We start from the raw sequence: 56937 nt of genomic DNA, 5'->3' as shown, positions 1-56937 counted from the left end.
AAGGGCAGATGTCCGAACGCACGCATATCTCGGCGCATTCGAACATTGGCGAACTGGCCAGGGTGTTCGACACCATGGCAAGCGACCTTGAACGCCATGTCAATCAGCAGCGCGAGTTGCTCAATGCCGTGTCCCACGAGCTGCGCACGCCTCTGACACGCTTGGATTTCGGTTTGGTGCTGCTATTTGACGAAGTGCCGCCGGCCAGCCGCAAGCGTTTGCTGGAGCTGGTCGGGCATGTGCGAGAGCTGGACGAACTGGTGTTGGAGTTGCTGTCTTACAGCCGTTTGTACAATGCCGACCAGGCGCGCGAGCGGGTGGAGGTGTCGTTGCTCGAGCTGGTGGACAGCGTGCTAGGCAGCTTTGCCGAGGAGTTGGACGGGCGTGGCATCCAGTGGGAGGTGCATGCCGACGCCGAGTTGCCACGCTTCGTGCTCGATCCGCGCCTGACGGCCCGAGCAGTGCAGAACCTGGTGCGCAATGCCATGCGCTACTGCGAGCAGCGCCTGGTGCTGCGCTTGCGCCTGGAGCCCGACGGGGCATGCCTGCTGACGGTAGAAGATGACGGCATCGGCATCCCCGTCGAGGAGCGTGAGCGAATCTTCCAGCCGTTCTATCGCCTGGACCGCAGCCGTGACCGCAGCACGGGTGGATTCGGCTTGGGGTTGGCGATCAGCAGGCGGGCCATTGAGGGGCAGGGCGGGACCTTGACGGTTGCCCAGTCCCCATTGGGCGGAGCGCAGTTCCGTATTCGCTTGCCCGCCGGGACGGTGGCCTGATGCCTGATAGTAAGCCTCTTCATTTAACCGGCGGGATCTTGTAGCGTGTCGGGTCGTCATTCAGGGAGCTGAACATGCAAGGCAAGGCCCGCAAGATCGTCCAGGCTATTCTCTACGAGGCCATCGCCGTGGCGTGCGTCGCCCCCGCCCTGGAGCTGGCGTTCGGGGCGGGGATGGCGCAGTCCACCGTGCTGTCGGTACTGATGTCAGGCGTTGCGATGAGCTGGAACATGCTCTACAACTGGGTGTTCGAGCGCTGGGAGGCGCGCCAGCCTCAGCGCAAGCGCACACTAATGCGCCGCTTGCTGCATGCGCTTGGCTTCGAAGGTGGCCTGGTGGTAATCCTGCTGCCGTTGGTGGCTTATTGGCTGCAAGTCAGCCTGCTGGCAGCGCTTTTGACCAACCTGGCCCTGTTCGTCTTCTTCTTCGTCTACGCCTTCGTGTTCCAGTGGGGCTTCGACAAGGTTTTTGACGTGCCGTTGTCGGCGCAGCAGGCCAAGTGTTGACGTGCGGCCAGCCCTCGGGCTAACGTTCGGCGCATGAACCGCTATCAGCCTGCCTTCGCCAGCATTATTACCGCCATCATTGGATTGGCGGGCTAGCGCGAGCATGCACCGAACCCGCCCTGGAGGCGGGTTTTTTTCATCTGACTCCTGGGCACCGTTAACCGGCCAAGGAGTCGACGATGTCCAACCTGTGTTCCGCCCCGCGAGCAATCACCCCTCAGCAACTGCTGTCCGAGCAGGTTCGGCGTATCTTGGCCGCGCCCGTCTATGACCTGGCCATCGAAACGCCGCTGCAAGAGGCCGCAGGGTTGTCCGACAGGCTGGGTAATCGGGTACTGCTCAAACGCGAAGACCTGCAACCCACATTCTCGTTCAAGATCCGTGGGGCTTATACGCGACTATCGAGGTTGACGACCCGCCAGCGTCAGGCCGGCGTAGTGACCGCTTCGGCGGGCAATCACGCTCAGGGCGTGGCCATGGCCGCCGCGCACCTGGGCATGACGGCCACGATCGTCATGCCGTCCACGACGCCTTCGCTCAAAGTACAGGGCGTGCGCGCCCGCGGGGGACGGGTGGTGCTGCACGGTGACAGCTTCCCCCATGCCCTGGCCCATGCCTTGAAGCTGGCCGACCTGGAAGGAGCCACATTCGTGCCACCTTTCGATGACCCGGATGTGATCGCGGGTCAAGGCACGGTCGGCATGGAGATTCTTCGGCAGTGCCCTGGGCCGCTGCATGCCGTTTTCGTGCCGGTTGGCGGGGGTGGCTTGATTGCCGGAATCGCAGCCTATATCAAATACCTGCGCCCCGAAGTCAAGGTGATCGGGGTAGAACCGGAAGATGCCAACTGCCTGCAGGCCGCCCTGCAAGCTGGCGAGCGGGTGGTGCTCCCGCATGTGGGCACCTTCGCCGATGGGGTGGCCGTGGCCCAGGTGGGCGCCCACTGCTTCGAGCTATGCCAGCATTCTGTGGACGAGGTACTAACGGTCAGCAGCGACGCGCTGTGTGCCGCGATCAAGGACATCTACGATGACACCCGCTCGATCACCGAGCCGTCGGGCGCTCTGGCAGTTGCCGGCATGAAGCAGTACGTGGACCGTGAGGGTATTGGCGGGCAGACACTGGTGGCTATCGATTCCGGGGCCAACATCAACTTCGATCGGTTGAGGCATGTGGCAGAGCGCGCCGAACTGGGTGAACAGCGCGAAGCGGTGATTGCGGTGACCATCCCTGATCAGCCCGGTAGCTTCCGGGCGTTCTGCCAAGCATTGGGCAAGCGCCAAGTCACGGAATTCAACTACCGCTGCCAGCCGGGCAAACCTGCGCGTCTGTTTGTTGGAGTGCAAACGCACCCCGTGCAGGACCCGCGCGATCAGCTGTTGAGCGGGTTAAAAGCACAAGGCTATGACGTTGTGGACCTGACTGACAATGAACTGGCCAAGCTGCACGTGCGCCACACCGTGGGTGGGCCCATGGCGCCTGGCAGTCACGAGCAGGTGCTGCGTTTCGAGTTTCCAGAGCGCCCCGGGGCACTGCTGGCGTTTCTGGAGCGCCTGGGCCAGCGCTGGAACATCAGCCTGTTCCATTACCGCAACCACGGTGCAGCCCATGCGCGGGTGTTCGCTGCGCTGCAAGTGCCTGCCGATGAGCGTGCCGGGTTATTCGTGGCGCTCGATCAGATGGATTATCGCTACTGGGACGAAACGGATAACCCGGCTTATCGGCTGTTCCTCGGCTGAGGCGGCGGTTCATCGCTCGCGCATGAAGAAACCGGCCACGAACTTGCGGAAGGTTTCAGGGCTCTTGAAGTCGGCATACCGTTTGAAGTTCTCGGTATCCGGCTCGGGCCCGATGGGTTGTTCAAGCAGCGATATGGACAGAACACGGTCTTGGTCGGACGTCATCACCAGTTCATCCATGAGCTGCCCGCCAACCACCGGACGGCGCATCTGCACCTTGACGCCCTTGCTGGCCATCCAGTCCACCAGCGATACCAATGCCTTGAGCGGTTCGCGTTCTTCATCGCGATAGACCGGAAACAGATGGCCCCGCGATAGCACCGGTACGCTGGCCACGTGGATCAGCTCAAAGAAGTGACTGCCGGGAGTCGTAGGTGAATAGAGTGCCAGCGTCAGCAGCGGGCCGCAGGTGCGCTGACCACCCCAGTACAGATGGTGGCCCTGGAAATCGAAACCGTCTTCGCTTCGGTAGTGAAAGACCTTGCGGCCCTTGATCTGGTCGATGCAGTCGAGCAGTAGCCCATGACGCCGGTGATTGCCAAAGATCGTGGCCTCACGCAGACGCGCCTTGAGCATCATCATGTGCTTCATGTCCAGGCGCGTTTCCAGGTAGTTGCTGGCCGGTACCCGTTCCACCAGCGGATAGCGACTGGCCACAGCACGCAGTTGAGCGAATTGCCCGGTCAGGTCCTGCTTCAAATGCGTGGCGTAAAGGTTCAGGCCGCTGGTCTCGATCCACGTCAGCAACAAGGCCAGCAACCGCTGTTGTTCGCGGCGCTCACCTGGCCCGTTAGTGCTTGTGCTTGCGCCCGTGCGAAAATCGCCGATCAGCCGCAGCGGCGTATCGGGGGGCAGCCAGGCCACCGGCTGGACAGGTGCCTGTGCACGCTCGGCCGCTTCCTGTTCATCTTTGGTAAAGGGGCAGCCTGGGGCATGTTCGGCCGTGCCAGGGTTGTTCTTGAGAAACAACGTACCGGTGTTGCCATTGAGGGTGACATTGAGCACAGGCAGGGCATCGGTGCGGCAATCGCAGGCCAGCCACTGGTTAGCGTTGCGCACCTTCATCAGCATCTGGTTGGCCTGCAGCAGGCGGGGCCCGGCCAAGCCGCCGGTGGCAAAGTCCACCAGCAGCGCGTCTTCGGCGGGCGTCAGGCTGCGCACCTGGGCGGCGGTCTTGTCGATGATACGCATTGAGCGGCTCCGTGCTATGAGCTTCAAGCTTCCAGCAAAGCGGTGCCGCTTTCAACCGTCAGAAGATGTAGTCGGTGGTCAGGAAACTCGACCGCCGATTGCGGATGATGTCACTGAACAAGGCCTTGTTGTCGTCCTCAAAGCGCGTTGCCACCAGGGTGCGTATGGAAAAGACCCTCAAGGCATCGTGCACCGAAAGAGTACCCTCGGCGCTGTTCTTGCGGCCATTGAACGGATAGGTGTCCGGGCCTCGCTGGCATTGGGTATTGATGTTGATGCGACCGACCTGGTTGGCGAAGATGTCGATCAGGCTGCCGACGGTGGCAGGATCGTTGCCGAACAGGCTCAGCTGCTGGCCATAGTCCGAGTCCAGAACGTAGTCGATGACCGTCTGCAGATCGCGGTAAGGGACGATCGGCACAACCGGCCCGAACTGTTCTTCCTGGTACACGCGCATCTGCGCCGACACCGGATACAGCAGGGCTGGATAGAAGAACGAACCCCGGCTGCGCCCCCCGTGTTCGTTGACCACCCGTGCTCCCTTGTCAGTCGCATCGTGCACCAGGCCGTCCAGGTAATCGATCTTGCCGGGTTCAGGCAGCGGTGTCAGGGCGACGCCAGGCTCCCAAGGCATGCCCGGCTTGAGTGTGGCGAGCTTGCGCGTGAACTTGTCGAGAAATGCCTCGACCACATCTTCATGGACGAACAGAATCTTGAGCGCCGTGCAACGCTGGCCGTTGAACGACAACGCGCCGGTCAGGGCCTGCTCGACGGCGTTGTCCAGATCGACCTGGGGCAGCACGATGCCGGGGTTCTTAGCGTCCAGGCCTAGTGCCGCGCGCAGCCGATGGGGCCGTGGGTGCAGCTTCTTGAGATCGCTGGCAGCCTTGTGGGTGCCGATGAAGGCGAAGACGTCTACCTTGCCGCTGGCCATCACTGCGCTGACGGTCTCGCGGCCCTTGCCGTAGATGACATTGATGACACCAGGCGGGAAGCTGTCGCGGAAGGCTTCGAGCAGCGGGCGGATCAGCAGCACACCAAACTTGGCGGGCTTGAACACCACGGTGTTGCCCATGATCAAGGCCGGAATCAGGGTGGTGAAGGTTTCGTTGAGTGGGTAGTTGTACGGACCCATGCACAGCGCCACGCCCAAAGGCGCGCGGCGTATCTGACCCAGGGTGCCCTGCACGAGCTCGAAGCGGCTGGAGCGTCTGTCCAAGTCCTTGAGGGCATTGATGGTTTCATTGATGTAGTCGCAGGTGCGGTCGAATTCCTTTTCCGAATCCGCAAGGTTCTTGCCGATTTCCCACATCAGTAGCTTGACCACGGCCTGACGCTGCTCGCGCATGCGCGCCAGGAACGCTTCCACATGGCCAATGCGCTCTGCTACCCGCATGTTCGGCCATGCTCCGCGCCCCTTGTCATAGGCTTGAACTGCAGCGTCCAGTGCGGTCATGGCCGTGTCGGCGTCGAGCAGCGGAGCGTGGCCCAGCACCACTTGTTGCTCCTGGCCGTTGTCCTTGAGCCAAACGGGGCTACGGACTGTGGCCAACGGTCCGTCCCAATGGCGCAGTTCACCGCCCACAAGGTAGTCACGTTGTTCAAGCGGAGCACCCAGTTGCCACGCTTGAGGAACGTCGGCGGCGTTGGGATAAAGATTGTCGAGCAAGGATTCCATGAAACTGCACCTCACAGTGGCCGAGAAGGGTCTAGCACAGTGAAACGGTTCAGCGACGAGCATGCGCCTGACCCGGTCAGAATACCAGCGCACAGCAAGCGCTTTAGCAGTGCGCCGGTCCCCCGGCGCGTGATCACGGTGTCACAGGTCGAGCTCGAATAGACCCTCTGCAGGTTGTTCCAATAGGGATTGCCGGTCCGGCCCTGCATTATCGATCACGGCCAACCGGCGCCAGAACTCCCGGCGCGCTCGTTCGGGGTGGGTGAGGAACGGCCCAGCCTCCAGCAGCGCCCTGAGGTCGCGCCGGTATTGCAGTGGCAAGCGGCGCCACAGCGCAAATTCAGGTGGGCCGGCCTGTTCAAAGAAGTCGGTGTAGTCGGCCTCATTCACCAACAGGTCCACGTCGTGGATTTCGTTGTACGCTTCGATCTGGCTCAGTATCGGCCCTGCCAGCCATCTGCTTTCCATAGACAGCGGGTCGGCTACCTGAACGGGCAGGGCGAAGCCGTCGGGTAGCTGCACGAACTGGTTATCGGTCAGGTCGACGGTGAGCGGCTCCGTTAATTGCGCTAACCCCTGTGGCAACTCGGTCAGCGAGCATCCTGACAGGAACAGCGACCTGATACCTGGATTCAGGCGCAGGTCAGGCGCGGCCAGCAGCGGATTCTCACTAAGATCAAGTACGGCCAGGCCGGAGTAACTTTGCAGGGTAGTCTGGTCCGTGGCGTCCCAGGTGATGCGGTTGCGTTCCACATCCAACCAGCGCAGTTGCTGGCCGAAGGCCAGGCGAGGCAGGTGGTCGAAGCGGCAATCGCCAAGTAGTAGCCGCCTGAGATTCGGAAACCGCTGGTGGAAGGCCGCAGGTAGCTGGCTGAGTGCGGAGTTCCCGCGCAGAGACAGGTGCTCGATGTGATTGAAATCATCGGTTAGCGGCAAGCTAGCCAAGTCTTCATGCGTCAGATCCAGCTCGGAGAGTTCGAGGCTGTATAGACGACCGCCGCCATCGAGCACCGTGCGCGACACCCGTTGCCAGGCGTTGATGACAGGGCGCACGGCAAGGTGGCGCTGATGTGGGTGCTGGGGATTAGGGGCGGCCCACTGAGCCAGATCACGACGCAAGTTCTCAAGACGGGCTTGCAGGTCGCGCAAGCGCTGGGTCGGCGAGCGCATGTCATGTAGGTTGTCTTCGTCCTCCTCTTCATTGAGCCAGTCGGCAAACTCTGCGTCGGTCGCAGTGGGAAAAAGACGTCGATAGGCTGCGCTCAACGAGCTGGTCTGACGTGGCGCTGCCGGCAGTGGCTCAAGCGGCTGCCCGCCACGCAACCAGCCTCGTGTGGCCAGGCGCTGGCTGCGCTGCCCATAAAGCCTGGGTGCGAGGGTGGCACGGTTTGCCTTGGCCCATGTCATCACTCGGTGGCGAAGAGAGGCGCCATCCGTATGTTCGATACCCAGCAGGTCGCGACGGGCGCGAGGCAGTGCCTGTTCGATGGCCTGGCAAATATCGATACTCACCATGCCGGGCGCAGGGCGCTCTCCAAGGAATCCTTCATAGCCTTGGCTTGATTTGATCACACGAACGAGCGGACCTACGCCGGTATGAGCCAGGATCGGGCCGTCAGGGTTACCGGCGCGCAATTCCAGACGTATATCGGCGGGCCAGTCCGGCATGGCATCAAGCGCGCTGAATAGCAGACGCTGGGTGTCGGCATTGGCCAGCGCTGGCTGTACGAGCCCCTCCAGCGCCCGCACCAGAGGTAGCTCGCTGTGCACCTGTTCTACCGATTGGCGGATGCTGGCAGGCAGTGTCCCTTCCTGTTCCCAGGCCAGAACTTGGCCAGCCTCCAACCGGCCCAGCAGTTGCCTGGCCAACGGCGGCGTGAGGCGCGGGTAGGTCGATAGCAAGCGGTCCACGCCAGGGGCGTGCGACATGCTTGGGCTGTAGCGCTGCTCGAACCACTGCGACGCGTCTTGTGCGTTCATCGAAGGGCATTCGGCGCTAATGCGCAGCCGTTGCAGAACATCCAGTAGCAACGGCGGCGCCGGTTGCCCGCGAAGGTGCAGGTCTCGCAGGCTGTGGGCGTCAATGCCAGTCACATCGCACGCTTGCTGGATGTGCTCTGCTGTAAATGCCTCGAACGGCTCACCCAGGCGCTTTACCAGCGTTGCCAGCGGCCAATCGCCTGGCTGCTCGTGCTGGGCGCGCCAGGCGCCTTGACCATTGTGCTCAAGGGGTGGCTGCCAGGCATCTGCCCGCTCGGGGTGGACGATCTGCCAACGCGACAGTGAAGGCTCCAGCCGCTGCTCATAGAGGTGTCCGTCCATCTTGATGAAGTACCGGCCGTCATGCAGGTACTGGCCCAGCGCGTTGGGCCGCAACTGCGTTGGCAGCGCTTCATTGGAACGGTAGGGGGCCAAGTCCTGGTTCCAGAGCCTGAATGTGCCATCGCTGCCACGTACCTCTTGCAGCGCCGTACCGCGCAGTTTGCCGAACAGTCGCGGCAACGCGTGTCCTGCTGCGGCGAAACCGCCTAGCAACGCAAGGTTGATCCCAACCGATTCGATGTGCTCTAGCGCCAGATGACGATCGCCGGCTTCCCAGGCTTCATAACCTTCGAACGCTTCGTCCAGGAGCTGGCAAGCAGTGACGGCCAACATGAAGGTGCCCACCGCTGGTACGAAAAAGCTGGCGATGTTGAGCAGGTCCCAGCCGCGACTTTCCCACGTCGCCAGACGTTGGGCCCTGGCATTGGCGTCAAACTGTGCGGTGGGAACGGCGAGCAGACTGGCTTCGTGCTGCAGACGTGCCCAGTGCCGGACATAGCAGTCGCTAAATGGATCCCCCTCAATGGGTTGACGGGCCGGGCGCAGGTCAGCGCCCACGGCGCGTTCCCAGGGGCTATCGAGTGGGGTATTGCCATTCGCGTCCAGGTTTTGCTGCAACATATCGAAGAAGTGGCCGCGTTGGTCTTGGGCTACATACCCTGCGAACGCTTCACGCGCTGCTGGCTCGAGCAGCAAGATGGCCAGCGCTTCATGCACGGCTGCCAGGTCCTTGCAGCTACGCAATGCAGGTTCGTGGCTGGGCAGGTACACACCTAGGCCGGCCTGGCCCAGGTCGATCAGCATGACTTCGTACAGGACGGTGCCGAACAGGCTCAGCCGCCAGCATGGCAAAGGCTCGCCCTGTAACAGGCGGTCAAGGTCATCGCGGGCGCTGCCGCTGATCAAGTGCCTAAGCACAGCCAGATCCGCCGCCATCTGCAGGCGAGCTTTGAACACCTGCAACATGTGCGTTTTTACCGCCGGGCTGTCGAAATACCTTTGCAGATGAGCCTGGTAGGCACTTCCCAAATCCAGCGCTCGCATCATGACGGCGAAAGCGGCTGGCGTGAGGGGCAACGCAGTTACATGGTAGCGTTCCGAGTCGATGGAAAATTGTGCATTCGGCACTTGCATGCCAATCGGCGCGGTGCCTGTCACCCTGACGGGCGTGATGTGAATATCCTTGCTCAGGGCGATTGCACTCTGGGAAGAGAAAACTTCATCCTCGGCAAAGTTCTGCAGTGCTGCCCTTACGATGTTTTCCCGTTGGTGGCTATAAACATAGCGCAGGCCGACCCATCGCCAGGTTTGCTCGACGCGCAGCAACTCGCAGGCTTTCAAGTCCACATTCAAACCTTGCGCCTGCAAGCCCTGCTGCACGGCACGCTCTGCGAATTCTGCAACTTGTTCCAGGCCGCGCATCGCTCGACCCAGCGCTGCCTGCGCGTTGATCAATCGCCGATGACTGGCGGCAACACTTTCCCTCAGATCCGGTGGGGCATTGCAGAACCAGTCTTGGGTTTCCCAAGGGGGTTGTTGCGTGTGCTTGAGGGCCTGCCATTGACGCGCGGTGGCCCGTGCAGCCCAATGTGGCAAAGTTGTCGGTGACAGTGAGTTGCTTTCAGACATGTGGCGCGAGCTCCTTTTGTTGAGGCGCTATCACACGTCATGGGTATTTGATGCGGTGGTACTGGGTTATTACCAGGCGCTATAACTCATAGCTTGACCCAATCGCGACCGGGCTGCGCCGTGGATTATTGGCGCCATAAAACATATGGCTTTTATAGAGGCTCGCTACTTGCCAAACACTTTAATAGCACCTTAAATTGTTACTGAATGTGAAACCTCAAGTAATGCAATGCCCTATTAATCAATAGGTTAGTCGTGCTTCGGCTTTTTATATGTCTGCAAGAACGCAGAACCTACAATGGACGTCGAATCTGATGAAACAGACGCTCTGGGCAGTGACTCGTCGCTCACTGTCACCCTCCCAGCGATATCGGTTACGGCACTTGGCAACCCAGGCCCGTGAGATTGCCGCCCGTGCCTGTGTCTGGCGTTGGGAAATCAGTCGGTTTCGCCTACAACACGAAAGTGCCCATGACATCCTTTATGTGGGCCGCAAACAGCAACGCGACATGGCAAAGTTGCTGATGAGCGGACTGTCCAGCCCCCTCTCTTCAGTGATCAGCCCTGTACCAAACGCCCGACGTCCCGTGGTGATGGTGAGCGAAATTCCTACCGCGGGTGCTCTGACGGTGCCTCACTACGTGAGTGCCGTCGTGCCGTTGGGGCGCCCCCTAGACGACATAACCGCGCGCTATGACAGCGAGTTGCGCCGCAGCATTCGCAAACACCGGCCCCTTTACCACATGCGCCAGGCGGTGTCTGACGAGGACATCGAGATGGCGGACCGGGAGTTCTTGCGCCCTTATGCCACAGCCCGCAAGGGCCTTCTTGCGTCGCAAATACCGACCGATGAAGTCTTCAGGATCGCCAGGCAGGTCGGCAGGCTCGACCTCATCGTCCAGGGTGATCACGTGATCGGTTGTCACCTGGGTTGTGAAGTGGTTCGCGACGGCAAGCGCTACTGGAGCACTTTGCGTTTCGGCTACTGCGAGGCGGTGTTCTCCAATGCCAAGCGTCTGCGTGAAGTCAACTCTATTACGACTTACATGGCGCTGGAGTGGGCGCTTGGGCAGGGCTTCGATTACTACGACATTGGCCTGTGTCTGGCGCGGCCCGACGACGGGCTGTTGAGGTGGAAGCGTCGAAGAGGCGGCGACATCGACTCGCTTGGCAACCATGCCCACCTCTTCGTGCGCCTGCCCAAATCCGGCATCGCCCATTTTCTGTGGGAGACGCCATTGTTCGCAGTCGAAAGTGACAAGCTTACGCTGCACCTTGGCGTGCCAGACGGCGCGAGCGTGCAGGCGCTGGCCAGCCGTTATCACGAAATGGTCTTTGGCGGGCTCAGCAAGATCTACTTGTATGGTGCCGCGGAGGCGGGCGATCAGCTGGTCACGGCGCTCAAGCAGCGTTATGCAGGCCTGCCATCAGCGCCGGCAATGGAGATCATCACCTGTACCTGATTGCGGTACAGGCAACGCACGGGCCAAGCGGCCACCTTAATCGACAATTTCGCGTGGAGACGTTCAATGGCAGGTGATAGCTTGCAGCCCAGCACTTTGCCCGCGGCCCCGTCGTCGCGCTTATGGACCCTGGCTGCTTATCAGTACATGTTGCGAAAGCGTCTGCTCAGGCAGGCCTCGCCAGATATCAGGAGCATTGCCGAGCGTTCGTGGGACATTGCGCCGGGTGAAATGTCCATTACCCCGCCCGCGATATTTTTGCCAGGCCAGCTCGAGCGCGTCACGGGCTGGGAAGGCAAGCGGTTCTATCCCTTCGTGCATCCGCGCTCGACCATGGAAGGCGGCATCCGGACCGCGCATGGGCCGACCCGCGGCTATTTGTGCAGGGACGTGTGGCTGATCGACGGCGCGTTGTACAAGGGCAAGGCTGCCCAGTGGCTGTCGCACCGGCATAGCGCGTTTGCGCCCCTGAGCGTTGAGCATGAGATCGATCGCGGGGCCATCTACTGCACGCATAACGGCAATGCGTGGTTCGGCACCTGGTTGATGGAGGATTGCCCGACCTACGCGCTGGCCTGCAACGAGGGCATGCCCGTCACCACCGCGCCCTCCGTGAAATACCCGATCTTCACCCAGGCCCCTGCCTATGAAGCATGGCTTGGCATGCAGCCGCATCGCCTGCGCACGGCGTTCTTCCGCGAACTGGTGCTGTTCGATGACCAGAGCAATAACCGTGACCGTCATGCCCGGTATCGGGCAATGGGCGACAAGCTTCGTGCGCATGTGGCCCACGCCTCGCACCCAGGCGTATTTCTGCTGCGCGGCGGCGATGGCGACCTGCGCTTGCTGCGCAACGAACTGGCACTGGCTGAACACTTGCGCGTCACCCGGGGGTTTCGCGTCGTCGATCCGTTGAAAAGCGACGTGCCTTCGATCGTCGCAGCCTGCGCCGGGGCGCATGTGGTCATCGGGGTGGAGGGGAGCCAATTGGTTCACGGCGTGAACGTGCTGGAGGCGGGCGGGTGCCTGCTGACCCTGCAGCCGCCGAACCGCTTCGTCAGCTACTACAAGTACCTCACCGACCGCGACCATCAGCACTTCGGTTTCGTGGTTGGCTTGCCCGACGGGGAGGGCTTTCGTATCGACATCCAGGAAGTGGAGCGAACGCTGGACCTGTTCCCGTCTCCGGCGGTGTAGTATAGGCCGATTCCAAGGGATGGGGGCAAAGCGACGATGCTTGAGGTATCTCGGTTCTGGCGTGATCCGGCACTGCCCTTCGTCGAGGCGCGTGTGGTGGGAGACGGGCGCCAGGTGTGCCACGCATCCCACTCCCACGAGAGCTTTTCGCTCGGGGTGATCACCGGCGGGCGCAGTACTTACGTCAGCGGTAACCAACAGTTCGAGGTTGCGGCCGGCAGCACCGTGTTAATCAATCCGGGCGTGATTCACGCGTGCAATCCTGTGTCGGGTCTGCCGTGGTCATACATCATGCTGTTCATCGACACGCCGTGGCTGGCATCGGTAGGTTTTACCTGGCCGAGCCAACGATACAGCGCAGCCCCAGGCCTGTATCAGCAGGTGCTATCGGTATGCGCCACGCTGTTTGACCCCGATGCGGCCGAGCGTGAGCAAGGCCTGATATCGATGCTGTGCGACCTGCCCAGCTTCCTCGACCATGAACCGGCGCCTGAGGCTGCGCTCAACCCGCGCCTTGAGGCGGCCGCAGCGTTCATCCGCGCCCACCGAAGCGATCCGCTAACGCTACAAGACATTGCCACGGCATGCGGCTTGTCGCGTGCCTACCTGATCCGTGCCTTTGGCAAGCGCTTCGGCCTGACGCCGCACGGTTACCTGCTCGATCAGCGTGTGCAACTGGCCCGGTCGCACTTGCGCCACGGGCAATCGATCGCCGAGGCAGCCCAGCACGCGGGCTTTGCCGATCAGTCGCACTTGCAGCGGGCATTCAAGCGGCATCTGGCGGCCACCCCCGGGCATTATCGGTAAGCCGCAGAGTCTATATGACCAGCCCTACTGCGCTGGCGATCAACAACGCAGCAAGCGTACGATTCAATAGGCGCAGCGGGCGCGGGCTCTGCAGGTGCCGCCCTGCAACGCTGCCCGCCCAAGCCCAGCAGGCCACGGACACGAAGCATATCGGTGCGTATATCCCTGTAAAGATCCACAACGCCTGTTGCTCGCCTGCTGCATAGGCGCCCACCCCGGCCACTGCGGCAAGCCACGCCTTGGGGTTCAACCACTGCATGGTTGCCCCGCACCAGGCTGAAGGGGGCGCGCAGGTATGAGCGGCGCCCAGTGCGCCGTCGTCGCTGGCGAGTCGCAAGGCCATGTAAAGCAGAAACAGCACGCCCCCGGCCTGGAGCACACCCTGTAGCGGCGCCCAATGTGCCAGTAGCTGATGCAGGCCGTTGCCCACCAGCAGCAGGAGCGCGCAAAAACCCAGTGTCGCGCCTGCTGCGTGGCCCAGGCTGGCGGGAAGGCCGTGCCGAACGCCGCTGGCCAGGGCCACTACATTAACCGGGCCTGGCGAAATGGAGGCCGCCAGTGCGAAGGCGGCCATGGACAATGCTAGATTCATGGCAAAGTACTCACGGGTGATGTGCCGGGCATCATCCAGCCACAACGTCAGTCCGGTATTGAACAAAAGTGCCCACCCGGCGCCGGTGAACGCACCGGCTGCACACGGGCATAGGTTGCTAACGGTTTGTAATAGTTTTGCGCTTACCGGAAAACCTGCTGTGCTTGTAGGATCATCTTCCCTAATTGTTATTCAGGTCACTATGAGCACCTTCGCGGAGCCTCCCAGTCCCCGGCCTTGCTGGCCACATCGTTCAATCCCCTCAATCTCTACGAGTATTCGCTAATGGAATGGCTGGCTGATCCGACGGCCTGGCTAGGCCTGCTCACGCTTATCGTCCTGGAATTGGTATTGGGTATCGACAACCTGGTATTCATCGCCATTCTGGCTGACAAGCTTCCCCCTCATCAGCGCGACCGCGCCCGCATCATTGGCCTGAGCCTGGCGCTGATCATGCGCCTGGGTCTGCTGGCGAGTATTTCCTGGATGGTCACGCTTACGGCGCCATTGTTCGAGGTGTTCGACAAGAGTTTCTCGGGGCGCGACCTGATCATGCTCTTTGGTGGTGTGTTCCTGCTGTTCAAAGCGACCATGGAATTGCATGAGCGGCTCGAGGGCCATGTCGCCCAGACCAGCGGCCCGGTACGTCACGCGGCCTTCTGGCCAATCGTTGCGCAGATCGTGGTGCTCGATGCGGTCTTCTCTCTGGATGCGGTGATCACCGCCGTGGGCATGGTCGAACACCTGTCCATCATGATGATCGCGGTGATTTTCTCCATCGGTATCATGATCGTGGCCAGCAAGCCGCTGACCCGGTTCGTCAATGCCCACCCGACGGTCATCATGTTGTGCCTGGGCTTTTTGATGATGATCGGTTTCAGCCTGACCGCAGAAGGCCTGGGCTTCCACATCCCCAAAGGCTATCTGTATGCAGCGATCGGCTTCTCGATTCTGATCGAGCTGTTCAATCAGCTGGCCAGGGCGCGGCGCAAGCGCAGCCTGCAGCAGCATCGGCCTTTGCGTGAGCGTACGGCGCATGCGGTATTGCGTCTGCTCGGCGGTCGTCGCGTCGAAGCTGACGAAATCGGGGAGGAGATCGCCGACATGGTAGAGGGCAATGGCGAACAGGTGCTGTTCGATCGCCGCGAGCGGGTCATGATCAGCGGCGTGCTGAACTTGGCCGAGCGCCCGATCCGGACAGTCATGACCGTGCGCTCGGAAGTCGACGTGATCGATCTGGCTCAACCGCCCGACGCCATCACACACGCATTGATCAGTTCGCCTTACTCGCGGCTGCCGCTGATTCGTGATGGTCGGGTGGACGAGCCATTAGGCTTCGTGCACAAGAAAGAAATGCTCAAGGAACTGTTGTCGGGCAATCAGCCTGACCTGGAGGGCATGGCCCGCGCCCCGTTGAACCTGCTGGACAGCTTCAGCATCCTTAACGCCCTGGAACAGATGCGCAACCAGTCCACCCATATTGCTTTCGTGGTCAACGAGTTCGGGGATTTCACAGGCGTGCTGACCATGACCGATATTCTCGAATCCATCGCCGGTGAGCTACCTGACGCCAGTGAAGTCGAAGGGCCTGGGATCATTCAGGACAGCGAGGGCTTTGTCGTCAGTGGCGCAGTGAACCTGACCCAGGTGCAGGCTCGAACGGGCTTCGCTGCTCGTGCGACCGAGGACTACCAGACCCTGGCGGGCCTGGTGATGAGTTTGCTCGATCGCCTTCCGGTGGTAGGCGATCGTATTGCCTGGAACGGCTGGACGCTAATCGTCGAGGCTGTGGAAGAGCGCCGGGTACGTCAGGTGCGGCTTAAACCGAACGCCGACGGTGACGCAGCATGTGCTTGAACCCTTCGATGACCAGCACCACTACCGCAGCCCAGATGGGCAGGTAAGTGAGCCATTGGTCTGGACCGATGGTTTCGCCCAACAGCAAGGCTACGCCGACCAGCAGGACCGGCTCGACGTAGCTGAGCAGTCCAAACAGGCTAAACGGCAATAGCCTGCTGGCCAGGACATAAGCGATCAACGCGGACGCGCTGATCGCTCCCAGCACGGGGATCAGTACATAAAGGCCTGGATGGGCCTGCATGTCGGCGTTGGAGAGCGGCCCTTGCACCACGAAATAGATGGCCCAAGGCAACAGCAGGCACATGTCGCACCACAGCCCGCCTAGATGATCCGTGCCGCAGCGGCGCCTCAGCACGAAATAGATCGGGTAGCCGATAACCACCACCAGGGTTTCCCAGGCGAAACTGCCGTGCTGATACAGTTCATGGCCCACCCCAAGCGCTGCACAGCCCACTGCAATCTTCTGCAAGTGCGACAATCGTTCGCCGTAGACCAATCGGCCCGTGAGCACCATGGCCAGGGGCAACATGAAGTAACCCATCGACACTTCCAGGCTGCGTCCATGCAGCGGCGCCCACAGAAACAGCCACAGTTGCACGCCCATCAGCCAGGACGTACCCACCATACCCAGCAGCAGCTGGGGTGTACGTCTCACCCTGCGCAGCAATTCGCCCACCCTTGCCCAGTCCTTGGACACCAGCATGAACAGCGTCAGGCAAGGCAGTGTGAGCAGCGTGCGCCAACCGAAGATTTCCTCGCCGTCCAGTGGCTTGAGCAGCGATGTACAAAAGTACATCACGGCGAACAGGCAGGACGCCATGACCGATGTAACAATCCCTTTTGACACAAGTGCCTCGTATACAGGAGATGAGCGTTGAGATCAGCCGCGCATGATCTCAGGGGGCGTGCTTTGCGGCAACCGCGAAGCGGCAGGCTGCGCCGCCAGCGTCTGCAGAAACTCGGCGGCAGGCATGGGCTTGGCGTAAAGATAACCCTGCTGGAAGTGAACCCCGTGTTGCTCGAGGTAATCGCGCTGAACTAGCGTTTCGACGCCTTCGGCCACGATGCCGAGCCCCAACTTGACCGATAGTTCGATGATGGTTTCGAGAACGGCAACGGACAACGCGTCCCCGCCGATCAGCGCAACGAAGCTCTGATCTATCTTCAGGTAATCCACCTTGAATTGCCTGAGGTAATTGAGGCTCGACTGGCCCGTGCCGAAATCATCGAGGGCGATCATTACGCCGATCTCATGCAACTGCTCAAACAACTCAAGCGTCGTGGGCGAGGGTTCGAGCAACTTGCGTTCGGTCAACTCCAGCGTGAGGATGACCCGACCCGGTGGGAAGTGGGCCAGGAATGCGCGGCAATCATCCAAAAGCTCAAGGCTGCGGCAGTGGTCGGCCGTGATGTTGATGCCGATGTGGAATCCGTCATCCATCAGGGCGGCGTAGGGCGCCAGGCTGCTCGCCGTGTGCTTGATCAGCGAACGGGTCATCGCCACGATCTGGCCGCTGTGCTCGGCATAGGGAATGAACAGGTCGGGCCTTACCAGCCCTTCGCTCGGGTGATTCCAGCGCATGAGCACTTCGGCACCGGCCCAGCGGTAGTCCCCTCGACGAACCACCGGTTGGAAATAGGGCAGGAACTCGTCGGCTTCCAGCGCCCTGCGCAGTTCGGCACGCGGCGAGGTAGCCCGCCTGACCTGCCAGTGGCAGGCAACGCCGGCAAGAACGCCCAGCACTGCCAGCAAGCCTAGAAGCGCCAGATAGTGACTGCGCCAAAGCCGGCTCGACTGCGGCGCCATGTAGCCGCCTTCAACGCTAAACGGATAGTGTGCAGACGCGATGAATACAGGGGCGCTTATCGCAACCGGGGCTGGACCCTGGTGCACAATGCCGTCTCGGCCCATCCAGGCGCTTCCCACGCGCAGGTACAGCGCATGGCCTGCACCGAGCAGTCGCAGCGCCATCAGCAGATGATCGCCATCGACCGTGGTGATCGCCGCACGGTCTTTGTCACTGGCGCGATAGACCAGCAGCGGATGCCCAGGTGTAACGGAATTACCGTCCATCAACCACAGGTGCCCATCGACATAGTCGCTGGCTGTCACTGGTTCATCGAACGCGCCGAACAATGAACTGCAGTACAGCCGATCTTGCTTGACCAGGTTGGTCGAGCGAATGAAGGCGTTACGGGTGACTTCGCCACGTAACAGCAGCTGCGCCTCGGCGCAAGGGGTACCCGCCGAGGGCAGCAACGCGATCGCAGTACGTGAGGCCCCATCGAGGATGCGCTCGACGTGCTCGATGACCTGCTGGGCAGACGCTCGGCTGCCAGCTTGCAGATCACGCTCGATCTGCCAGTTCATCACGGCGATGCCGCATGCGATAGGGAATGCGCCGACCATCCAAGGCAGCAGGGTTCGCCAGCCGAAGCCTGAGCGCGATTTTCTAGAAAGGGGCATAGTGGCAACTAATCTAGGGAGACGCTACAAAGCATAGCCCCGTGCCCAGGGGCGAGGAACAAATACGGGACAAAGCAAATTACGCTGTGTAGAATCGATTTACGAAAAAAACAATAAGGCTCCTTTGTTTCGGAGGAGTCACACCTGCTGAGTACGGGTCCTATGACATACCCTGGCTTCAGATTGATCATCGGCGACTTCCTCGCGCGCAGTGTGCGGGGCATTCCGTGCTCCCCGCCAGCGCTGTTCGACATCCCAGGCAAACATTGAATCCGCTGCAGATGAGGACACGCACATGGCTGATATTTTCGACAATCCTATGGGTTTGATGGGCTTCGAGTTCATCGAACTGGCTTCGCCTACCCCCGGTGTTCTGGAGCCTGTATTCCAGATGTTGGGCTTCACCAAGGTGGCCACCCACCGCTCCAAGGATGTGCACCTGTATCGACAGGGCGACATCAACTTGATCCTGAACAATGAACCCAGAAGCGTAGCGTCGTATTTCGCCGCCGAGCATGGCCCGTCTATCTGCGGCATGGCCTTTCGTGTGCGCAACGCTCACGACGCTTACGCCCGCGCGCTCGAGCTGGGCGCTCAGCCGGTCGAAATCGAAACAGGTCCCATGGAATTACGTCTTCCGGCGATTAAGGGCATTGGCGGTGCCCCGCTTTATCTGATCGACCGTTTCGAGGAAGGCAGCTCGATCTATGACATTGACTTCAATTTCATTGACGGCGTGGATCGCCACCCGACCGGTGCGGGCCTGAAGGTCATCGACCACCTGACCCATAACGTGTATCGCGGGCGCATGGCCTATTGGGCCGGCTTCTACGAGAAGTTGTTCAACTTCCGCGAAATACGCTACTTCGACATCAAGGGCGAATACACGGGTTTGACCTCAAAGGCCATGACTGCGCCCGACGGCATGATCCGGATTCCGCTCAACGAAGAATCGTCTAAGGGGGCGGGGCAGATCGAAGAGTTTCTGATGCAGTTCAACGGTGAAGGCATCCAGCATGTCGCGTTTTCGACCGATGACCTGGTCAAGACCTGGGATGCTCTCAAAGGGCTGGGTATGCGGTTCATGACCCCGCCACCGCAGACCTACTACGAAATGCTTCCCGAGCGCCTCCCTGACCATGGTGAGCCGGTGGATCAGCTTCAGGCACGTGGCATTTTGCTGGACGGAGCAGCACAAGCCGGGGACAAACGACTGTTGTTGCAGATTTTCTCTGAAACGCTGCTGGGGCCGGTGTTCTTCGAGTTCATCCAGCGCAAGGGTGACGATGGTTTCGGCGAAGGCAACTTCAAGGCGCTGTTCGAGTCCATCGAGCGGGACCAGGTACGCCGTGGCGTGCTGAGCGTCGAGTAATGGCCGGCAGTGCCGTCATCGTCCTGGGCGATCGACGGCACTGTCTCGCTGCCTGACGCGCATCTTGCCCAACACCACGTAAATTACCGACCCCGTCATGAGCCCCACCAGCATCAATGAAGGGAGCACGTTGAACACGGCCGTGCGGATTTCCTGGGCGATGTAACCCTCGGGATAGCCACCCACCACCCGGTAAGGGTAATGAGTGGATGCCAGTTCATGGGTAAATTCGGCGACAGAAGGCCTTTCACCGTGCAGGCTATCGCCATCCTTCCATACGGCGTGCTTGTCAAACTCGAGCACGAGTGTGAGTCCGTCTTTGAAAGCGTCAAGTTCAGAGCGTAATTGTATCGGAAAGCTTGTTGCAATCACGCCTGTTCTCTCACCTTGCAAGTGCATGTTCATCAACAGATAGCCCTGCGCATCCAGCATTTGGTGATCGAATGTCAAGAACTCTCCCGTCGAGGCGATTTCAGTCAGCACTTCAAGCGAGTCCGATGCGGAGTTGCAATAGGCCTTGCCGTCCTCGATAACTGCGAGCGACCTGAGCATTGAACGGCTGGTCACTTGGTCGACCAGGGCGCGTTTGATCCTACTGCAAGGCTGACCTGCTAGTGGCAGCGTACTCATGGCGACTTCATGCACACGGTCCAGGGCTTGATCGACGCTGAAAACAGCCTCGCGCACCGACACTTCAGCATTCTCTTCTAGCTTGGCCTCCTGCTGATAGTTAATGACCAGCAGTCCCGAAAAGACAGGTACCAGACCTACTGCCATCAGCAGTACCAACTCAAGCAGGCTACGTCCCGCATGCACGAACTTGTCCATTGATAACCGTTCCTCAAGCCTCGCGCTGCCCAGGATGGGCGGCTGGTTTGATCCTAGGTCGTTGTCAAAAGCGGCACTGTAGGGGGAGAGCCGTGAAAGTGTGGGATTTGGTTAGGCTTGGTGTAGCTGTCATCCGTTTATCTAAACGGTATCGCAGCCGATCGACGCGCTCGCATCGGCGCATCCGGGGCAGGGAGGTCATTGTGTGGCGTTGGCCTATGCTAACGTGACACGTCGCACGAGCCCTGTGCGTAGGCCCACATCCAGACCACAGCCTTTGCTTTATGACGGAGAATCACATTGGTCGGCAAAAAAGGAACTAGAGCCCCAACCGCATCGGTCGCAAGGGAGCTGTCCAAACGCGCACTCTCGGGCGATTTGAAGGAACAGGTGATGCGCTTCGATTGGTCGCAAACGGCGCTAGGGGCCTTGCCACACTGGCCTGCCTGCCTGCGCATCGCCGTCGATACAATGTGTCACTCACCTTTTCCGTGTGCAGTGGTGTGGGGCAATCAGCTGACAGTCATCCCCAACGACGCCTATGTGGCGCTCAAGGGGGCGGCAGGCACATTGGGCGCGCGTTTCGATACGCTGTGGCACGACCAATGGGAGAGTCTGGGCCCGTATGTGTTCGACGCGCTAGCGGGCCGTTCCAGTTTTATCGAAGAAGCGCCAGTACGCGTCGGTCATTGCGATCACGCTGAAGGACCTTGGTGCGCCTTGGGTTATACCCCACTGAACGATGAGCTGGGGGAGGTTGCAGGGTTTGTCCATACAGTTATCGAAACCAGTGCGAACAAAGGAGGGCGTGAGCATTGGCGAAGCCTGGCCAAGTCTTTGGAGAGGCAGATTGCCTCTCATGTCAGTGAGCTGGAAAGGCTCTGGCAGCTCTCAAGCGACGCCATGATGACGGTCACCCCCGACCTCAAGCTGCACAATGTCAATCCCACCTGGCTAAGCCTTCTAGGATGGGAGCTGGAGCAGGTGCAGCACTTGCCCATTCTGTCCCTGGTCCATCCTGCAGACCTTGCGCAGGTCCAGCTAGCGATTGAATCGCTGCTGCATCGCAACGATACCCACCCGATCGAGACACGCTTGCGGCACCGTGAGGGTCACTACCACTGGTTCAGCTGGAGTGCGCGAGTGGGTGCGAGATTGGTGACCATCGTTGGGCGAGACATCACCGGCGCACGCGAAGACGCCATGCGTCAGTCCCGCATGTTGATGCGTAACACCGAGCGCATGGAGGCGGTGGGGCAGTTGGCCGGCGGCATGGGCAACGAGATGAACAACCTGCTAGCAGGCATTGGGGGGGGGCTGGAGTTACTGCAACTGCGGCTCCAGGAAGGGCGCCTGGAACGTGTAGAGGAGTACGTGAAGCTTTCTCGTGATTCGGTGCTACGCGCCATGGAGCTGACTCAACGCCTACTCGCTTTCTCTCGTGATCGGCCGTCGGCCCCGAGACCGCTTCATCTCAATCGCCAACTACGCCTAAGCGAGCCACTGCTGCTGAGCGCTCTGGGCCCCGAGATGCACATTGACTGGCAACTGGACGTCGCATCCTGGGTCGTGTCCTTGGACGTTGCGGCGTTGGAAAACGCACTGCTGTGCCTGTGCGCCAATGCGCGCGAGGCATGCCTTGGCAAGGGCACCGTGACAGTTCGGAGCGTCAACGAACGGCTGAGCGTGCCTTTTCCGGATGAAACAGGACTGCCTGCGGGCGACTATGTGGCCGTGCATGTCGCCGATGAAGGTCATGGCATGCCGGCCAGCGACGTGGCCAGGGCTTTCGAACCCTTCTTCACCAGCAAGCCTCCAGGTCGGGGTGCTGGGCTGGGGCTGTCGATGGTCTATGGTTTCGTACGTCAATCGGGTGGCTATGCGTGGATCGAGTCTGCAGTGGGCGAGGGGACCAAGGTGAGCATGCTGTTCCCCCGCTGCTTTGAGGCCGTTCACGAAGCGCCCGTCGGCCGAAAAAGCCCGGGTCGGGTGGGGAGCGGCGAGCGTGTATTGCTGGTAGACGATGAATTGAACCTGCGTACGGTGATGCGCGAATATTTGCTTGAATCTGGCTTCGATGTCACCGATGCCGCAGATGCCAATAGCGCTCTGCAGCGCTTTCGCCAGGATGAGCCGTTCGATCTGGTGGTTACCGACATCGGGTTACCCGGCAGCTTCAGTGGCAGGCAAGTGGCCAGGGCCATGCGCATGCTCAAGCCCGAACAAAAAATTCTGTTCATCACAGGCTATGCCCTGCAAGAGATCGAGTCAGACTCCATTCAACAGCCCGGAACGGCACTTCTGCGCAAGCCGTTCCAGCTGGCGCAGCTGGTGGAGCAGGTACTGGAGATGATCGACAACTGATACGGGGCTGCCGTATGCCTAAAGGTCTTTCTGCAGATAAGGATCATCCGGGTTCTGGCGCTCGAGTTCGGCGAGCAGCACCTGCACATTCTGCAACTGCCCGGACTCTTTCCAGTACTCGATCAGCAGGACTCTGGCTTGCCGATTGGCGGGCGTCCTGCTCAGAATGGCTTCCAACTGCCTTTGGGCCGCATCCAGTTGCTCAAGATCATGCAGGGTCTTGGCAAGGCTCAGACGATACTCGGCATTGTCCGGCTCTAGTTCCACCGCCCGTGACAGCGCCAGCAGTGCGTACTCCTGCTGGTCGTGACGAATCAGCCAACGGCCGAGCTCATGCTGCAAGAACGCCGAATCGGGGTTTGCTGCCAGCGCATCGGCCAGCACCTGACGTGAAGCATCCTGCGCCCCTTGGCGCTCAAGCAAGGTCACCTTCAACGCCACGGCATCGAGGTTACTGTCATCGCCTGCCAATGCCCGCTCGATGGCAGCGCCCGCCTTGGCATACTCGTCCTCGTGCAGGTACAGGCGGGCAAGCTGGACCTGAGCATCGACGTCCTGGGGCTGGGCGAGCAGAACCTGTTCCTGCGCTTGAATGGCTTGGTGCAAGGCGCGGATGTAAAGGCCCATGCTGTCAGGGTCCACGCCCAGCAGCGCCCCTACGGCCGCAAAACGAACGCTCTGATCGCTGTCTTCGAGCAGGGGGCCAAGTACCAGGCTCCGCTGAGGCCCAGGCAGCAGGCGGCTGATCGCGGACACGGCGGCGCGGCGTACGATGGCATCGGCATGGTTCAGGTCTGCCTGGGCCAGCTTGAAGGCTTGCGCAGACGGGTAGTTGGGGAGCTCGGCATACAGGGCCGCTCGGCGGATGGCCGGTAGGTCACGGCGCTGCAGCTGTTGGTACAAGACCCGTGCAGCGCCGGGCTGACCGTCATGTGCCTGGCGCAGTGCCTTCACGTAACTGTGCGGGGGCAGGGCTGGCTGTTCAGGCTCCACGTCGCGCCACAGATAGCCGAACAGCGCTGACAGCATCATCAACGCCAGCAGTGCAATCAGGTAGCGGGTACGTCTTGGCATCGGACGGTCCGTGTGTCAGGAGTGGCAAAGCTTGGGCCAGCCTACGGGCAAATGCAACCGGGGCTGGGCACGCGTGTGGCGGGCTGGGCGTGAAACCCCAAGCCTGAGCAAAAAAAGCCCCGCAGAACTGAATCGGCGGGGCAAACGGTCGGTCATGGACCCACCAAAGGAGCCTGTGGTGCTGCTGCTCAGTGCGAACTGGCCACCGTGTCGGGTTGCCAGCCGCCACCGAGTGCCTTGTAGATCGAAACGATCCCTCGATAGAGGTCGACCTCGCCAAGCGCCTGCGCATCTTCCGCACTCAGGCGCTCGCGCTCGGCATCGAGCAGCACCAGATAATCGACTGACCCCTCGCGGTAGCGGATCGACGCCAGGTCGGCCGCCTTGCGGCTGGCTTCGCTCTGACGCATCAGCGACAGCAGGCGCTGCTGGATCTTGTCGTAGTCGCTGAACGCGTTGGCCGACTCTTCCAGCGCCAACAGTACCTGCTGCTCATAATTGGCCAGCGCGCCTTGCGCGTCGGCCTTGGCGCCGCGCAGCCGTGCCCTCACGCTACCCAGGTCAAACGCCGCCCAGGTAATGCTGGGGCCCAACCCCCAGGCGCCCGCTGCCGAGGAGCCGAGCTGAGAGCCGCGCGCTGCGGTGAAGCCCAGGAAACCGCTCAGGCTCACCCGGGGAAACAGATCTGCCGTCGCCACCCCGACGTTGGCGGTGGCTGCGGCAAGCTGGCGCTCGGCGCTGCGGATGTCCGGACGGCGGCGAAGCAGTTCACCCGGATCGCCTACAGGCAGGGATTTGGCAATGGCTGGCAGGGCCTTGGGCGAAAGGTCCACACCGATTGCGTCAGGCCGACGGCCCAGCAAGGTGGCGATGCGATGCCGCGATCTGGCCTGTTGAGCCTGCAACTGCGGCACACTGGCTTCAACCCCTGCCAGGCGCGCGTCGGCCCGCACCACGTCCAGTTCATTACCCACCCCGGCATCGCGCAACGTTTCAGTGATGGTACGTGACTGTTGCTGCGTCTTGAGGTTAGCCAAGGCAATGTGTTCACGCAGTTGCGCGCCGCGCAGCTGGCCATAAGCGTCGACCAGCTCGGCGATGAGACTGACCTGAAGTTGCTGAAGGTCGGCCGCCGCTGCTGCTTCCTGAGCCTGGCTGGCTTCGATCTGTCTGGAAATTCGCCCGAACAAGTCGACTTCCCACGCCATGTCCAGGCCCAGGTCATAGCGCTCGGCATTGACCCGGTGGTCGGTCTGGCCAGGCACCTGGCCTTTGCCCACTTCACTGCTGGCACGGCTTGTCACGACCGGGAACTGATCGTTTTCGGCATCGTCCCGAATTGCCCTAGCGGACTTAAGCCGTGCGAAAGCGACCTGTAGATCTCGGTTGCCCTCTAACGAGGCCTGCACCAGTTGGTTCAGGGTGGGGTCGTCGAACTGTTTCCACCACAGGCTCTCGAAACGGGTGCGGTCATAGGCCTTGGCTTGGGCGTCGACCTCCAGCTGGGCTGGAGCAGTGGCCGGAGCCTGGTAATCAGGTCCCACCGCGCAAGCCGCCAGGGCCAGGCTGAGCAGGCTCGGTGTCAGGTGTTTGAACAGATTCATGCAGGGTTCTCCAGCGGATGGACGCGCTCGGCCTTGCGGGCCTGACGTCGCTCGACAAAACGGCGGATCAGGAAGAAGAACACCGGCGTCAGGAACAGGCCGAACACCGTGACGCCGATCATCCCGGAGAACACCGCCACGCCCATGGCATGACGCATCTCCGAGCCCGCACCCGAGCTGAACACCAGCGGTACGACACCCATGATGAACGCGATGGACGTCATCAGGATCGGGCGCAAGCGCAGACGGCAGGCTTCGAGCACCGCAGCCAGGGGATCGAGGCCTTTGGCTTGCTCGTCCTTGGCGAACTCGACGATCAGGATGGCGTTCTTGCAGGCAAGCCCCACCAGGACGATGAGCCCGATCTGGGTGAATATGTTGTTGTCGCCTCCCGAGACAATGACCCCGGTGATGGCCGAGAGCAGCGTCATCGGCACGATCAGGATCACGGCCAAGGGCAGGCTCCAGCTCTCGTACTGGGCGGCCAGTACCAGGAACGCCAACAGCACGCACAACGGGAACACGAACAGCGCAGTGTTGCCCGAGAGGATCTGCTGGTAGGTCAGGTCCGTCCACTCGAAGGTCATGCCGTTGGGCAGTTCCTGCTTCAGAAGTTTCTCGATGGCTGCTTCGGCCTGGCCTGAACTGTATCCGGGCGCCGCTGCGCCATTGATTTCCGCGGTGATGAAGCCGTTATAGTGCATCACGCGGTCGGGCCCGGAGGTGTCGGTAACCTTGAGGAACGTGGCCAGTGGGATCATCTCGCCCCGGTTGTTGCGCACCTTCAGTTGGCCGATCTGCTCGGCGTCGAGTCGGAACTGCTGCTCGGCCTGCACGTTGACCTGGTAGGTACGTCCGAACCGGTTGAAGTCGTTGGTGTACAGCGACCCCAGGTACACCTGCAGGGTGTCGAAGATATCGTTGATGGCCACGCCGTGGGTCTTGGCTTTCTCGCGATCAATGGCCGCGTCGACCTGCGGCACATTGACCTGGTAGCTGGTGAACAGGCCCGCGAGCTCTGGCACCTCATGGCTCTTGGCAATGATGTTCTGGGTTTCCTTGTACAGCGCTTCGTAACCCAGGTTGCCACGGTCCTCAATCTGCAGGCGGAAGCCACCGATGGTACCCAGACCTTGCACGGGCGGCGGCGGGAAGATCGCGATGTAGGCGTCCTGAATGTCCGCGAACTGGGCGTTCAACGCCGCGGCGATGGCAGCTGCCGACTGGCTGGGGTCCTTGCGTTCGTCGAAGGGCTTGAGGGGAGTGAACACGATGCCGCTGTTGGGGCTGTTGGTGAAGCCGTTGATCGAAAGGCCCGGGAACGCGACAGAGTCCGCCACGCCCGGTTGCTTGAGGGCAATCTCGCTCATGCGCTTGATCACCGCTTCGGTGCGGTCAAGGCTGGCGGCATCTGGCAGTTGGGCGAAAGCCACCAGGTATTGCTTGTCCTGGGCAGGTACGAAACCCGTTGGCGTGGAGGAGAAACCCAGGTAGGTCAGGCCCATCAAACCGGCATAGACGAATAGCGCGATGCCACTGGAGCGAATCACTCGGCGAACACCGCCTACGTAGCGATGGCTGGCGCGGTCGAAGAAGCGATTGAACGGCGCAAAAAGCCAGCTGCCCAGCAACTTGTCCAGCAGCCGCGAGAAGGTGTCCCGGGGTGCATGATGGTCTTTGAGCAACACCGCCGCCAAGGCAGGGGACAGTGTCAGCGAGTTGAACGCCGAGATCACCGTAGAGATCGCAATGGTCAGGGCAAACTGCTTGTAGAACTGCCCGGTCAGCCCCGAGATGAACGCTGCAGGGACGAACACCGCGCACAACACCAAGGCGGTGGCGATGATCGGACCTGTCACCTCGCTCATGGCTTTTTGCGTGGCCTCGAGCGGTTTGAGGCCCAGCCCGATGTTGCGCTCGACGTTTTCCACCACCACGATGGCGTCATCGACCACGATGCCGATTGCCAACACTAATCCGAACAAGGAAAGGGCGTTGAGCGAGAAGCCGAACAGGTGCATCACGGCAAAGGTGCCGATCAGCGATACCGGCACGGCCAGCAACGGAATGATCGATGCGCGCCAGGTCTGCAGGAACAGGATGACCACCAGCACGACTAACACCAGTGCTTCGAACAGCGTGTGCACCACCGCCTCGATCGAGCCGCGCACGAACACGGTGGGGTCGTAGACGATGCTGTAGTCCATGCCTTCGGGGAAGTCTTTCTTCAATTCCGCCATCTTCGCGCGCACTTCATCGGAGATCTCGATGGCGTTCGAGCCTGGGCGCTGGAAGATCGGGATGGCCACGGCGGGCTGGTTGTTTAGCAGCGAGCGCAGGGCGTACTGGCTGGAGCCCAGTTCGACGCGAGCGATATCCTTCAGGCGCGTGATTTCACCGTCCGCGCCGGCCCGGATGATGATGTTCTCGAATTCTTCCTCATTGACCAGGCGACCCTGGGTGTTGATCGAGAGCTGGAAGCTGGTGGAGCCTGGTGCGGGCGGAGCGCCCAGCTGTCCCGCAGCCACCTGGCGGTTCTGCTCGCGAATCGCGGTAACCACATCGGTGGCCGTCAGGTTGCGCGAGGCGGTCTTGTTAGGGTCCAGCCACACGCGCAAGGAATAGTCGCCCATGCCAAACAGTTGCACATCACCCACACCGCCCAGCCGCGCCAGCTCGTCCTTGATGTTCAAGATGGCGTAGTTGGACAGGTAGAGCATGTCATAGCGGTTGTCCGGTGAGGTCAGGTGCACGACCATGGTCAGGTCGGGCGAGGCCTTGTCCACCGTGATACCGATACGGGTCACTTCCTCGGGCAGCTTGGGCTGCGTGCGGGTCACACGGTTCTGCACCTGTACCTGGGCATTGTCCAGATCGGTCCCCAGGGCGAAGGTGATGGTCAGGGTCAGCTTGCCATCGGCGGTGGACTGCGAAGACATGTAGAGCATGTTCTCGACCCCGGTGATGGCTTGCTCCAGGGGCGCGGCGACGGTTTCGCCGATGACCTTGGGGTTGGCACCCGGGAAGTTGGCGCGCACGACGACCGTGGGCGGTACGACTTCGGGGTATTCGCTAATGGGCAACTGGAACAGCGATATGGAGCCGGCGATCAGCAGCACCAGTGACAGCACCGCCGCGAAGATGGGCCGGGTGATGAAGAATTTGGAGAAGTTCATCGGTGGGGTTCCTCAACCGCGCGGCGCAGGGGCGCTGGCGCCCTGGTTGGTGGTGCCGGCCACTTTGGCCGTGCCGGTGCTCGCTTCCAGCGCCTGACGTTGCTGGGCGAGTGCGGCCAGTGTCTGCTCACTGGCCATGGGCGCTTCTTCAGGAGTGACCTGAGAGCCCGGGCGCACGCGCTGCAGGCCCCTGACGACGATGCGATCGTCCTTGGCTAGCCCGCTGCGCACGATGCGCAAGCCCTCGAGCTTTGGCCCCAGCTCGACAGCGCGGTAGGCCGCCTTGTTGTCCTTGTCCATGACCAGCACGAACTTCTTGCCCAGATCGGTGCCCACCGCTTCATCGTTGATCAGCACAGCATCGTACTGTGCGCTGCCGACCAGTTTCAGGCGTGCATACAGGCCAGGGGTGAATTCACCGCGCTTGTTGTCGAACACGGCCCGGCCACGAATGGTGCCGGTGCGTGGGTTGACCTGGTTGTCGACGAAGTTCATCTGCCCTAGATGCGGGTTGCCAGTCTCGTTGGTCAGGCCCAGGTAGACCGGTGTGCTTTGCCCGCGCTGGCCTTGGCGGGCCAGCTGCGTGTACTTGAGGTAAACGCGTTCGTCAGCATCGAAATAGGCGTACACCTTGTCGGTGGAGACCACGCTGGTCAGAGGCGTGACGTCGGCAGTGACGATGTTGCCGGCGGTGAACTGCGCGCGGCTCACGCGGCCGTTGATAGGGGAGGTGACCCGGGTGAAGCTCAGGTTCAGACGTGCCAGGTCAAGTTGCGCCTGGATGGCATCTACGCCGGCGCGTGCTTCGGCCGCAGCGCTGTTGCGTGATTCTGCCAGTTCGGCGGAGATGGCATTGCTGTCTCGTAGCCGCTCGCCCCGGCGGGCTTCGTTGGCGCTTCGGATGGCACTGGCCTTGGCTTGTTGCAGCTGGGCCTCAAGGCGGCGGACCTCGGCCTGGAACGGCCGTGGGTCGATCTGGAACAGCAGGTCACCTTTGCGCACCTGGGCGCCTTCGGTGAACGCCACCTGGTCGATCTGACCCGAGACACGGGGGCGCACCTCGACGGTTTCCGGCGCTTCCAGGCGCCCGGTGAACTCGTCCCATTCGTTGATCGGCTGCTCGATCACCTTGGCCACGGTGACCTTTGTAGCCGCCGGGGCCTGCGCGGCATCGGGGGTTTTGCTGCAAGCGCCGAGCGCTACCACTGCAAGGGCTGCAAGTGGGACGCCGAAAGGTTTGAGTGACTGCTCCATGGAGAACTCCGCCAATATATTAGGAATGGGCGGAGTGTGAGTGTGTTGCGCGCGGGGAACGAATCGAATGGGCTGAAGGTTAATATCATGGCGAATGATATGAACCCGTCGCTTATCGCCTTCTGGCGATACGGCAGCTGCATGGGGCGCTACAGGCGCCCCCAACAGCTCAGGGCTGGCTTGCACCCTTGCCGGTTGTGCCTTCCGAGCCAGTGCCGTCCATGCCTGGTAAATCCTGGTTGTCGTTCAGCTGGGCTGGCGGGCTGTCTGGATCGTTGCCCTGTAGCCTTGGATCCGTATCACGGGGCATAGGCTTTTCAATCGGGTTGAGCGTGCTGTCTGCGCCTGGCTTGGGTGCCTGGTTGTGTGGGTCATCCGGGTAAGTAGGCCCGGTTCCGGCAGCGAGGGCCAGGGGTGAGGCGAGCAGGGCAAGCAGCAGGATGCTGGGGCGATTCATGGCAATCTCCTTAGCGACGGGCAGGGCAGGTTCGTAACCTTATGGCCTTGCCCGGCAGTTCAAAGTGCCAGCACCCCGATCAACGGTCACACCACCAACGACAGCGCCATGATGAACACGATGCCGACCACTGACAGCAGGGTCTCCATCATGCTCCAGGTTTTGAAGGTCTCGGCCACGGTCATGTTGAAGTACTGCTTGACCAGCCAGAACCCGGCATCGTTGACATGGGACAGAATCAGCGACCCGGCACCGGTCGCCAGCACCAGCAGTTCACGGTTCACCCCAGGCACCAGGTCGATCACAGGTGCCACGATCCCTGCGCCGGTAATGGTCGCCACGGTGGCAGACCCCGTGGCGATTCGAATGACCGCAGCGACCAACCAGGCTAGCAGAATCGGCGAGATCTCGGCTTGCACAGCCATTTGCCCGATCACGTTGCCAACGCCAGTATCGACCAGCATTTGCTTGAAGCCGCCGCCGGCGCCAACAATCAGGACAATCGCAGCCGTGGGCGCGAGGCTGTGATCGAGCATCTTCATGATCTGTTGGCGATTGAAACCGCGCGCCGAGCCAAAGGTGTAGAACGCCAGCAGCAAGGCGGCGAGCAATGCAGTGATAGGGTGCCCGATCAGGTCCATCCATTGGCGCACGATGTGCTCGGCAGGCAGCACCACGTCGGCGAAGGTCTTGAGCAGCATCAGTACCACCGGCAGCAACACGGTAATCAAGGTGACGCTGAAGCTCGGCAGGTTGGCCTGGTCCGATTCCTTGGCGATCTGGTCCATCAGCTCCTGGGAAGGGTGCCCGGGGATATAGCGCGAGATGAAGTTGCCGAACAGGGGGCCGGCGATAATGGCTGTGGGCAGGGCCACGATCAGGCCATAGAAGATGGTCTTGCCGATGTCGGCGTGGAAAATGCCGATGGCCAGCAACGGCCCTGGGTGCGGCGGTACCAGGCCGTGCACGACCGACAGGCCTGCCAGCAAGGGGATACCGATCTTGATCAGCGAGACCCCGGAGCGCCGCGCGACGATGAAGACCAGGGGGATGAGCAGGACGAAACCGATCTCGAAGAACAGCGGAATGCCCACCAGAAAGGCAGCGAACATCATCGCCCAATGCACGTTCTTCTTGCCAAAGGCCCTGATCAGGGTTTGAGCGATCTGGTCAGCCCCGCCGGAATCGGCCATCAGCTTGCCCAGCATCGTCCCCAGTGCGAGCACGATGCCGACGAACCCCAGCACGCCTCCGAAGCCGTCCTGGAACGACTTCATGACCTTGGCTACCGGCATGCCAGAGGTCAGGCCAAGGAAACCGGCAGCCAGGGTGAGGGCGACGAAGGGGTGCACCTTGAAATGGGTGATAAGCAGAATCAGCCCGACGATGGTAACCAACGCGTCGAGGAGCAGGAAGGTATCAGTAGCCAGTCCGAACATGGTGTGTAGGCCTCGGTCTTATCGTTGTTTTTGGCGGAGCTTGGTGGGTAAGTCGTTGGTAAGACAGCGCTGTCTTGGCGATGCGAAGTGCGAGCAGGCTCAGGCAGTCTGCGCAACACTGTGCTCGGCGCAGCGCTTGAGCCAGCCGTCTACCGCCTCGGCGAGCGCAACGATCGGCTGGGTGGCATCCAGTGTCAGGGTAAGCGGTTCATCGTAGGGTGGCTCAAGGGCGGCGAACTGGCTCTGGATAAGGCTAGCCGGCATGAAATGCCCTGGTCGCGCCAGAACCCGTTGCTTAGCCTGGTCAGGGGTGAGCTCAAGAAAGACGAACATCAGCCCAGGCATCGCGCAACGCAGCGTGTCGCGGTAGCTGCGCTTGAGTGCGGAACAGGTGAGAATCGGTCGAGTGCCGGCCTGACTTATCGCTTGCATTTCCTCGCCCAGACGGACCAGCCAACCAGCACGGTCATTGTCATCCAGGGGGATACCGGCGCTCATCTTGTCGATATTGGCCTGCGGGTGAAAAGCGTCACCTTCGATCAGGTGCCCGCCGCTGTAAGCGGCGATGGCCGATGCGATGCAGCTCTTGCCGCAGCCGGCCACACCCATGACCACGATGGCGGGCAGTGGAGAATTCATCTGTACCTCCTGCAGGGTGGGACAGCGCTGTCTTAAGCTCGGGCAGCGCGATCTCCCTAATGTTATTGATCTTGTGCTTACGCAGTGTGGACGCCGTGCGGCAATCACCTGAGGGCAACGTGCAAACAGCCGTTGCCTACGTCCTGAGACAGCGCTACCTTAGAGGCCGTTCCCAGTCCTTGCAAGTAGTAAAATTACAACATTATGGCCCGCATTGGTTCGCGCACTACTGGTCGTCCCACCCTGGCTGAAGTCGCCAGAATGTCCGGGGTTTCCCCCATAACTGCATCCCGGGCCTTGCGCGGCGTCACGACCGTGGCCCCGGAACTCGCTGCCAAGGTCATGGCTGCGGCCACGACCCTTGGCTACGTGGCCAATCCCGCCGCTCGGGCGTTGGCATCTGCCCGCAGCCACTCGGTCGTGGTGCTCATACCGTCACTGTCCAACCAGTTGTTCATCGACACCCTCGAAGCCATCCATGATGTGATGCGCCCACGAGGGCTGGAGGTGCTGATCGGCAACTACCATTACGATACCGCCGAGGAAGAAAACCTCATCCGCAACTATCTGGCCTATCAGCCCTGTGGGATGCTGCTGACGGGTTTCGATCGCACTGACGCTTCACGTCAGATGCTCGCGGCCAGTGGCGTCCCCTGCGTTCACATGATGGAACTGGATGGGGATGCCGACGCGTTGGCGGTAGGCTTTTCCCAGCACCAAGCGGGCCGGGCCGCGGCTCAACACCTGATCGAACGTGGTTGCACACGGCCTGGATTCATTGCGGCACAGCTCGATCCCCGGGTCATGCAGCGGGCCGAGGGCTTTCGTCAGGCGTTGGCCGAAGCTGGGTTGCACGCGGCCGAGCGAGAGGTCCTGACCCCAGCACCGTCGTCCATCGCACTCGGCGGTGAGCTGTTCAGCCGCCTGATCAGGCAGGCGCCGGCAGTGGACGGTATCTTCTTTTGCAACGATGACCTCGCCCAGGGCGCTGTGCTTCAAGCGCTGCGCCAGGGCATCAATGTCCCGCAGCAGGTTGCCATGGTTGGCTTCAACGATCTGCCGGCTTCGGCGCACATGGTGCCCAGGCTTACTTCCATTCGCACGCCAAGGGCTGCGGTGGGGCGGGTCGCCGCCCAGGCATTGTTGACGCTGCTCGATGGCAAAGCCGTCACGCCAGCCCGGCAGGACCTGGGGTTTGAGTTGATGGTGCGAGAAAGCTCCTGAGATTCAACACCCAAGTGATGCGACCGCTTCAGTTCCGCTCTGGTGGTTTGGGCATCGTCTCCAAAGTGGCAATCAGGTCTTGCAGCAGCACTTGCAGGGTGTCCTGGAGTACGCGACGCAAGTCGTCTACAGGACCACCCGCTGCAAGCGCCTGCTCGAGCGCTTCGCAGTCGGCAACCAGGTGACGTACCTTGAGCATTTTGGCCCCACCCTTGATACGGTGAGCCAACGCCTTGAGTGCGCCATCCGAGGCTCGCCCGTCAAGCGTACGCAGCGTTGCAAGGTCTTCGGCCACGCTTTGCGACAACTGCTCGATCAGATGCCGGATCAAATCGTCGTCGTCGCGGGTCAAGTGACGTAATTCGGCCAGGTTCAAGCCAACGGGCCGGGCAGGTGCAGGGGCTGCTTGCGGCTTGCCAGCCAACTGGGGCAGGTGTGCTTTGAGGCCGTGCAGGCCGATAGGCTTGAACAGGCAGTCATTCATTCCGCTGGCCAGGCATCGCTCCCGCTCCTCGGCCTGGGCATTGGCGGTCACCCCCAGAATCGTTACGGGCGACAATCCTTGCCGGCGTTCTTGAGCACGGATACGGCGAGCCAGTTCGTGACCGTCCATCACAGGCATGCTGCAGTCGGTGATCACCACGTCAAAGTGCGCTTCACGCCACAGTTGCAGCGCGATTTCGCCGTTCTGCGCCTGGGTTACCTGATGCCCCAGTGCGCGCAACTGGCGGTCAAGCAACAGCAGGTTAGCCGGATAGTCGTCCACGACCAGAACGTTCATCGTGCAAACGTCAAGGTCCGTGGCTGAGTCCTGCTTGTCGGCACTGAGCTCAGGGGCGCACTGGGGCAGGGCCATCACGATCTGTACCTTGGTGCCCACGCCTTCGACACTTTGCAGCGTCAGCGTACCGCCCATGAGCTCGGCAAGAGCCCGGCTAATGACAAGACCCAGCCCGGTGCCCTGGCGCGCACGGGGCCCGTCGACCTGAACGAATGCATTGAACAGACGCGCCTGGTCCGCAGGACTTATGCCAATACCCGAGTCGCGGACACAAAGCTCGACGCACTGGCGTTCTCCTTGCAACGACGTGTGCATCGAGGTGTGGACTTCACCACGGTCGGTGAACTTGATCGCATTGCTGATCAGGTTCGACAGCACCTGCTTCAGGCGCGCAGCATCTACCTGAACCCACACAGGTTCAATGGGTAGGTCACAGGCAAGCTCAAGGCCCTTGGCCCTCGCATTGCCCTCGAAGACGCGAACGGTAGCGCGCACCAGGTCCACCAGGTCGGTGGGGGTCGGCTGCAAACTGATGTGGCCTGATTCGATCCTGGAAATATCAAGAATATCGCCTATCAGCGCTAGCAGACCCAGTGCTGACTCATGCGCGGTCTCGAGCATGTGGGTATCGCATCGACCGTCGCGACTGTCCTCGAGCGCCAATTCCAACAAGCCGATCACGGCATTCATGGGGGTGCGTATCTCGTGGCTCATGGTGGTCAGGAACGTACTCTTCATGAGGCTGGCCTGCTCGGCTTCATCCTTGGCATGGCGAAGCTGCTCCAGCAAGCCACGACTCAGCGCCAGTTGTGTCTGCAGGGCGCGCTCGGCTTCGACTCGCTTCTGGATCAGTTTGCGCAGGTAGCTGTTCCAGAAGACGACACCTGCGATCAGCAACGCCGCAAGGACCAACACCTGTAGTGCCAGTTCTCGGTAGTTGCGCCATGGGCTGTCGCTGACCACGGTGCTGGTCCTCCAGCGATTGATCAACTGCTCGAGTTCTTCGGGCGCTATGCTCAGTAAGGCTTTGTCCAGGATCGATTGCAATTGTGGCTGATCGGCCGCGACGGCAAACGCCGCAACGGCCGGATCTTCGTCAAGGATGCTTGCGATCTGGAGTCGGTTCTTGAAGACGTGACTGATGTAGTACGCTGCATTGATATGGCTGCTCAAAGCGGCATCGACACTGCGATTGACCACAGCCTCCATCAGGTCCAGGGGGTTGTCGACTTCGACAAGCCGGGCCTGGGGGTAGCGATGTTGCAGCATGGCGCGCTGCGGAGAGCTGCGAATCAACGCGATTCGTTGCGGTTCCAAGCGCTGGATACCGGCCTGCGACGGGTAATCGGCGCGGGTAACGAGCACACGCGGGCTGATCAGGTAGGGCCGTGTAAAGCGCACGTGCTTGGACCGTTCGGCGCCGTAACCCAACGCGCCGATCATCATTGCGTCGCCTTGGCCCAGGCGGTCGATCATGGACTGGGCGGACTCGGCTTGCCTGATATGAAATTGCAGTCCGGTCCTCAGGGTAATTTGTTTGAGCAGGTCCAGGGTTATGCCACTGGGCCGCTGCTGGTCATCGTAGAACGTCAAGGGCGCCAAGGCCGGATTGATCAACACGTCTACGACCGGGTGAGCCGTGATCCAGGCTTGCTCCTCGTCGGTCAGTACACTCAGGTGGCGCTGTAACAAAAGACTGGTGTTGCTGTTGCTCCAGCGCTTGAGAATGGCCAGGCGCTCGCTTTCGCCAATCCGGCGCAGTGCTTTGTCGAGCAGTTGACGCAGTGCATCGTTATCGCGTGCCACTGCAAAGGCAAACGCCTCAGGAACAATCGGTGAGAAGTGATCGATCCGCAGTGCGCCTTTGAATGTCTTGCCAATCAGATAGTCCGTGCTGATAGCATCGCCCAGGTAGGCGTCGGCTTCGCCCATTGCCACGGCGGCCAGACCCGCCTGGGTAGAGCGATATAAAATCAGTTGCGCTGCCGGATAAAGGGCGCGGGCACGATTGGCCGGCAGATAATGGTCAACCATGGCCAGACGCAGCCCTGCAAGGTCGTGGGCAGGTGCAAGGCGCTGGCCTTCCCGGGTCACGATCACCGGCAGGTCATCGGCATACGCTGTAGTCAAGCTCAACCCGGCGTCTGCAGCCTCAAAGCTGTTGGAGCTGCCCAGCACGTCCACACGTCCTTCATGCAGCGCCTCTATGGCCTGATAGCGGCTATCGAAACGTTTGACTTCAACGGCTATACCCAACAAATCTGCAATGATGCCGACGTAATCTGCCGTCAGGCCTTCGTAGTCATTGGGACTGACATTGATATCGAATGGCGGATAGTCGGGCCGGGAAGTGCCCAACACCAAGCGCTTGCGGGCGTCCAGCCACTGGCGCTCGGCCGTTTGCAGCTTCAAAGGCTGCGTGGCACTTACTGAACGGGCCAGCAAACTGCGCATCTCGCTGGCCAGCGACTGCGCGACGGCGCACGCCAGCACCATCAGCAGGACGGTGCTCGCCAGCACGCGTTTGATCGTCATGCGCCGCTCAGTAGACGTGGTTACGCTTGGCGAGATCGACCATCTCAACCAGTGACTCGGTCTTGAGTTTTTCCATGATCCGGCCGCGGTAGGTGCTGATGGTTTTGGCGCTGAGGTTCATGCAGCTGCCGATGTTCTTGTTGCTTTCTCCACGTGCCAGGCGCCTGAGGACTTCCATTTCGCGGTTGGAAAGGCTCGCCAAGCGCACCGGCTCGCTTTCCAGCGAATTGCTGTTGACCGACATCTGCGGGAACGTCGAATAGCCTTTTACCAGGGCCTTGAGCGCGAACAGCAAGGCTTCGTGATCTTCCTCCTTGGTCACGAATGCGCCGATGCCTGCGCCCAGACAGCGGCGTACATACAAGTCAGTTGCCTGGCCGGTGAGGACCATGATTTTGGGCACCTGATCGAGCGATTGCAGGCGCTTGATGACTTCCATGCCGTCCAGCCCAGGCAAACCGATGTCCAGAATCACCACGTCCGGTTTCAGCTCGCGTGCCACTTGCGCGACTTCACTGCCATTGCCCACTTCTGCGATCACATTGAAACGTTCATGTTCGAGCAGCATGCGCAAAGATAAGCGGACGATGGGGTGGTCCTCCACGATCAGCACGTTGGTCATTAGGAAAACTCCTGTTCAGATGTGGTCCAGCTCCTGAGGTACTCAGGAATACTTCTGTAAGCGGGTTGTCAGAAGCGCAGCACGATACGACCATTACCGAACTTTAGTAATGCCGAGTATATGAGGTGTTGAATTACCCTCAAGGGGCTGTTGAAAATTCCTACAAAAAGGAGGCCGATTCAGCGGCGTTTGGCCTATTGTTGGCCGCCAAACCGTAAGATCAGCTACACGCTGTGTGTACTTTACTTACGCGTGCTGACGATGCAGGGTGCTCTATCAACGATTTGCCAACCCGTGCGGGTCGAGCTGCTAGCATCCCCTGGCAGTTGGGGCATCGACCTTGCAAACGTTCCTGCGCACAGCCTCGGCAAAAGGTGCACTCGAATGAGCAGATGAAGGCATCGAGGCTGTCACCGGGCAGAGCGGCATCACAACACTCGCAGTTGGGGCGCAATTCCAGCATAAGCGTGATTCCTGTCGGGACTGTCTGCACGCAGTGTGTTCCGGACCGGAACTGGCTGGCAAGCTAGACGCGGTAAAGGTGCGCATGCCCCGCACGGTAAAGGGCCGATTCGGCGAATGGCGTGTCGCCCAGTACTCGGCCCACCAGAATCAACGCGGTGCGGCGATAACCTTTGACAGTGGCGCGCTCGACGATGTCGTCCAGTGTGCCTCGCACCCAATTCTGGTCCGGCCAAGTGGCGCGGTAGACCACGGCAACGGGGCAGTCGCCACCGTAGTGAGGCAGTAGCTGTTCGACGATGCGTGCCAGGTGCTTCACCCCCAGGTGAATGGCTAGCGTCGTGCCATGGCGCGCAAGCGCCTCCAGCTGCTCGCCGGCTGGCATGGGCGAGCTGTCTGCGAAGCGGGTCAGGATCACGCTCTGGGCGACGTCGGGCAAGGTCAGTTCGCATCCCAGTAACGCGGCGCTGGCAGCCACGGCGGTGACGCCTGGCACAATCTGATAGTCGATGCCAAGACGCTGCAGATGGCGGATCTGTTCACCGATGGCGCCATAAAGGCTCGGATCACCGCTGTGCACACGCGCGACATCCTTGCCCTGCGCATGGGCGCACTCGATGGCATCGATGATCTGCTCGAGGTGCAGCTCTGCGCTGTTGATCAGGGTATCGGCGCAGTGGCCTTCCAGAACGGCAAGGGGGACCAGAGAGCCGGCATAGATGATGACAGGGCAGGTGCGAATCAGGCGCTGCCCCTTGACCGTGATCAGCTCGGGGTCGCCGGGGCCGGCGCCGATGAAGTAAACCGTCATGGTATTCCTGAATGATTGACAAGGGTGAGCGGGATCAGTGAGCGATGGCCAGGGTCGCAGGGCCCAGCGTTCGACGCGTGACCAGCAGTTGCGGGTCGCCATTGTACTGGTCAGCCATGGCCAGCGCTGCACTCTCTGCCACGCCCCAGCACCCGCTGTGCGCATAGGCGACGGCTGAGCGATGGCTCAGATGCGTTTCGAAGCGATTCAAGTGCGGTGCAGGGTAGAACACCAAGGGCAGCGCCAGGTGGTTGGCCAGTGCATGCAGCCCTGGCTCGTGCGCCTTGAGATCGATGCTGGCGATACCGTGAAGGTGCGTAGGGTCCAGGCCTCGCTGGGCGAGGCCTTGTTCGAGCAAGGTCAACAAGCTGTCCATCGGGCAACCCCTGCGGCAGCCAAACCCTACGTAGAACGGCTTCACTCTGGTCGGCTGAAGCGGCGATACAGCGCTGCGCTGATCAGGCCAAGGGCAAGCCAGAATGCTGCATTGGTGAGCCAGGACGCCAGCTGGAACTGAGTCTCCAGCGCCGCTGGAGCCAAACTCTGGTGCACTTCAGGCTGAGGAGCACCCATCACGTGCGGCAGCAGCAGGACAATGACGCCCACCCCCTTCAAGGCCCAGTGGCGGGCAAATACCAGCAGTGCCAGGCCCACGGCCGTGGCACCCGCGGCGCCAGCCCACCAGACCTGGCGTTGCGCCAAGTCCGCCGCAGCGGTGCCCGGCAGCTCCGGCGGCAGCCCGAGCGTGGGCGCCAGGCAGAACACGGCGAAACCGGCCAGGCCCCAGGCAGCACCACTGGCCATGGTGCGCGGTTGGCGCAGGCTGTACAAGCCAGCCAGTATCAAAGCGAACCCCACCGCCACGACCAGGTTGCCGCCGGTGGTCGAGAGCGTGCGCTGCCAACCCTCTTCGGGTGACCAGGCCTCGTCACTGTGCTCATGGGCAGCCTCGGTATCTTGGGCATGGGCATGGGCATGTGCCGGGGCCGATGCCTCGTATGTCTCCGCTTCCAGGATCAGCGGGCTGACCCACAAACTTTGCAGCACGGTCAGCAGCAGTGCCGCCAGCAGTCCGCTGAAGCCCGCCGTACGGGCAATGTGCGTGATCATGGGTGGCACTCAGTGGCAGGGGAAGGCGGCGCTGTGCCGGGTGTCATGCGCAGCGTTGTGAACGGCTTCGATGTGCGAGAAACCGGCAAAGTAGACTAGGCACAAGCCCAGCAGGCTGGCGCTTACAGCGACGACAATGCGTTGGCTGAGGGATACGGGGGCAACGATGCTGGTAACGTGCGGGCGGGTTGTGATGGGCATTGGCGCCTTCCTCTGCGTGTTGGGGACGGGCAGGCGCGGCAGCTGCAGGCGATACCCGCAGGAATGCGACAGCGCCCGCCCACCGCGGGGTGTTGATGGACGCCAGGCCGGTCTCCGGGCTTGCGAGGAGGAGTGTATCTCCTGGGCAGCGTCACCTTCCCATGCCGAATTTCCTGGCACAGTGGTAAAGACGCCTCACTCGCTTACCGTTGCGGGGGCAGCACCGGAATAGTCAAAGCCTGCCTGACAGGCCTGTGACGCACCGATTTCCCGTTTCACCCTCTTGGGGCACCTGACGCAATGCGATAGAAAAGCACGAGCGCTGCGCTGCGTCAAATGCACAGGCGAGGCGGGCAAGCGCTCGATCATTGCTGAGCGAAGGCGATTAGCCGCTCACCATCGAGCCGATACCGCAGCCACTCGTTCTGCGGTTGCGCCCCCAGTGCGTCATAAAACCCAATGGCCGGCTCGTTCCAATCCAGCACACTCCATTCCAGACGGCCGCAGCCTTGGGCAACCGCCTGCTTGGCAATGTGCCGGAGCAACTGACGTCCGGCGCCATCGCCACGGTCGTTTGGGGTGATGTAGAGGTCTTCCAGGTAGATGCCATTGCGCCCAAGCCAGGTCGAGTAACTGTAGAAGTAAATGGCAAAACCAATCGCACGGCCCTCACGTTCGGCCATCAGGCAATGAACGGTGCTGCCTGCGTCGAACAGGCTGCGCTCGATGTCCTGGGGAGTGGCCAGCACTTCGTCGCGGGCGCGCTCGTACTCGGCCAATTCGGTAATGAAATCCAGAATCTGTTGGGCGTCAGTGCGTAGGGCAGGGCGAATTACAAGACTCACCGAGCGCTTATCCTTTATCGGCTGCGAGTGGTACAGCTATGTGTATCTACAAAATTCTCTGCATCTGTACTGCAAGGGTGAAGCGTGCACTGGGCTAGTGTGAACCCTTTCCTGAACCCAGTGGAATACCCGTCATGCTCGCCTCGCTCGACCTGCTGATCGCCTTCGTCCTGTTCGCATTCGTTTCTTCCATCACTCCTGGGCCCAACAACACCATGCTATTGGCTTCGGGCGTGAATTTCGGTGTGCGCCGCTCGGTGCCACATGCGCTGGGCGTCAGCGTAGGGTTCATGGTCATGGTGCTTGCCGTCGGCCTGGGCCTGGGAGAGGTGTTCAAGGCCTGGCCTGCGCTCTACACCGTACTGCGCTATGCCGGAGCGGGCTATCTGCTTTACCTGGCTTGGAAAATCGCCACCTCAGGGCCGGTTGGCACCGCTTCTGCGGCAGAGCCCAAGCCTATTGGCTTCTGGGCTGCGGCTGCTTTCCAATGGGTCAACCCGAAGGCCTGGGTCATGGCCATCGGCGCAATAACCACCTATACCCCGGCGCAAGGCTACGTCGCTAACGTGGTGGTCATCTCCGCCTTGTTCGCTTTGGTGAACCTACCCAGCGTGGGGGTATGGGTCATGTTCGGCAGTGCGCTGCGCGGTCTGCTGCAGAACCCGCGCTGGCTGATGCTGTTCAATGTCCTGATGGCTGCACTGCTGGTCATTTCTCTCTACCCGCTGCTGTTTGTAGAATCGGCGTTTCACCCTTGATGCAGAAGGCAGCGCCCATCATGCAACTGACACCGTGGTCCCACGACTGTAGCGAAAGGTTCACCCTGCGCGGCTGGCGCAGCGAGCCTGCAGGGCGACCCCTGCTGCACGTTCTGCACGGCAACGGGTTCTGCTCGCTGGCCTATCAACCGTTGCTGATGCACCTGGGCCAGCACTTCGATCTTTGGCTCAGCGACGTCCAGGGGCACGGGGACAGTGACCACGGCGGCCCATTCCGTGGCTGGAACCGCACGGCAGCGCTGGCCGCCGAAGCCTTCAGCGCACACGTGGCTGAGTATGGCAACGTACCCCGGCTTGCCATCGGTCATAGCTTCGGTGGCGTGCTCACCGGGTTGCTGCTGGCCAATGAGCCGCAGCTGTTCGAGCGCGCGGTGCTACTCGACCCGGTGATCTTCAGCCGGCGCATGCTGTTTTCGATGAAGCTGGCCGCCTGCTTCGGGTTGAATCGGCACCATGCGCTGGCGCGCAAAACGGCCGGCAGGCGCAGCACCTGGCCGGACCGCCCCTCAGCCATGACTTCCCTGCAAGGGCGGGGCATTTTCAAAGGCTGGACCGACGCGGCATTGCAGGCCTACGTGGCGCACGCGATCGCCGAAGGCGAAGGGGGTGTAATGCTCAAGTGCCGTCCAAGCCGCGAAGTGGACATTTTCAGTACCTATCCGTCCCACCTGTGGTCGAGCCTGGCGCGTATCAGCGTGCCGACGCGTGTGGTGTACGGCAGCCAGACCTACTCGTATGTACAGGCCTCGGCGATACGGCTGGCAGCGCTCAACCCTCATGTCAGTGCGCAGCAGGTCGCTGGCGGACACTGTTTCATGCAGGAAAATCCTGAGGCTGCGGCGCAGGAGGTGCTGGCTTTCCTCCGATCCAGCGTCCTACCCATAGAACACGCTGGGCCGTTCCAGGTAGCTAGCCCGTGAGTCGATGCAACGTTATCGTGGCACCCGCACGTTGAGGAGCGCACGATGAAGACGATTTTGAATACCCGTTCCAACCCTGCCGGGCACTGGGTCGGCGATGGCTTTCCGGTCCGCAGCCTGTTCACCTATGACGACGACGTCAGTCGCACCAGCCCGTTTCTGCTTCTCGATTACGCCGGCCCCCACACCTTTGCCTCCACCTCGGCGCGCCGCGGGGTCGGATCTCACCCACACCGGGGTTTCGAGACGGTCACGATCGTGTACCAGGGCGAACTCGAGCACCGCGACTCCACTGGCGCTGGCGGGGTCATAGGACCGGGTGACGTTCAGTGGATGACCGCTGCAGACGGCATCGTTCATGAAGAGTTTCATTCACGTGGGTTCGCCCGCAGCGGCGGCGTGCTGGAGTCGGTGCAACTATGGGTGAACCTTCCGGCCCGGTTCAAGCGCGCGCCGGCCGGCTATCAGACTCTGGCCAGCGCCGATATCCCCACGGTGGACTTGGGTGCGGGCGTGGGCAGCCTGCGTGTGATCGCAGGAGAGTATCAAGGCGCGAGCGGCCCGGCTCGCACTTTCACGCCAATGGACGTGTGGGACCTGAACCTTGAGGCCGGCGCCAAACTGGTGCTGCCCGTCCCGGCAGGCCGCACGGCTGCAGTGGTGAGCCTCCAAGGCGGTGTGCGGCTGAACCAGGTCTGTGAGGCTGGCCCGTGCTCGGTGACGATATTGGCCCGTGACGGCGCCGACGTGCTGCTTGAAGCCCCGCAGGACGCTCGTGTGCTGGTGCTGAGCGGCGAGCCTATCGACGAGCCGGTGGTGGCATACGGCCCCTTCGTGATGAACACGCGGGATGAAATCATCGAGTCCATCGAAGCGTTCAAGTCAGGCAAGTTTGGCCGGATGCCCTGAACGCGCACCGTCCCAGGGCGCTGACCACCACCCGTCGCACCGATTCGATACGGCTCGAACTACCCAGCACTCGGCGTGTTCTTCAACTAAGGTGCAGATGGAACCCAGCACTTCGATACCGCATCGTTGCATGCGCCCCGACAGGTTCCTCTTCCTGTGATCCTGTGCCTCACACCCAGGCCTATTCACCCACAGCTAATCCAAAGAGGGCTCTGCCATGTCTCTGATAGGCGTATCGACACTGGAACTGCGACAGATGATCGAGCAGGCCTGCTTGCCAGATCGGTGTGAAATCAGCTGCGCCGACGGCGCACACCTGACCATCCGCCTTGGAAATGGTCAGGATCTGACACAAGCCGTCACGCTTTGTGATGTCCCGCTCAGCAGCCTCAACAGCAGCAGGGACCTGGTCAATCTGGTCGGCCAATTACACGCAATGCGCGACGGCGCTCCCGTGTACTCGAAGAAGTTGGCCTGACAGCGCGGCGCAACCGACGCTTCTAACCGGCCGTCACTGCAGTTCGAGCAGAAGGTTGAGCCCACCGTCGCCGCACTTACCCTGGTCTCTGACAACGCCATGGTAACTGTGTCCGTCCCAGATGAATGCGACACTGTGCGCTCGGTGCACCTTGTTAGGCAGGGGCGGGCAGATGTGCAGGCGCAGTGCAGGCCGCCCTTGAAGGTTGAGCGGTGCGAGCTGGCACTGGCACTCGACACTTTGCGCCACGGGTCCGAACAGGGTATCGCGGACGTAGTCAAGTTGTACCGATGCATTAGGAGCGCGGCCTGGCATTCTCATGGACGCTGCTCTCTGACCGTGGTACGTGCTGGGGCATGTCGATGTGTCATGACGATCTCCTTTAGGGAAGAAACGTGAGGAGGCTGCAGGCTGCATGGGAGTTCAATCCTGCTTCATGCGTTCAATTCGATTGCGTTGGCGTTCAGGCGCCTGCCTTGCGAAACGTCAGGTTGATGCGGCGCGGGCCCATGCGCGGATGCACGCCAGGCTTGATGGGCAGTACACCATGAAAGCGTAGACGGTCTTCACCCCCCCACACCAGCACATCGCCATGATTCAAGGCAATACGCTGGGTTCTGTCTGAACGTTGCAATCCACCCATCAGGAATACGGCAGGCAAACCCAACGAGAGGGACACGATGGGTTGGCTGAAATCCTTTTCGTCGCGGTCCTGATGCAGGCTCAGGCGGATACCTGGCTGGTAATGATTGATCAGGCACGCATCCGGTACGAAGCCCTCGAACCCTGCACGCGCAGCGCACTGCGTGGCCAAGGTCAGCAGTACAGGCGGCAGCGCCGGCCAGGGTCTACCCGACAGCGGGTCCACGGGGCTGTATCGGTAACCGCGTTCGTCACTGATCCAACCCAGTGCGCCGCAGTTGGTCAGGCCCACGGCCATGTTCAAACCGCCAGGGGTACGCATGTGCCGCCAGGGCGCGCAACGCAGTATCGGGCGAAGCGCATCCAGCACGTGCTCGACATCTTCCAGCGCGACGCCTGGCAACAGTACTGTGCAGGGTGCCAGGTGCTGCGGTTGGGCCCCGAACAGGTCCAGATCGGATTGGATCATCAGTCTGAGTATTCCAGTTGGCCTGTTACCCAGCAGAGGAAAGCTGGAGTTCATGGGTGTTCACTATCGGTGAGCCACCAATTAATTCAAAACGTTTCTGAACGCCATCCGTCTGTTAATGGTCTTCATCGTGCCGTGGCCGCGGTAGCCGATTGATGATGAGGATTACACATGTCTGAGCACGTACCGGACAACCCCCGCAGGGACTTCCTGCGCAAGACCCTGACCTTGATACCAGTGGTAACGGTGGCCAGTACCGGCATTGGCCTGGGCAGTGCCACCGCACTGGCCGAGCCGGTACGCCAGCCCGACCAGCCCGAATCCAAGCCCGCTGCCACTGCCTACCATCCTGCGTTCTTCACCCCAGAGGAGTTCGCTTTTGTCCAAGCAGCGGTCAGCCGTCTCATTCCAGCCGACGAGCTAGGGCCTGGGGCCCTCGAGGCCGGCGCTGCGCAGTATATCGACCGCCAGATGGGCACTGCTTACGCCAGTGGCGGGCTGTGGTACATGCAAGGTCCGTTCAAGGCCGATGCGGCGCCAGAGCTTGGCTATCAATTGCAACTGACCCCGCAACAAATTTACCGCCTAGGTATCGCGGGTGTTCACCAATGGTGCCTGGCCAACGGTAACAAAGCCTTCCACGCGCGCAGCCCCGAGCAGCAGGACAAGGTGCTGGCGCAGCTGGAATCTGGCGAGCTGACTTTGCAGGACGTGCCGGCCAAGGCATTTTTCAGCCTGCTGCTGCAAAACACGCGCGAAGGCTTTTTCTGCGATCCGGTGCATGGCGGCAACCAGGGCATGGTCGGCTGGAAGCTCATCGGCTTTCCCGGAGCGCGGGCCGACTTCATGGATTGGGCCGAGCGCAACGAGCGCTACCCGTTCCCCCCCGTATCCATTCGCGGCGAGAGGGCCTGAGCCATGGCCAATGCATTGAAGAAGGTGGACGCCGTGATCGTCGGCTTTGGCTGGACGGGGGCCATCATGGCCAAGGAGCTGACCGAGGCCGGCCTGCACGTGGTTGCGCTGGAGCGCGGGCCCATGCAGGACACGTACCCTGACGGCAGTTATCCGCAAGTCATCGACGAGCTGACCTACAGCGTGCGCAAGAAACTGTTCGTGGACCTTTCCAAGGAAACGGTGACCATACGCCATACCGTCAACGATGTAGCGCTGCCGTACCGCCAGCTGGGCGCGTTCTTGCCTGGCAAGGGGGTGGGCGGTGCCGGTTTGCACTGGTCGGGGGTGCACTTTCGTGTCGACCCGATGGAGCTGCGCATGCGCAGCCACTACGAAGAGCGCTACGGCAAATCGTTCATTCCCCAGGACATGACCATTCAGGATTTCGGCGTCAGCTACGAAGAACTGGAACCCTACTTCGACTTTGCCGAGAAGGTGTTCGGCACCTCTGGCCAGGCCTGGACGGTCAAGGGTGAGCTGGTCGGGCAGGGCAAGGGCGGCAACCCGTTTGCCCCAGACCGCTCCAATCCGTTCCCGCTGCCCTCGCAGAAGAACGTGGTGTCGGCCCAGGTTTTCCAGAAGGCCACCGCGTCGTTGGGCTATCACCCTTACAACCTGCCCTCGGCCAACACATCCGGCCCTTACACCAACCCGTATGGCGCTCAGATGGGACCGTGCAATTTCTGCGGCTTCTGCAGCGGCTACGTGTGCTACATGTATTCCAAGGCGTCGCCCAACGTGAACATCCTGCCAGCGTTGCGCCAGGTGGAGCACTTCGAGCTAAGGCCCAATGCCCATGTGCTGAAGGTGAACCTGGACGACAGCAAGCAGCGTGCGACCGGCGTGACCTATATCGACGCCCAGGGCCGTGAAGTCGAACAGCCGGCTGACCTGGTGATCCTGTCGGCCTTTCAGTTCAACAATGTCCGCCTGATGCTGCTTTCTGGCATCGGCAAGCCCTACGACCCGGTCAAGAATGAGGGTGTGGTCGGGCGCAATTTCGCCTATCAGAACATGGGCACCGTCAAGGCCTTCTTCGACAAGGACTTGCACACCAACAACTTCATCGGCGCCGGTGGCAATGGCGTGGCGATCGACGACTTCAACGCCGACAATTTCGACCATGGCCCCCACGGCTTCGTCGGTGGCTCACCGATGTGGGTCAACCAGGCAGGGACGCGGCCCATTGCAGGTGTAGGCAACCCCCCGGGCACCCCCGCCTGGGGCAGTGCCTGGAAAAAGGCCACGGCCGACTACTACACCCATCAGATCTCCATGGATGCGCACGGCGCGCACCAGTCTTACCGCGGCAATTACCTGGACCTGGACCCAACCTACCGTGATGCCTATGGCCTGCCGCTGCTGCGCATGACCTTCGATTGGCAGGAAAACGACATCCGCATGAATCAGTTCATGGTCGGCAAGCTCAGCGCCATCGCCAAGGCCATGAACCCCAAGGCCATTGCGGTGCTGGGCAAGCAAGTGAACGAGCATTTCAATACTGCCACCTACCAGACCACTCACCTCAACGGTGGGGCGATCATGGGGACTGACCCTAAAACCAGCGCCTTGAACCGCTATTTGCAGTGCTGGGATGTGCACAACGTGTTCGTGCCTGGGGCCTCGGCATTCCCGCAGGGGCTTGGCTACAACCCGACCGGCCTGGTCGCTGCGCTGACCTACTGGTCGGCGCGGGCCATTCGTGAACGGTACCTGAAGAATCCCGGCCCCCTGGTGGCGGTGTAAGGAGCGATGAGCATGAACAGAATGTTGATCGCCACCGTCCTGATCGGTGTAGGCATGACGGCGCAGGCAGCGCAGGACGAGCCGGCGCTGGTCAGCCAGGGTGAGTACCTGGCGCGGGCAGGAGACTGTGTGGCGTGCCACACGGCCAAAGACGGCAAGCCGTTCGCAGGCGGGTTGCCGATGGAAACGCCGATCGGCACGATCTATTCGACCAATATCACGCCCTCATCCGAGGGCATTGGTCATTACAGTTTCGAAGATTTCGACCGTGCCCTGCGCCATGGGGTCCGCAAGGATGGCAGTACGCTGTACCCGGCCATGCCATACCCGTCCTATGCCCGGTTGACCGAACCCGACATGCAGGCGTTGTACGCCTACTTCATGAAAGGCGTGGCGCCCGTGCAGGAGCCGAACAAGGACACGGACATTCCTTGGCCCTTGAGCATGCGTTGGCCGTTGTCGATCTGGCGCAGTGTATTCGCCCCGGACCCTGAACCCTGGCAGCCATTGCCCGAGCGAGATCCGGTGGTTGATCGCGGAGCTTACCTGGTCGAAGGCCTGGGCCACTGCGGTGCCTGCCATACCCCAAGGGCACTGACCATGCAGGAAAAAGCATTAAGTGCAGAGGAGGGCGATGCCTTCCTGGCCGGCAGCGCGCCGCTCGAAGGTTGGGTGGCGAAGAATCTGCGAGGCGATCACAAGGATGGCCTGGGCAGTTGGAGCGAGGCGCAACTGGTGCAGTTTCTCAAGACTGGCCGCAGTGACACCAGTGCCGTGTTCGGTGGCATGAGCGATGTGGTGCAGCACAGCATGCAGTACATGAGCGACGCCGACCTGACGGCCATCGCGCGCTACTTGAAGACCTTGCCGCCCAGCAATCCGAATGACACGCCCCACGTCTATGACCAGCAAGTAGCGGATGCGCTGTGGAAGGGCGACGACAGCAAGCCTGGGGCTGGGGTGTATATCGACAATTGCGCCGCCTGCCACCGTACCGATGGCAAGGGATACACGCGCGTCTTTCCAGCGCTTGCCGGTAACCCGGTGGTGCAGACCCAGGATGCTACCTCGTTGATCCATTTGATCCTCAAGGGCGGGACCCTGCCTGCGACCCGCACTGCGCCCTCGACCTTCACCATGCCGGCCTATGGCTGGCGCCTGAGCGATCAGGAGGTGACTGACGTGGTCAACTTCATCCGCACCAGTTGGGGTAACCAGGGGGAGCCTATCGAGGTCAAGGCGGTGAAAAAGCTGCGCACGAGCGACATGAAGCAGACATCGGGTGATGACCTGGGGCAGGTGACTGAGCATTAAAATCCGGCAAGCCGGTCGACCCTCAAATCGCGCTTGCGAGGTGAGGGTCAAGACGGTATCTACCCGGAAACAAGCGGCACGGAGGATTCCCGATCAACGGTGGATTGACGCGCACAGGTGTTTTTGTTCTAGTGAAACCGGTTTCATCATGATCACAACAACCATAAGGTCCCATCATGAGCCCAGCACCCGCGCCAGTGCGCGACCGTGTCACCATCAGCGAGGTGGCCCGTGTCGCAGGCGTCTCGAAGGCCACCGTTTCCCGGTACATCGGGGGCGATCGCCAATTGCTGGCCGATGCCACTGCCCAGCGCCTGGGCGAGGTGATCGAGCAGCTTGGCTATCGGCCGAACCAGATGGCGCGCGGGCTCAAGCGCGGGCAGACACGGCTGATCGGCATGTTGGTCGCCGATATTCTCAACCCCTATTCGGTCGCCGTTATGCACGGCGTGGAGACGGCGTGCCGCCAGCATGGCTACAGCCTGGTCGTGTGCAACACCAACCGCGATGACGAGCAAGAGCGCCACCACCTGCGCGCCTTGCAGTCTTACAACGTGGAAGGACTGATCGTGAACACCTTGGGCCACCACCCGGGTGAGTTGCTTACCGTCATGCGCGACCTGCCCATTGTGCTGGTCGACCGGCAGTTGCCTGAGCTCAACGCCGACCTGGTCGGCCTGGACAATGCGCACGCGATGCAGCAGGGTATCGAGCATCTACACGCCCGTGGTTACCGAAACATCCTCGCCATTACCGAGCCGCTGGACGGTACCAGCTCGCGAGCCGAGCGCGTCCAGGCGCTGACAGCCCTTGTCCAAACCCGTGCTGACATGCAGTGCCAGGTGGTGCCAACCGGCCCTGAACTGTCGCAAGCGCTCACCCGCTTCCTGGGGAGCGACGGCACCCGTCCCAAGGCACTTTTCACCCTCAATGGTGTTGCGACGCTGGCGGTGACCACCGCATTGCGCGAGGCCGGGCATGCGCTGTTCGGTGAGGTCGGGGTGATCGCATTGGACGACCTTGACTGGTATCCCTTGGTTGGCAACGGCATCACGGCCCTGGCGCAGCCCACCGAACGCATCGGTATGGCAGCCTTCGAACACTTGCTCAGTCGCCTGCACGGTGAACAAGGCGTCGCCCGGCGCATCGATTTCAAAGCGTCGCTGATCATACGAGGTTCCACCCACCCACGCTGAACACAACGGCGGCCTGGGCCTTGCCCGCGATGCCTGCCGCTTAAAAATGAAACCGGTTTCATAGGACAATAACAATGCATGCAAATCCTGTTTCCATCAGCCTGTCCAGCTACGGCGCAGACTTCGTCCGACACCGCGGCCAGGAGCAGTTCATCGATCTGCTGGCCAGCGCCGGGGCAAGCCGCGTGGAGTTACGTGAGGAGTTGTTCTCATGTCAGCCCGACCCGACTGCCCTGGGTGCATTCATCGCCGGTGCAGGGCTGCAGTGTCTGTACTCCACGCCGCTGGAGCTCTGGTGCGCCCAAGGGGTCCTCGCGCCCGAGTTGAAGGCCAAGCTGCGCATCGCCAAGGCACTTGGAGCTGTGGCGGTGAAGGTGTCCCTGGGGCATTACCGGGGTGACGTCGACATGCGGGCATTGCGGGCGCTGCTGTCCGAGGACGGCCCGGTATTGCTGGTCGAGAACGACCAGACTGAGCACGGTGGGCGGATAGCGCCGCTCGTGTGTTTCTTCGAACAGGCACAGGCATGCGGTGTGCGCGTCGGCATGACGTTCGACATCGGCAACTGGCAGTGGCTGGAGGAGCCTGTGCTGGAGGCCGCCAACCGGCTTGGACGTTGGGTGGAGTACGTGCATTGCAAGGCAGTGATACGCCATGCCACCGGGCGCTTGGCTGCCGCGGCACCTCAGGCGCCCGACCTTGAGCACTGGCAGCAGATACTGGCCCATTTCACACCTGGGGTGGTACGCGCGGTCGAATACCCGCTGCTCGGCGAAGACTTGTTGACCGTAACGCGCAGCCATGTACGTCAACTGTCCGCACTGGGTGCGCGCCATCACGCACGGGAGCTGAGCCATGCCTGATCATGACGTGTTGTGCTTCGGCGAGACCATGGCCATGTTCGTGGCCGACGATGTGGGGGATCTTGCACAGGTCGGGCGGTTCGGCAAACGCATTGCCGGCGCCGACAGCAATGTCGCCATCGGGTTGTCGCGGCTTGGCTTTGGGGTGCGCTGGATCAGCCGGGTAGGCAACGACTCGCTGGGGCGCTTCGTGCTCGACAGCTTGCGTGCAGAAGGGCTCGACTGCGCGGATGTGCAGGTTGACCCCATTCATCCTACGGGTTTTCAACTGAAGGCGCGCTGCGATGACGGCAGTGATCCGGTCGTCGAGTATTTCCGGCGTGGCTCGGCAGCCAGCCACATGAGTGCTTCGATGCTGGATCCTGCCTGGCTGAGCGCGGGCCACCTGCATGTAACCGGCATTTCGCTGGCGCTGTCGGATGGCTGTCGGACGCTGGCCCAGGCGTTGGTCAGCCAGATGCGCACAGCCGGTCGCACCATCTCATTCGACCCCAACCTGCGCCCGACGCTATGGCCCGACAAGCAGCGCATGATCGAGGAGATCAACGCCATTGCTGCCCAGGCCAACTGGGTGTTGCCGGGGCTGGAGGAGGGGCGTCTGCTCACGGGTCGTCAGACACCTGCCGAGATCGCCGGCTTTTACCTGGACCTTGGTGTGGACCTGGTGGTGATCAAGCTGGGCGAGGCGGGCGCCTATTACCGCAGCGCCAACGACGAGGGCCAGGTCGCGGCCGTACCCGCGCCATGGGTGGTCGACACCGTGGGCGCTGGCGATGCCTTCGCCGTCGGTGTGCTCAGCGCCTTGCTCGAAGGCCAGCCCGTCGTGCACGCCGTTGCCCGTGGCAATTGGTGCGGCAGCCGCGCCGTGCAGTCGCGCGGTGACATGGAGGGCTTGCCGCGCCGGCAGGACCTGACGGCATACGAATTCCCACATAACCCTGAAATACGCACGGCCTGAATCACCTGTCGCACAAAAACAACAAGCTCAGGAGAAACTCACCATGAAACGTACAAGCCTGGCGCCACGCCGCTGGTGGTACATCATCCCCATCGTGTTCATCACCTACAGCCTTGCCTACCTGGACCGTGCCAACTACGGCTTCGCAGCAGCATCGGGCATGGCCGAAGACCTGCACATCACCCCTGTGCTGTCCTCACTACTGGGTGCGCTGTTCTTTCTGGGCTACTTCTTCTTCCAGGTGCCGGGTGCTATCTATGCCGAAAAGCGCAGCGTCAAGAAGCTTATCTTCGTCTGCCTGATCCTGTGGGGTGGGCTGGCCACGCTGACCGGCATGGTCAGCAACGTGTACATGTTGATCGGCATCCGTTTTCTGCTGGGCGTGGTGGAGGCGGCGGTGATGCCGGCCATGCTGGTCTACCTGTGCCATTGGTTCACCCGTGCGGAACGCTCGCGTGCCAACACCTTCCTGATGCTGGGCAACCCAGTGACCATCCTGTGGATGTCGGTGGTATCGGGCTACCTGATCAAGCATTTCGACTGGCGCTGGATGTTCATCATCGAAGGCTTGCCGGCGGTGATCTGGGCGTTTTGCTGGTGGCGCCTGGTCGATGACCGGCCTGCGCAGGTTTCCTGGCTGAGCGAGCAGGAGAAAAATGATCTGCAACAGGCACTGGCAGCAGAGCAGCAGGGCATCAAGCCGGTCAAGAACTACCGTGAGGCGTTTCGCTCGCCGCAGGTGATCATCCTGTCACTGCAGTATTTCTGCTGGAGCATTGGCGTATATGGCTTCGTGCTGTGGCTGCCCTCGATCCTCAAGCAGGCGGCCAACGTCGACATCGTCGAGGCCGGCTGGCTGGCCTCGGTGCCTTACCTGGCGGCGGTGATCGCCATGGTGGGCGTCTCCTGGGCCTCTGATCGGATGCAACGGCGCAAGCGCTTCGTGTGGCCACCGCTGCTGGTGGCGGCGCTCGCTTTCTACGGCTCCTACGCATTGGGGACCGAACACTTCTGGTTGTCGTACGCCCTGCTGGTGGTCGCCGGGGCCTGCATGTATGCCCCCTACGGTCCGTTCTTCGCAATCGTGCCCGAGATTCTGCCGGCCAACGTGGCCGGTGGCGCCATGGCCTTGATCAACAGCATGGGCGCGCTGGGCTCATTCGGTGGCTCGTGGCTGGTGGGATACCTCAACGGCGCCACGGGTAGCCCCGCAGCGTCGTACCTGTTCATGTGTGGCGCGCTGCTGTGTGCCGTTGCCCTGACCGCAGCACTGAACAACTCAACCACCTCCGGGCGCGCCAAGACGCCTTGCCTGCGTCCGGTCACCCCCTTCAGGAACCCAACATGAAAAAACGCATCGTGTTGTACAAGGCGTTGTCCCACGACTTGCTCGCGCGCCTTCAGGCCGCGGCAGAGGTCATCACCGTCGACCTGGCCCGCCCCGATGGGGTGGCGCGCTTGCGTGATGCGCTGCCCGGCGCCCACGGCCTGCTAGGCGCCAGTTTGCGCCTGGATGCCAGCCTGCTCGACCTGGCGCCCGAGCTTGAGGTCATTTCCAGTGTGTCGGTGGGGGTGGACAACTACGACATCGCCGACCTTGATCGACGCGGCATCGTGCTCACCCATACGCCCGATGTGTTGACCGAAACCACGGCCGACACTGGCTTCGCACTGATCCTGGCCACGGCCAGGCGGGTGGTGGAACTGGCCAACTGGGTGCGCGATGGTCATTGGCAATCAAGCCTTGGCCCTGCGCAGTTCGGCAGCGACGTACACGGCAAGACGCTGGGCATCGTCGGCATGGGGCGTATCGGCGAAGCACTGGCGCGGCGGGCGGCCGCGGGTTTCGGCATGCAGGTGATCTACCACAGCCAGCGACCCAAGCCTGACGTCGAGGCCCGCTACGGGGCCAGACGCGTTGCGCTGGACGCGCTATTGGCGCAGGCAGATTTCGTCTGCCTCACCGTCCCGTTGAGCGCAGCTACCGAGGGGCTGATCGGGCGCAAGGAACTGGCGCTTATGAAACCTGCGGCCATCCTGATCAATATCTCCCGAGGGCGTGTCGTGGACGAACAGGCGCTGATCGATGCCCTCGAAACACGGCGCATCCGCGGCGCGGGCCTGGATGTGTTCGTTCAGGAGCCATTGGCGGTCGACTCGCCTTTGCTGCGGCTGGCTAACGTGGTGGCCACCCCGCACATAGGTTCGGCCACCGAAGACACCCGGCAAGCGATGGCGCGTTGCGCCGTGGACAACATGCTCGCCGCGCTAGCGGGTAGACGCCCAGCCAACGCGGTCAACGGCTGATGCGCCGCCGCTGAGGATGGTTGATCAGCGGCAGTTGCCGGCTTTGCGGTAGCCCGCTGCCTGGGCTTCTACCTCGGTCGCGAAGGCGACCTGGTTCTTGGGCGCGACCTGGTGATAGCCCGGGCACCCGACAGACAAGTGATACACGTGGCTGTTGCGGTTGCCCAGTACGGCGCCCACGGGGGCTTGGCTTGCTACGGTGGTACGGGCAGGCGCCGCCAGCGCTGGCTGCACGCCATCGCCCGTTGGGGTGTAGTTCAGGGTCCACTTGCGTTCGCCCGTGACGAACGGGTTGGCGTGGCCCATGATGGCGGAAATGCGTCTGTCGCGCTCTTTTTCCCAGGCTGAAACGGGGTGCTGGCGGTCCCATGCCATCAGCAGCTGTTGCTGTTGGCGAGACATGTTCAGGCGGTAGCGATCGAACATGTAGAACGTGGTACGGGCGACCAGGCCCTTGACTTCATCTCTGGGCTCGGCCGCGCGCTGGGCAAAATCCACCTTGGTCGTGCACTGGCCATATTCGCCCTGGTTGCCACTGACCATGCCGTAGTTGAAATTGCTGCGGTCACCGTTGACCTCACCCACGGCAGGGTAGAGGTTGAAGAGGTCGGCCTCCATGGCGCGGAATACCGGGTCGCTGTCCACACAGTGCTCCCGGCCGCCGTTTTTCCAGCACTGGCGTTGGTTGCCGAAGGTATGGGCCGGCACGATGTGCTCCCACTCGGTGCGCTCGGCGCGGTTTTGCTGTTTGCGGGTCTGGTAGCCACACGAAGCCGCGTCGATCCGTCCGCCTGACTTGCCTACCCATGTCCACTGGCAGCCGCAATACAGCTCGCCCATGGCGCTCTTGTCCTGGTCCATGTAGACCTGCTGCTTGGCCACGACCTTGGCTTCAGCAAAAGTGGAGGGCGGGTTTGCCCAGGCAGGGCTACTTAGAATCAGAAGTAGATGAAGGGCGTAACGCAATGATTTCATGGGTAAACAACACGCAGATTACTGGGGCGTGCATTGTAGTACTTCTACCCAGAGCAGACAGCACGCATTGACCACCACGCGTAGGAAAACGGGTGGCCAATGGTCGCAGGGAAGGCGTGATGCTATTTGAAACCCGTGACTGCATGGGGCACGTAGGGTGCCTCGAGTCGAGCGGTCTCCTCAGCCGTCAGGCGCAGGTCGATGGCGGCCAAGGCGTCGTCCAGGTGCGCGGGCTTGGACGCACCGACGATGGGCGAGCTGACCCCTTGCTTGCCCAGTACCCAGGCAAGCGCCACTTGGGCCATCGGCACGCCACGCTCCTGGGCAATCTGTTCGACCACGTCGATGACGCGTCCGTCTTGCGCCTCGGTTTTCTCGAAGAATGACTGCCCGGACAGATCGGTGCGGGTCCGTTCGGTCTGCTGCCCGTTGGGGCGGGTCAGGCGACCACGTGCCATGGGGCTCCAGGGCATGAGCCCGACGCCCTGATCCAGGCACAGGGGAATCATTTCGCGCTCTTCTTCACGGTACAGCAGGTTCAAAAAGTTCTGCATCGACACGAAACGGCTCCAGCCGTTGCTGGTGGCCACCTGCTGCGCCTTGGCAAATTGCCAGGCATACATCGACGAAGCGCCGATATAGCGGGCCTTGCCCGCCCTGACCACGTCATTGAGCGCTTCCATGGTCTCTTCGATGGGAGTGGTGTAGTCCCAGCGGTGGATCTGGTACAGGTCGACGTAGTCGGTGCCCAAACGCGACAGGCTGGCGTCGATACTGGTCATGATCGCCTTGCGCGACAACCCTTGCTCATTGGGACGGCTGGCGCCCTGCCACATGTTGGCCGGGTAGAAAACCTTGGTGGCGATCACCGTCTCGTCACGCCGGGTGAATTCCTTGAGCAGTTTGCCGAGGATCACCTCTGAGGTGCCCGCGGAATAGCTATTGGCCGTGTCGAAAAAGTTGATGCCCTGCTCGACGGCATGGCGAATGATGGGCCTGCTCGCGTCTTCGCCCAGTGTCCAGGGGTGCGTGCCGGCATCCGGCTCGCCGAAGGTCATGCAGCCCAGGCACAACCTGGAAATGTCCAACCCGGTGGTACCCAATTTCACGTATTGCATCAGTGTGTCCTCGTCAGCCTTTGAATAGGTGCAGCGTACCCGCGTTGGCCATGCGGGCAAATTCCGTGTTGCTGCAAGTGGGACCTGCAGGAATTCACAAGCGCAACAGGGGCTTGATCTGCTGGTGCAGGAAATCGGTCACTGCCTTTATCCGCGGCGTGGCGCGCACGTCTTCATGCACCGCCAGCCAGATCTCGATGCTGATGGTCTGCTCAGGCTGGCCAGCCACGGTCAACCCGTGCTCATGGGCCATGAAGGCGGGCAGGCAAGCGATGCCT

Annotated in this window: 49 protein-coding genes and 1 riboswitch (2 of these 50 running past the window's edge); of the genes, 22 read left to right on the top strand and 27 right to left on the bottom strand. The window is 61.5% G+C overall.

Going from position 1 to position 56937, the window contains the following annotated elements; all coding sequences use genetic code 11:
• From ACF8E5_RS11255 to ilvA, 3 genes are all read left to right on the top strand, one after another.
• A protein-coding gene (locus tag ACF8E5_RS11255; protein ID WP_392475282.1) for an ATP-binding protein crosses the window boundary here: on the top strand, window positions 1-779 show its 3' portion. Its footprint begins 529 nt before the window's first position; 779 of the gene's 1308 nt are visible here — the last part of the coding sequence; its start codon lies off the left edge, out of view; it ends in the stop codon at window positions 777-779.
• 74 nt (window positions 780-853) lie between these two features.
• Window positions 854-1285, top strand: a complete 432-nt coding sequence (locus ACF8E5_RS11250) for a PACE efflux transporter (protein WP_196126989.1) — start codon at window positions 854-856, stop codon at window positions 1283-1285.
• 179 nt (window positions 1286-1464) lie between these two features.
• Window positions 1465-3024, top strand: a complete 1560-nt coding sequence (ilvA, locus tag ACF8E5_RS11245) for a threonine ammonia-lyase, biosynthetic (RefSeq protein ID WP_392475281.1) — start codon at window positions 1465-1467, stop codon at window positions 3022-3024.
• Between the two features lie 9 nt (window positions 3025-3033).
• On the opposite strand, the gene ACF8E5_RS11240 is transcribed toward ilvA, so the two are convergent.
• From ACF8E5_RS11240 to ACF8E5_RS11230, 3 genes are all read right to left on the bottom strand, one after another.
• On the bottom strand, window positions 3034-4215 hold the full coding sequence (locus ACF8E5_RS11240) for a hypothetical protein (RefSeq protein ID WP_326383494.1): 1182 nt from the start codon (window positions 4213-4215) through the stop codon (window positions 3034-3036).
• 58 nt (window positions 4216-4273) lie between these two features.
• Window positions 4274-5893, bottom strand: coding sequence for an NADP-dependent glyceraldehyde-3-phosphate dehydrogenase (locus ACF8E5_RS11235; RefSeq protein ID WP_145257428.1), 1620 nt, complete (start codon window positions 5891-5893; stop codon window positions 4274-4276).
• A gap of 141 nt (window positions 5894-6034) precedes the next feature.
• Complete coding sequence (locus tag ACF8E5_RS11230) at window positions 6035-9844, bottom strand: dermonecrotic toxin domain-containing protein (RefSeq protein ID WP_392475280.1); 3810 nt, start codon at window positions 9842-9844, stop codon at window positions 6035-6037.
• Between the two features lie 314 nt (window positions 9845-10158).
• On the opposite strand from ACF8E5_RS11230, the gene ACF8E5_RS11225 reads away from it, so the two are divergent.
• The 3 genes from ACF8E5_RS11225 (at window position 10159) to ACF8E5_RS11215 (ending at window position 13311) form a co-directional block, all read left to right on the top strand.
• The gene (locus tag ACF8E5_RS11225) at window positions 10159-11307 is read left to right on the top strand and encodes a hypothetical protein (protein WP_326383491.1); all 1149 of its coding nucleotides are present in this window, start codon (window positions 10159-10161) and stop codon (window positions 11305-11307) included.
• A gap of 66 nt (window positions 11308-11373) precedes the next feature.
• Complete coding sequence (locus tag ACF8E5_RS11220) at window positions 11374-12504, top strand: glycosyltransferase family 61 protein (protein ID WP_326383490.1); 1131 nt, start codon at window positions 11374-11376, stop codon at window positions 12502-12504.
• 36 nt (window positions 12505-12540) lie between these two features.
• Window positions 12541-13311 carry an AraC family transcriptional regulator gene (locus tag ACF8E5_RS11215; protein WP_196186231.1) on the top strand — a complete coding sequence of 257 codons (771 nt, stop codon included), beginning with the start codon at window positions 12541-12543 and terminating at the stop codon, window positions 13309-13311.
• 10 nt (window positions 13312-13321) lie between these two features.
• On the opposite strand, the gene ACF8E5_RS11210 is transcribed toward ACF8E5_RS11215, so the two are convergent.
• Window positions 13322-13903, bottom strand: coding sequence for a LysE family translocator (locus ACF8E5_RS11210; RefSeq protein WP_326383500.1), 582 nt, complete (start codon window positions 13901-13903; stop codon window positions 13322-13324).
• Window positions 13904-14188: 285 nt separating this feature from the next.
• Here ACF8E5_RS11210 and ACF8E5_RS11205 point away from each other — a divergent pair, with 285 nt between their 5' ends.
• Window positions 14189-15760: a TerC family protein gene (locus ACF8E5_RS11205; RefSeq protein ID WP_058637763.1), complete on the top strand. Its 1572-nt coding sequence runs from the start codon at window positions 14189-14191 to the stop codon at window positions 15758-15760.
• Here the strand turns inward: ACF8E5_RS11205 and rarD are convergent.
• Together rarD and ACF8E5_RS11195 are read right to left on the bottom strand one after the other, a co-directional pair.
• Window positions 15723-16610, bottom strand: a complete 888-nt coding sequence (rarD, locus tag ACF8E5_RS11200; protein WP_392475279.1) for an EamA family transporter RarD — start codon at window positions 16608-16610, stop codon at window positions 15723-15725. The genes ACF8E5_RS11205 and rarD overlap by 38 nt on opposite strands.
• 33 nt (window positions 16611-16643) lie before the next feature.
• Window positions 16644-18230: an EAL domain-containing protein gene (locus ACF8E5_RS11195; RefSeq protein ID WP_326383489.1), complete on the bottom strand. Its 1587-nt coding sequence runs from the start codon at window positions 18228-18230 to the stop codon at window positions 16644-16646.
• Window positions 18231-18525: 295 nt separating this feature from the next.
• Between ACF8E5_RS11195 and hppD the strand changes: the two genes are divergently transcribed.
• Entirely contained in the window at window positions 18526-19602 is a 1077-nt protein-coding gene (gene hppD, locus ACF8E5_RS11190) for a 4-hydroxyphenylpyruvate dioxygenase (protein WP_027914930.1), read from the top strand.
• Between the two features lie 15 nt (window positions 19603-19617).
• On the opposite strand, the gene ACF8E5_RS11185 is transcribed toward hppD, so the two are convergent.
• Window positions 19618-20430: a CSS-motif domain-containing protein gene (locus tag ACF8E5_RS11185; protein ID WP_058637760.1), complete on the bottom strand. Its 813-nt coding sequence runs from the start codon at window positions 20428-20430 to the stop codon at window positions 19618-19620.
• Between the two features lie 393 nt (window positions 20431-20823).
• On the opposite strand from ACF8E5_RS11185, the gene ACF8E5_RS11180 reads away from it, so the two are divergent.
• Window positions 20824-22794, top strand: coding sequence for a response regulator (locus tag ACF8E5_RS11180; RefSeq protein ID WP_081321284.1), 1971 nt, complete (start codon window positions 20824-20826; stop codon window positions 22792-22794).
• A gap of 18 nt (window positions 22795-22812) precedes the next feature.
• Here ACF8E5_RS11180 and ACF8E5_RS11175 read toward each other — a convergent pair whose 3' ends face one another.
• The 7 genes from ACF8E5_RS11175 to ACF8E5_RS11145 form a co-directional block, all read right to left on the bottom strand.
• Window positions 22813-23868, bottom strand: coding sequence for a hypothetical protein (locus ACF8E5_RS11175; RefSeq protein WP_196126076.1), 1056 nt, complete (start codon window positions 23866-23868; stop codon window positions 22813-22815).
• A 188-nt stretch (window positions 23869-24056) separates the two neighbouring features.
• Entirely contained in the window at window positions 24057-25472 is a 1416-nt protein-coding gene (locus ACF8E5_RS11170; RefSeq protein WP_392475278.1) for an efflux transporter outer membrane subunit, read from the bottom strand.
• The gene (locus tag ACF8E5_RS11165) at window positions 25469-28648 is read right to left on the bottom strand and encodes an efflux RND transporter permease subunit (RefSeq protein ID WP_392475277.1); all 3180 of its coding nucleotides are present in this window, start codon (window positions 28646-28648) and stop codon (window positions 25469-25471) included. The genes ACF8E5_RS11170 and ACF8E5_RS11165 overlap by 4 nt, the downstream gene beginning before the upstream one ends.
• A gap of 12 nt (window positions 28649-28660) precedes the next feature.
• Window positions 28661-29902, bottom strand: coding sequence for a multidrug efflux RND transporter periplasmic adaptor subunit MexE (mexE, locus tag ACF8E5_RS11160; protein ID WP_392475276.1), 1242 nt, complete (start codon window positions 29900-29902; stop codon window positions 28661-28663).
• 169 nt (window positions 29903-30071) lie between these two features.
• Window positions 30072-30359: a hypothetical protein gene (locus tag ACF8E5_RS11155; RefSeq protein ID WP_196126075.1), complete on the bottom strand. Its 288-nt coding sequence runs from the start codon at window positions 30357-30359 to the stop codon at window positions 30072-30074.
• Window positions 30360-30445: 86 nt separating this feature from the next.
• The gene (locus ACF8E5_RS11150) at window positions 30446-31798 is read right to left on the bottom strand and encodes a GntP family permease (protein ID WP_027914937.1); all 1353 of its coding nucleotides are present in this window, start codon (window positions 31796-31798) and stop codon (window positions 30446-30448) included.
• Window positions 31799-31897: 99 nt separating this feature from the next.
• Entirely contained in the window at window positions 31898-32437 is a 540-nt protein-coding gene (locus tag ACF8E5_RS11145) for a gluconokinase (RefSeq protein ID WP_058637754.1), read from the bottom strand.
• A 204-nt stretch (window positions 32438-32641) separates the two neighbouring features.
• Here ACF8E5_RS11145 and ACF8E5_RS11140 point away from each other — a divergent pair, with 204 nt between their 5' ends.
• Window positions 32642-33661, top strand: coding sequence for a LacI family DNA-binding transcriptional regulator (locus ACF8E5_RS11140; RefSeq protein ID WP_392475275.1), 1020 nt, complete (start codon window positions 32642-32644; stop codon window positions 33659-33661).
• 28 nt (window positions 33662-33689) lie between these two features.
• Here ACF8E5_RS11140 and ACF8E5_RS11135 read toward each other — a convergent pair whose 3' ends face one another.
• From ACF8E5_RS11135 to ACF8E5_RS11100, 8 genes are all read right to left on the bottom strand, one after another.
• On the bottom strand, window positions 33690-36971 hold the full coding sequence (locus ACF8E5_RS11135; RefSeq protein WP_392475283.1) for a transporter substrate-binding domain-containing protein: 3282 nt from the start codon (window positions 36969-36971) through the stop codon (window positions 33690-33692).
• 13 nt (window positions 36972-36984) lie between these two features.
• The gene (locus tag ACF8E5_RS11130) at window positions 36985-37599 is read right to left on the bottom strand and encodes a response regulator (RefSeq protein WP_392475274.1); all 615 of its coding nucleotides are present in this window, start codon (window positions 37597-37599) and stop codon (window positions 36985-36987) included.
• 220 nt (window positions 37600-37819) lie between these two features.
• Entirely contained in the window at window positions 37820-38062 is a 243-nt protein-coding gene (locus ACF8E5_RS11125) for a DUF1272 domain-containing protein (protein WP_197844624.1), read from the bottom strand.
• Window positions 38063-38125: 63 nt separating this feature from the next.
• Window positions 38126-38872, bottom strand: coding sequence for a precorrin-4 C(11)-methyltransferase (cobM, locus tag ACF8E5_RS11120; RefSeq protein WP_058637751.1), 747 nt, complete (start codon window positions 38870-38872; stop codon window positions 38126-38128).
• A gap of 34 nt (window positions 38873-38906) precedes the next feature.
• A complete protein-coding gene (locus tag ACF8E5_RS11115) occupies window positions 38907-39293 on the bottom strand; it encodes a cobalamin biosynthesis protein (protein WP_392475273.1) in 387 nt (128 codons plus the stop codon).
• A complete protein-coding gene (locus tag ACF8E5_RS11110) occupies window positions 39290-39982 on the bottom strand; it encodes a CbtA family protein (protein ID WP_392475272.1) in 693 nt (230 codons plus the stop codon). Before ACF8E5_RS11110 ends, ACF8E5_RS11115 begins: the two co-directional genes overlap by 4 nt.
• A 9-nt stretch (window positions 39983-39991) precedes the next feature.
• The gene (locus tag ACF8E5_RS11105) at window positions 39992-40183 is read right to left on the bottom strand and encodes a CbtB-domain containing protein (RefSeq protein WP_058637748.1); all 192 of its coding nucleotides are present in this window, start codon (window positions 40181-40183) and stop codon (window positions 39992-39994) included.
• A gap of 87 nt (window positions 40184-40270) precedes the next feature.
• Window positions 40271-40494, bottom strand: a riboswitch (cobalamin riboswitch).
• Between the two features lie 54 nt (window positions 40495-40548).
• Window positions 40549-41028 carry a GNAT family N-acetyltransferase gene (locus tag ACF8E5_RS11100; protein WP_058605007.1) on the bottom strand — a complete coding sequence of 160 codons (480 nt, stop codon included), beginning with the start codon at window positions 41026-41028 and terminating at the stop codon, window positions 40549-40551.
• A 134-nt stretch (window positions 41029-41162) separates the two neighbouring features.
• Here ACF8E5_RS11100 and ACF8E5_RS11095 point away from each other — a divergent pair, with 134 nt between their 5' ends.
• From ACF8E5_RS11095 to ACF8E5_RS11080, 4 genes are all read left to right on the top strand, one after another.
• Window positions 41163-41786 (top strand): LysE family translocator, encoded by a 624-nt coding sequence (locus ACF8E5_RS11095; RefSeq protein WP_058637746.1) that lies wholly within the window; start codon window positions 41163-41165, stop codon window positions 41784-41786.
• A 20-nt stretch (window positions 41787-41806) separates the two neighbouring features.
• Window positions 41807-42727, top strand: a complete 921-nt coding sequence (locus ACF8E5_RS11090) for an alpha/beta fold hydrolase (RefSeq protein WP_392475271.1) — start codon at window positions 41807-41809, stop codon at window positions 42725-42727.
• A 45-nt stretch (window positions 42728-42772) separates the two neighbouring features.
• Entirely contained in the window at window positions 42773-43636 is an 864-nt protein-coding gene (locus ACF8E5_RS11085) for a pirin family protein (RefSeq protein ID WP_392475270.1), read from the top strand.
• A 217-nt stretch (window positions 43637-43853) separates the two neighbouring features.
• Window positions 43854-44114 carry a DUF1652 domain-containing protein gene (locus ACF8E5_RS11080; protein ID WP_058605004.1) on the top strand — a complete coding sequence of 87 codons (261 nt, stop codon included), beginning with the start codon at window positions 43854-43856 and terminating at the stop codon, window positions 44112-44114.
• A gap of 33 nt (window positions 44115-44147) precedes the next feature.
• Here ACF8E5_RS11080 and ACF8E5_RS11075 read toward each other — a convergent pair whose 3' ends face one another.
• Both ACF8E5_RS11075 and alkB read right to left on the bottom strand, forming a co-directional pair.
• Window positions 44148-44435, bottom strand: coding sequence for a hypothetical protein (locus ACF8E5_RS11075; protein ID WP_145257383.1), 288 nt, complete (start codon window positions 44433-44435; stop codon window positions 44148-44150).
• Between the two features lie 142 nt (window positions 44436-44577).
• Window positions 44578-45225 (bottom strand): DNA oxidative demethylase AlkB, encoded by a 648-nt coding sequence (gene alkB / locus ACF8E5_RS11070; RefSeq protein ID WP_196126073.1) that lies wholly within the window; start codon window positions 45223-45225, stop codon window positions 44578-44580.
• Window positions 45226-45396: 171 nt separating this feature from the next.
• Between alkB and ACF8E5_RS11065 the strand changes: the two genes are divergently transcribed.
• The 8 genes from ACF8E5_RS11065 (at window position 45397) to ACF8E5_RS11030 (ending at window position 54566) form a co-directional block, all read left to right on the top strand.
• Complete coding sequence (locus tag ACF8E5_RS11065; protein WP_078478601.1) at window positions 45397-46140, top strand: gluconate 2-dehydrogenase subunit 3 family protein; 744 nt, start codon at window positions 45397-45399, stop codon at window positions 46138-46140.
• 3 nt (window positions 46141-46143) lie between these two features.
• Entirely contained in the window at window positions 46144-47928 is a 1785-nt protein-coding gene (locus ACF8E5_RS11060) for a GMC family oxidoreductase (RefSeq protein ID WP_058637743.1), read from the top strand.
• Between the two features lie 12 nt (window positions 47929-47940).
• Complete coding sequence (locus ACF8E5_RS11055) at window positions 47941-49242, top strand: c-type cytochrome (protein ID WP_392475269.1); 1302 nt, start codon at window positions 47941-47943, stop codon at window positions 49240-49242.
• Window positions 49243-49418: 176 nt separating this feature from the next.
• Window positions 49419-50438, top strand: coding sequence for a LacI family DNA-binding transcriptional regulator (locus ACF8E5_RS11050; RefSeq protein ID WP_058637741.1), 1020 nt, complete (start codon window positions 49419-49421; stop codon window positions 50436-50438).
• 74 nt (window positions 50439-50512) lie between these two features.
• Window positions 50513-51301, top strand: a complete 789-nt coding sequence (locus ACF8E5_RS11045; RefSeq protein ID WP_392475268.1) for a sugar phosphate isomerase/epimerase family protein — start codon at window positions 50513-50515, stop codon at window positions 51299-51301.
• Window positions 51294-52259, top strand: a complete 966-nt coding sequence (locus ACF8E5_RS11040; RefSeq protein ID WP_326383478.1) for a sugar kinase — start codon at window positions 51294-51296, stop codon at window positions 52257-52259. Before ACF8E5_RS11045 ends, ACF8E5_RS11040 begins: the two co-directional genes overlap by 8 nt.
• A gap of 43 nt (window positions 52260-52302) precedes the next feature.
• Window positions 52303-53607, top strand: a complete 1305-nt coding sequence (locus tag ACF8E5_RS11035) for an MFS transporter (RefSeq protein ID WP_392475267.1) — start codon at window positions 52303-52305, stop codon at window positions 53605-53607.
• Complete coding sequence (locus tag ACF8E5_RS11030) at window positions 53604-54566, top strand: D-glycerate dehydrogenase (RefSeq protein WP_197844615.1); 963 nt, start codon at window positions 53604-53606, stop codon at window positions 54564-54566. Before ACF8E5_RS11035 ends, ACF8E5_RS11030 begins: the two co-directional genes overlap by 4 nt.
• A 24-nt stretch (window positions 54567-54590) precedes the next feature.
• Here ACF8E5_RS11030 and ACF8E5_RS11025 read toward each other — a convergent pair whose 3' ends face one another.
• The 3 genes from ACF8E5_RS11025 to ACF8E5_RS11015 form a co-directional block, all read right to left on the bottom strand.
• Window positions 54591-55541, bottom strand: coding sequence for an endonuclease (locus ACF8E5_RS11025; protein WP_058637736.1), 951 nt, complete (start codon window positions 55539-55541; stop codon window positions 54591-54593).
• A gap of 122 nt (window positions 55542-55663) precedes the next feature.
• Window positions 55664-56659 (bottom strand): aldo/keto reductase, encoded by a 996-nt coding sequence (locus ACF8E5_RS11020; protein WP_058637735.1) that lies wholly within the window; start codon window positions 56657-56659, stop codon window positions 55664-55666.
• Between the two features lie 94 nt (window positions 56660-56753).
• Window positions 56754-56937, bottom strand: partial view of a LysR family transcriptional regulator gene (locus ACF8E5_RS11015; RefSeq protein WP_392475266.1) — the final stretch only. The gene runs 668 nt beyond the window's last position; only the last 184 of its 852 coding nucleotides appear in the window; the start codon falls outside the window, past its right edge — the gene reads right to left on this strand; it ends in the stop codon at window positions 56754-56756.

It is taken from the genome of Pseudomonas sp. WSY_20, from assembly GCF_043104335.1.
GTDB classification, from domain to species: domain Bacteria; phylum Pseudomonadota; class Gammaproteobacteria; order Pseudomonadales; family Pseudomonadaceae; genus Aquipseudomonas; species Aquipseudomonas parafulva_B.
Note: the sequence above shows the minus strand (reverse complement) of the source record. Positions and strands in the feature narration are given on the sequence as shown.

Excerpts from the sequence above, each read along its gene's own strand:
- ACF8E5_RS11250 (WP_196126989.1), top strand. The coding sequence starts at position 854 with ATGCAAGGCAAGGCCCGCAAGATCGTCCAGGCTATTCTCTACGAGGCC.
- ilvA (WP_392475281.1), top strand. The coding sequence starts at position 1,465 with ATGTCCAACCTGTGTTCCGCCCCGCGAGCAATCACCCCTCAGCAACTG.
- ACF8E5_RS11240 (WP_326383494.1), bottom strand. The coding sequence starts at position 4,215 with ATGCGTATCATCGACAAGACCGCCGCCCAGGTGCGCAGCCTGACGCCC.
- ACF8E5_RS11235 (WP_145257428.1), bottom strand. The coding sequence starts at position 5,893 with ATGGAATCCTTGCTCGACAATCTTTATCCCAACGCCGCCGACGTTCCT.
- ACF8E5_RS11230 (WP_392475280.1), bottom strand. The coding sequence starts at position 9,844 with ATGTCTGAAAGCAACTCACTGTCACCGACAACTTTGCCACATTGGGCT.
- ACF8E5_RS11225 (WP_326383491.1), top strand. The coding sequence starts at position 10,159 with ATGAAACAGACGCTCTGGGCAGTGACTCGTCGCTCACTGTCACCCTCC.
- ACF8E5_RS11220 (WP_326383490.1), top strand. The coding sequence starts at position 11,374 with ATGGCAGGTGATAGCTTGCAGCCCAGCACTTTGCCCGCGGCCCCGTCG.
- ACF8E5_RS11215 (WP_196186231.1), top strand. The coding sequence starts at position 12,541 with ATGCTTGAGGTATCTCGGTTCTGGCGTGATCCGGCACTGCCCTTCGTC.
- ACF8E5_RS11210 (WP_326383500.1), bottom strand. The coding sequence starts at position 13,903 with ATGAATCTAGCATTGTCCATGGCCGCCTTCGCACTGGCGGCCTCCATT.
- ACF8E5_RS11205 (WP_058637763.1), top strand. The coding sequence starts at position 14,189 with ATGGAATGGCTGGCTGATCCGACGGCCTGGCTAGGCCTGCTCACGCTT.
- ACF8E5_RS11195 (WP_326383489.1), bottom strand. The coding sequence starts at position 18,230 with ATGCCCCTTTCTAGAAAATCGCGCTCAGGCTTCGGCTGGCGAACCCTG.
- hppD (WP_027914930.1), top strand. The coding sequence starts at position 18,526 with ATGGCTGATATTTTCGACAATCCTATGGGTTTGATGGGCTTCGAGTTC.
- ACF8E5_RS11185 (WP_058637760.1), bottom strand. The coding sequence starts at position 20,430 with ATGGACAAGTTCGTGCATGCGGGACGTAGCCTGCTTGAGTTGGTACTG.
- ACF8E5_RS11180 (WP_081321284.1), top strand. The coding sequence starts at position 20,824 with ATGCGCTTCGATTGGTCGCAAACGGCGCTAGGGGCCTTGCCACACTGG.
- ACF8E5_RS11175 (WP_196126076.1), bottom strand. The coding sequence starts at position 23,868 with ATGCCAAGACGTACCCGCTACCTGATTGCACTGCTGGCGTTGATGATG.
- ACF8E5_RS11170 (WP_392475278.1), bottom strand. The coding sequence starts at position 25,472 with ATGAATCTGTTCAAACACCTGACACCGAGCCTGCTCAGCCTGGCCCTG.
- ACF8E5_RS11165 (WP_392475277.1), bottom strand. The coding sequence starts at position 28,648 with ATGAACTTCTCCAAATTCTTCATCACCCGGCCCATCTTCGCGGCGGTG.
- mexE (WP_392475276.1), bottom strand. The coding sequence starts at position 29,902 with ATGGAGCAGTCACTCAAACCTTTCGGCGTCCCACTTGCAGCCCTTGCA.
- ACF8E5_RS11155 (WP_196126075.1), bottom strand. The coding sequence starts at position 30,359 with ATGAATCGCCCCAGCATCCTGCTGCTTGCCCTGCTCGCCTCACCCCTG.
- ACF8E5_RS11150 (WP_027914937.1), bottom strand. The coding sequence starts at position 31,798 with ATGTTCGGACTGGCTACTGATACCTTCCTGCTCCTCGACGCGTTGGTT.
- ACF8E5_RS11145 (WP_058637754.1), bottom strand. The coding sequence starts at position 32,437 with ATGAATTCTCCACTGCCCGCCATCGTGGTCATGGGTGTGGCCGGCTGC.
- ACF8E5_RS11140 (WP_392475275.1), top strand. The coding sequence starts at position 32,642 with ATGGCCCGCATTGGTTCGCGCACTACTGGTCGTCCCACCCTGGCTGAA.
- ACF8E5_RS11130 (WP_392475274.1), bottom strand. The coding sequence starts at position 37,599 with ATGACCAACGTGCTGATCGTGGAGGACCACCCCATCGTCCGCTTATCT.
- ACF8E5_RS11125 (WP_197844624.1), bottom strand. The coding sequence starts at position 38,062 with ATGCTGGAATTGCGCCCCAACTGCGAGTGTTGTGATGCCGCTCTGCCC.
- cobM (WP_058637751.1), bottom strand. The coding sequence starts at position 38,872 with ATGACGGTTTACTTCATCGGCGCCGGCCCCGGCGACCCCGAGCTGATC.
- ACF8E5_RS11110 (WP_392475272.1), bottom strand. The coding sequence starts at position 39,982 with ATGATCACGCACATTGCCCGTACGGCGGGCTTCAGCGGACTGCTGGCG.
- ACF8E5_RS11105 (WP_058637748.1), bottom strand. The coding sequence starts at position 40,183 with ATGCCCATCACAACCCGCCCGCACGTTACCAGCATCGTTGCCCCCGTA.
- ACF8E5_RS11095 (WP_058637746.1), top strand. The coding sequence starts at position 41,163 with ATGCTCGCCTCGCTCGACCTGCTGATCGCCTTCGTCCTGTTCGCATTC.
- ACF8E5_RS11090 (WP_392475271.1), top strand. The coding sequence starts at position 41,807 with ATGCAACTGACACCGTGGTCCCACGACTGTAGCGAAAGGTTCACCCTG.
- ACF8E5_RS11085 (WP_392475270.1), top strand. The coding sequence starts at position 42,773 with ATGAAGACGATTTTGAATACCCGTTCCAACCCTGCCGGGCACTGGGTC.
- ACF8E5_RS11080 (WP_058605004.1), top strand. The coding sequence starts at position 43,854 with ATGTCTCTGATAGGCGTATCGACACTGGAACTGCGACAGATGATCGAG.
- ACF8E5_RS11075 (WP_145257383.1), bottom strand. The coding sequence starts at position 44,435 with ATGAGAATGCCAGGCCGCGCTCCTAATGCATCGGTACAACTTGACTAC.
- alkB (WP_196126073.1), bottom strand. The coding sequence starts at position 45,225 with ATGATCCAATCCGATCTGGACCTGTTCGGGGCCCAACCGCAGCACCTG.
- ACF8E5_RS11065 (WP_078478601.1), top strand. The coding sequence starts at position 45,397 with ATGTCTGAGCACGTACCGGACAACCCCCGCAGGGACTTCCTGCGCAAG.
- ACF8E5_RS11060 (WP_058637743.1), top strand. The coding sequence starts at position 46,144 with ATGGCCAATGCATTGAAGAAGGTGGACGCCGTGATCGTCGGCTTTGGC.
- ACF8E5_RS11055 (WP_392475269.1), top strand. The coding sequence starts at position 47,941 with ATGAACAGAATGTTGATCGCCACCGTCCTGATCGGTGTAGGCATGACG.
- ACF8E5_RS11050 (WP_058637741.1), top strand. The coding sequence starts at position 49,419 with ATGAGCCCAGCACCCGCGCCAGTGCGCGACCGTGTCACCATCAGCGAG.
- ACF8E5_RS11045 (WP_392475268.1), top strand. The coding sequence starts at position 50,513 with ATGCATGCAAATCCTGTTTCCATCAGCCTGTCCAGCTACGGCGCAGAC.
- ACF8E5_RS11040 (WP_326383478.1), top strand. The coding sequence starts at position 51,294 with ATGCCTGATCATGACGTGTTGTGCTTCGGCGAGACCATGGCCATGTTC.
- ACF8E5_RS11035 (WP_392475267.1), top strand. The coding sequence starts at position 52,303 with ATGAAACGTACAAGCCTGGCGCCACGCCGCTGGTGGTACATCATCCCC.
- ACF8E5_RS11030 (WP_197844615.1), top strand. The coding sequence starts at position 53,604 with ATGAAAAAACGCATCGTGTTGTACAAGGCGTTGTCCCACGACTTGCTC.
- ACF8E5_RS11025 (WP_058637736.1), bottom strand. The coding sequence starts at position 55,541 with ATGAAATCATTGCGTTACGCCCTTCATCTACTTCTGATTCTAAGTAGC.
- ACF8E5_RS11020 (WP_058637735.1), bottom strand. The coding sequence starts at position 56,659 with ATGCAATACGTGAAATTGGGTACCACCGGGTTGGACATTTCCAGGTTG.